Consider the following 46,849-nt stretch of genomic DNA (forward strand, 5'->3'; position numbering starts at 1 on the left):
TCGGCGGGCTGTGTCGCGGCAAAGATGCGGATGGGCACGCCCGATGCGGCGGTACCGAACACCCCGGCTACGGGTGCGCCGAACGCAAGGTCGATCGATCCGGAAGCCAGCGCCCGCAGCGGCGCGTTGACGTCGGGAAAGTGAACGAACTCGGCGCGCACGCCACGCTTGGCCAGGAAATCCTTGGTTTCGAGAACCGACCCATAGCCGAGGCTGACGCCGCTGGTCCAATAGCCGATCTTGACGGTGTGCGCCGGCTCGGCGGCACTGGCCGTGGCAGGGGTGATCGCGGCGTAGGAGAGCGCGATGAATGCGGAATAGGCGGAGAACGCGGCGGCGGCCGCTGACAGTAGTTTGCGCACGATGAAGTCTCAGGCTTGGAAGGAAACGGAGGGGATAGACGATTGCCGCGCCGCTGCCTTCCAGCGGAACAACCAGCGTTCCGCGGGCTTCAGCAAGCCGCCTTCGAGCAGCAGCATCAGGCCGACGAGCAGGACGGTCCACGCGAATACCTGGTCCGTCTGCACGAGGTCGGCGGCTTGCCGCAGCCGATAGCCGATGCCGCTGGACGACCCGATCGTCTCGGCCACAAGCGATACGCGCCAGCCGAACCCGAACGCCAGTCGCGCGCCGGCGAAGAAATGCGGCAGGATTGTCGGCACGTAGATCTTGCGCAGCACCTGGAGCCGAGACATGCGGAAGCTGCGTGCCAGGTCGACATARTGGAGATCGACGGTCTTGGTGCCTTCCCAGACATTGGTCAGGATCAGTGGCATGGCCGTCATGAACACGACAAAAACCGTCGTAGCATCGGAAATGCCGAACCAGATGATGGCGAAGATGGCCCAGATGGCCGACGACACGGTGTTGAAGACCGTCAGTACCGGTTCAAAGAAGCGGGCCAGGACGCGGCTTGCGCCCAGCGTCAGTCCCAGGCCGCTGCCAACGAAGGTGGCCAGCACGAAACCGGACAGTACGCGTCGGCACGTGGCGGCCACGTCGGCGGCGAAGGTGTCGCTGTGCCACAGCGAAATCAGGGCCAAGCCGACTTTCTCCGGGCCCGGCAGCACGAACGACGGCACGCGCGTAGCGCCCCACCACCACAGCCCCAGCAGCAGGGCCACCAGTAGCAGGCGTTGCAGCACCAGCGTGGCGAGATGACGGGAAGCGGCCGCTGTCACGATGCCKTTCCTCATGCMGCGGCGCGCAGTACGCGCACCTGTTCTGCCACGACCGGCTCGGTGGGGACACGTGGCCGGAGCAGTTCTTCCAGGTTGACCACGTCGGCTACGCGGCCGGGCCGCGCTGCMAGCCGGATCACGCGATCGGCCAGCACCACGGCTTCTTCCATATCGTGCGTGACGAAGACGACGGTCATGCGGTTGCACGCCTGGATGCGCAGCAGTTCCTCATGCATTTGGCTGCGGGTCTGAGGATCGAGCTTGGAGAACGGCTCATCCATCAGCAGGACTTCGGGCTGCACGGCCAGGCTGCGGGCCAGCGCTACGCGGCTGCGCATGCCACCCGACAGCTCGTGCGGCCAGGCATCGCCCCGGGCGTGCAGGCCGACGAGTTCGAGCATCTCGTCTGCCCGACGGCGACGGCCGGCCCGCGAGAGGCTGCTGGCTTCGAGGCCGAACGCGACGTTGTCGCGCACGCTGCGCCACGGCAGCAGCCGATCTTCCTGGAACATGTAGCCGATACGGCGCCAGTCAGAAACCTGCGTCGCGGGCACGCCGTCCACCGCGAGCTGGCCGGCGTCTGGGGTCAAAAGCCCAGACAGGATGTTCAGCAGCGTGCTCTTGCCACAGCCAGACGGACCCACCAGTGCAAGTACCTCCCCGCGGCGCACGGCCACGTCGATACGGTCCAGAATCGTGATGGCGCCAAAGCGCTTAACGATCCCCAGCGCAGACAGAATGGGCGGATTCATGCGAAATTTCCCACAACACGCAGGGGCAGGGATGTGCCGGCCTGCGACAAGCTGGCGTAGACCTTTTCCATGGTCTGAGTGCGGAATGCCTCGATGTGACGGCGCGCWATCGTTTCGGCGGCCTTCTCGTCGTGATCCTCGAACGCCTTGATCAGCGAACTGTGGTCATGGCGGATCTCCGGACGCACGCGCTGGACATTGAAGCCGAGCGCGACGAGCCGCGACATCTCGTCCATCAGCGACGACAGCGTGCGCGTCAGCCGCTCGTTGCCAGTAGCCTGGACGATGGCAAGGTGGAATTGCTTGTTCGCGTCCATGAACTTGTCGATGCGGCGTGGTGCCGGAATCGCGTACTCATCGCGGCAAGCCGCCTCGAGCCCATGCAGCAGCCCCGTATCGACGCGGCCGATGGCGAGCCGGGCCGCCATCGGTTCCAGCTGTACACGTAGGGCGAAGACTTCCTCCACATCCTTGAGCGTGATGGGCGCCACCTGGTAGCCGCGACGTGGCCGGGCAAAGATCAGGCGGTCGTGGGCTAGCCGCGTGAGCGCAATGCGACAACTGTTCTTGCCGAAGCCGTAGCTCGTCATCAGCTCGCCTTCGGTGACCAGCGTGCCTGGCACCAGCTTGCAGGACAGGATGTCGCGGCGCAGTGCCGCGTAGGCGGCCAGGCCCAGGCTGGCGTCCTGCGTCTCCTCTGCAATTCCAGCCTGCACGCTCATTGTTCGTTGCTCCTTGGCGGTCGTCTGGCGGCATTCATGTCCGCCTTGCAATACATGGGCGTAGCTTAGGGCCGGGCTGTGGGGAAGCAAACGAACAGATTTACAGAAGCATATGAAGGGGCTGCTATGACTGGGCAGTTCAGGCTTGTGGGATGCTCAGGCTGACATCGTGGCACGGGCCACATGGGTCTTCTGGCCGATGCTCATCACGCCGCGGCCTATTGCCAATCACGCATAACCTTGTGCGTGTTTGTTCGTTCCTTGCGCACGCGGCAGGCCCTAGAGTCGGTAGCTTGTCCCCATCCGACCCTTTGGCCCTTCGACATGACCGCATCTCAGACATCTTTCCCTGCTGCAGCAGGAACCGACATCGCCAGCCGCCGTCACCGGGCCGTAGCCGGATTCATCGCCGAAGCGCGCCGCCTGCTCGGAAGCACTGCTGTGACCGACAAGGCTGGGCTCGAACCGGTTGCGCGGGCGTTGGAGGCACTCGGCCAGGAACGCGAACTGTTTCCAGGTGAGCATTTTCCGGTGTCCGCCAGCAACCCGGCACAGGTCTACCGCCTGGCCGAGGATATCGACGGCAGGTTCGCGCTGTATGTGTCAGCCGGGCTGCCAGGCAAGGCGCAACCGCCGCACGATCACACCACATGGGCGATCATTGCCGGCATCAGTGGCCGCGAACGGAACAACTTCTACGCGCGTGAGGGGACCGATGACCCGGCGCGCGACACACTGCACGAGATCGACGAATTCGATGTCGTGGTTGGCACCTCCGTGACGTTGCTGCCGGACGACGTACACACAATCGAACTGATCGGTGAGGAGAAAGGGCTGCATTTGCACTTCTACGGGCTGGCGCTGGATCGTCTGGCAGGCCGCGTGGTGTTCGAAAGCAAGGCCGGCGGCACGTACCGCCACTTTGGCCCGCCGCGCCGGCTGGCCGCGCCCGTGATCGGGGCCGCAGCGCTGAAGGAGGCGCTGGCCGATGGGCAGGAGATCGCGCTGCTCGATGTTCGCGAAACTGGCGTCCATACGAAGGGCCATCCGCTGCTGGCGGCGTCCGCACCATTGTGGCGCCTGGAACTGCTGATCGATCGCCTGGTGCCAAGACGCGACACGCGCATCGTACTGCTCGACGGCGGCGGCAATGCCGACGCGCTCGCACACCAGGCGGCCGCAAAGCTGGTACGCCTGGGCTGGGGCAATGTGTCCGTGCTCGAAGGTGGCGTCGCCGCCTGGGCTGCGACCGGGAATGAGCTGTTCACGGGCAGCAACGTTCCCAGCAAGGCGTTCGGCGAGGTCATCGAGCACGAGAAGCATACGCCCTGGATCGACGTCGACGAGCTGCACAGCCGTATCGAAGAAGGCGACGACATCGTCGTGGTCGACAGCCGCACCACCGAGGAGTTTGCCGATTTCAGCCTCCCGTTCGCGCATAGCCTGCCTGGTGCGGAGCTGGTCTACCGAATTGGCGAACTTGCGCCGAACCCCGACACGCTTGTGGTGGTCAATTGCGCGGGCCGCACGCGCAGCATTGTGGGCGCGCAAACGCTGATCGATGCGGGCATTCCCAACCCGGTGGCGTCGCTCAAGGACGGTACGATGGCCTGGTTGCTGTCTGGCCGGATGCTGGCGAAGGGGCGCGTGACGCCGCTGCCGGAGCCATCCGCCACAACGCTCGATGGCGCCCGTGCTCGCGCCGAGCATGTGGCCGCGCGCGCGGGTGTACAGAGGATCGACGCCGCCGGCCTGGAACGACTGGAGGCAGTGTCGCAGACGCGTACGCTGTACCGATTCGATGTGCGAACGCGCAGCGAGTATGAGGGGGGCCATCTGCCCGGCTGGCGCTGGGCCCCAGGCGGGCAACTGGTGCAGGCGACCGACGAGTACCTGGCCACGCGCCGTGCGCGCATTGTTCTGGCGGACTTCGACGGCGTGCGYGCGCTGACRACGGCCGCGTGGCTGGCGCAGCTAGGCGGCTACGAGGTCTTCGTCTACGCTCCTCAGGCCCATGCGGGTCTCGTGACCGGCCCGGAGCCGGTGCGCGTGCTGATATCGCAACCGCCTGCCGCGCCGGTGTCGGCGCAGCAGGCGTCGCAACGGCTGGCGTCCGGCACGGCAAGGTTGTTCGATGTGGAGCGACGATCCGCCTACGAGAAGCGCCATGCAGAGGGCGCGTATTTCGCTGTGCCAGACCGGCTGGAAGCGCTGATTGCCGACATTCCGGCAGATCACGTCATCCTGATCACTTCGTCGGATGGTGTGCTCGCGCGCGCGGTAGCCGCGGAACTGGTGGCGCGTACTGGCCGTGATACCCGCTACCTAAGCGGCGGTACGCAGGCGTGGGTGGCTGCAGGGCTACCCGTGGGAACGGGTGGCGAGCGGGTGCTGACCGGCGACGACGACTACTGGTTCAGCCCGTATCAGCATTCCGATGTCGCGCAACGGAATGCCGGCTTCCAGGCGTATCTCGACTGGGAGGTCAATCTCGTGGAACAACTGGGGCGCGAGGGCGACATCGGCATCCGCCTGATCGCGGCGGCCGAGACGGCGAGTTGAATCGAACTGCCACGCCAGACGGCGTGCGCATACACCTGGCAGAGCCGCCTTGGCCGCCGCCGCGTGTCTCGGGCGAATGGGTCGATGTCGCGCATGCTTTCCTCAGGCGATGGTGCGTTGGAAAGCTTGCTGAAGATCCGCGATCAGGTCGCGCGGATCTTCCAGGCCGACATGCAGACGGATGACCGGGGCGTTGTTGCCATGTTCCTGCCAAGTTCGGGATGCGTTGAGCCGTTCGGCCGGCGCCACCAGTGCCAGGCTCTCGTAGCCGCCCCACGAAGCGCCGATCGAAAACAGCCGGAAGGCATTGACCAGACGGCCGGCGGCGGCATGGTCTGTCCCCAGCAGAGCGAACGACACCAGCCCACTGGCGCCGGTGAAATCGCGCCTCCAGAGCGCGTGGCCGGGGTCTTCGGGCAGCGCAGGATAGAAGGTCCGGGCGACCTGCGGCTGCCGCTGTAGCCATTGCGCTACCTCGGTGGCGTTACGCTGGTGCTGCGCGAGCCGTACGGGCAGCGTGCGCAGTCCGCGCAATGCCAGGTAGGCGTCATCGGCACCAATCGTCAGGCCCAGCGCTTCGTGCGCGTTGGCGATGCGGTCCGCCACTGCCTGGCCGTCGACCACGACTGCCCCTTGCATCACGTCGGAATGGCCAGCGATGTACTTGGTTGCAGCCTGGATCGAGATATTGGCCCCCAGCCGCAGCGGCTGCAGGAACCAGCCGCCGCTCCACGTGTTGTCGATGGCCACGGGAACGCCCCTCGYGCGGGCAATGGCGGTCAGGGCAGGCAGATCCAGGACATCGAACAGCAAGGAACCCGGCGACTCCACGTACACGAGCCGCGTATTGGTGCGGATCAATGCATCAAGGTTGTCGTGTGCGGGCGAGAAGTACTGAATCTGCACGCCCAGCCGCTGCAGCAGTGTCTGGTCAACCCGRCGCAGTGGTGCGTAGACCGTGTCGGAAACCAGCGCATGATCGCCCGGACCGAGCAGCGCCAGCAGCACCAGCGTAATCGCCGACAATCCGGACGGCGTGAGGAATGCACGATGCCCGCCTTCGAGCGTGCACAGCGCGTCTTCCAGCGCCTCATGCGTGTCGAGTCCGTGGCGACCGTAGGTGGCAATGCGCTCGCCGTGTGAGCGGCGGTGCTGACGGTCGGCCAGCGTCTCGATATCCTCGAAGCGCACCGTGCTGGTACGCACCACAGGGACGTTGACGGGGCCGACGCCGTTGCGCAGGCGCGGTGCGCCGGCATGCAGTAGCCGCGTGTGGATGCCGTCTGCGGAATTCTGGCTCATCGATCGTCCTTGTCAGCCTTGGATGGTTGCGGATGCCGGGGCGAACGCGGCATTGAATCCGGCGGGCAGGCGCGGGATGGCGCCCAGCGCCCGGCGCAGGAATGCGCGCGTGCGTTCGTGGCGGGGAGCGCCGAAGATCTGCTCGGGCGGACCGTGCTCGACGATGCGACCAGCCTCGGTGAAATAGATGTGGTCGCTGATTTCGGCCGCGAARCGCATTTCGTGCGTCACCAGCACGCAGGTCATGCCGTCTTCCACCAGTTCACGGATAACGGTCAGCACTTCGCCAACGGTTTCGGGATCGAGCGCAGACGTCACCTCGTCGAAGAGCATCAGCTCCGGGCGCATGGCTAGCGCCCGGGCAATCGCCACCCGTTGCTGCTGACCGCCCGACAGCTCGCCCGGATAGGCGTGTGCCTTGTCCGACAGCCGCACCTTGCCCAGCAGCGCATGGGCTTCCTGCTCGGCCTCGCGGCGGGTGCGGCCATTCACGCGAGTGGGCGCGATCACCAGATTCTCCAGCACGGTCAGGTGCGGAAACAGGTTGTACTGCTGGAAGACAAAGCCCACGCGCTTGCGCAGCGCAATCAGCTCGTCTTCGGTGCACAGGGTCTCCACCRCGGTATCGCCAACGCGAATCTGCCCCTGCTGCGGCCGCAGCAGGCCAGTGATGCAGCGCAGGATCGTGCTCTTTCCCGAACCGGACGGCCCGATGATGGTCACGGCCTCGCCGCGTCGTACCTCGACGTCGATACCCTTGAGCACGCTGTTGTCGCCGAAGGTCAGGTGGACATCGTGCAGCGCGACAAGTGGTGCGGCGGGCGCTGGCGACTGCCGGCTGCGCAGGAAGGAATCAGTGGCGGTCATGACGACGCTCCAGCGCACGCGTGGCGCGCGCGATCGGATAGCAGTAAGCAAAGAAAAGGCCCAGCAGCGTGAAGTAGACCAGCACCGTGAAATCGGTGCGGGCCACGGTATTGCTGGCCACTTGGGCGGTATCGACCACGTCGTGCACGCCAACCAGGGAGGCCAACGACGTGCTCATGGTGATGCTCGCGTACAGGTTCATCCACGGCGGTAGCATGCGTCGCAGGCACTGCGGCAGTACGATGAGCCGGAAAATCTGGCTGCGACGGAACGCCAGCGACTGGGCGGCCTCCCACTGAGCACTTGGAATCGACTGGATCGCGCCGCGGAAAATCTCGGCCACATTGGCACTGGCGGGGAGTGCGAGACCCAGCACGACCTTGATCCAGTCCGGGAACGGCACGGTCCAATGGGCGATGTGAAGCTCGAACGGGAACACGTAGGTGGTGAAGTACACGAGCACCAGGATGGGCGCGTTGCGGAACGCCTGTACCCACAGACGCGCCATGTGGCGTACCCAAGGATAGGTGGACAGGGACAGCGCCCCGATGACCAGGCCGGCCAGTGTGCCGAGCGCCATCGCAAGGATGCTGATCTCGATATTGGCCCCCATGCCGCGCAGCAGCGCGGGTGACCAGGTCCAGAGATTGCGGAATACAGCCGGGGTGCTACCGGTSGCGGTCCAGAATCCGACCACGGCCAGCACGCACACGGCGGCGAGCGCCCMGGGGCTGAGGAGGGCGCTCCTGACGGGGTTGGGCGCCACGCGCCAGCGCAGGGCGAGCGGATTACTGGCCATAGCCGGGCATCCTCAAGCGTAGTTCCAGCCAGCGTCCTGTTCGGCTGACCAGCCAGGTCAGCAATCCGAAGCATGCCAGGATCAACAGCAGCAGCTCCAGCACATTGTCGCGCTGGGTCCAGATCATGATGGACTCGTACGTGACGTCGCCGACGGCGATGGCCGACGCGACGGCAGTCATCTTGACCAGGTCGACGAGGTTGTTGACCAGCGCGGGCAGCGCGAATCGGACGGCCAGCGGCAATTCGACCTGCAGCAGCAGTTGCCGGCGGGAGAACCCCAGCGAGCGCGCGGCTTCCAGTGTGGCCCCCGGCACGGCTTCGATGCCGGCGCGGAGCGCCTCGGCGTGAAACACGGCCTTGTGCAGCGAGACGACGGCGACGACCCAGAAGAACGGCGTCAGCGGATTGCTGCTGCCCAAGTTGTGCAGATGCTGGGTAATCAGCATGTTCAGCACGAGGAAGCCGCAATAGAGCTGTACCAGCGTGGGCGTGTTACGCGTCAGTTCGACGAACGCACGCGCTGGCGTGGCCAGGGCCGCCTTGCCGGACGTGAGTAGCGCGGCCAGGACCGCGCCAGCTACCAGGCTGCACGGAATCGTCAGTGCGCAGAGTTGCAGCGTGACGACCAATCCGTGGAGAAACGCGGTGCGCTCCGTGGTGTCCAGCACGAACGCATAGTTCAGGCCCAACGGTTTGAGGGCGGCGATGACGGAGMCGATCCAGGCGTCAATCATGGGCGCGCCTCCGCTGGCGCGGGGCGCAGCGTGCCCACGGCCTGCGCGATGCGCCGCAATGCCGCTTCCAGCACATGGCGCGGCCCGGCGGCCGCAATCGGCGACAGCCGGACGCGACGGGCACGCTGGGACGACGGAATCGACGGCGTGGTCATGGTTTCCGGCTTTCCGTGAAGACCGTGAAATCCTGCGGCGCCACGTCGAACTTGCCCTGGCGGGCATGGTCGTGGGCGGCCCTGATATAGGCACCGTCCGGCACGCCGAACTTGCGGGCCTGGCTGAGCAGGAAGCCGGTGCGATGCCAGTCGCGGATGGCCGTGTCGACAAACGCCACGGTGTCCTGTTCGCCGCGCCGCGTCCACACGACGGTTGGGGAAGGGATCAACTGATCTTCGGTGGCCAGCGCGAAGGCGGTCCACTCGGCCTTGTTGGGGCCGGTCAGCGTCTGGTACAGCGCTGGCTGGATATGCACTGACGCCGCGCACGTGCCCCCCTTGAGCGCCAGCAGGGATTCCGGAATGCCGCGCAGGCCCTTGACGATGGCGCCGTACTGTTCGGCCAGCGGCTTCGCGAAGTTGCTGCCCTGAGATACGCAGGCCACTTTCCCGCGCAGATCCTCCCAGCGTTTGATGCCGCTTTGCCTGGACACCATCGCGCCGCCGCCGACCAGGTCGTAGGGCGTGGGCGCGAAGCTCAGAATCTCGCTGCGTTCCTGCGTCCACTGGATGTTGGCCACGAGCAGGTCGACCTTGCCGGCCTGCAGGAACTGCACGCGCGTGGATGCGGTTACCGGTACGGTCTCAAGTTGCACGCCAAGGCGCCGGGCCAGGTCTGCCGCCAGTTCCGTCTGGTAGCCGCCGGTCTTGCCGGTCGCAGTGTCGAGGAGGCCGAATGGCGGGCTGGCGCCATCGATGCCCACCGACAGCTTGCCGCGCTGCCGAATCCTGTCGAGCGTGGCGTCAGCCCATGCGGTATGCGCCAGCGCGACCCCAGCCAGGAGCAGGGCGCTCGATACGAGACGCTTGTCCATCGGGCGCCCCCTCAACCCTTGTACCTGGCTTGCAACTCGGGCAGCAGTGGCTGCGGCGGCGTAATGCCAAGCCGCTTCTCCGTGCCGATCAGCCAGCCCGTGCGGTGCCATTCCTGCACGACCTTGTCTACTGCGGCGACGGTATCCGCCTCCCCCTTGCGCGCCCAGACCACCGATGGCGCGGGCAGGATCTCGGTCGGAATCGGCGCTGCGTAGCCGGCCCACTCGGCATTGGTACGCAGCAGCGGATGGATCAGCGTGGCGTCATGGACCGCCGCCACGCATTGGCCGCCACGCAAGGCCAGCAGCGATTCGGATGCGGTTTTGAAACCGCGTACCTGGGCGCCGTATTGCTCCTGCAGCGGCTTCACGAAGCTGCTGCCCTGCGATGCGCAGACGGTCTTGCCGCGAAGGTCATCCCATTGATGGATGCCGCTGGTCTTGAGCGCCGCGGCGGTGCCGCCCACGCGATAGAACGGCGTGGGCGCATAGGACAGCAGCTCACCGCGATCGGCGTTGTACTCCATCGAGGCGATCAGCAGGTCTACCTTGCCTGCCTGCAGGAACTGCACGCGGTTCGACGGATTGACCTGTACGAGTTCAGCTTCCACGCCTAGCCGCCGGGCGAGGTCGCGGGCAAGTTCGGGATTCCAGCCGATCAGTTGCTGGGTCGCAGGATCGATCGATCCGAAAGGGCCCCCGTTGACCAGCACGCCGATGGCAACTTTGCCGCGTTGCTTGATCTTGTCGAGCGTGGCATCAGCGTGCGCCGGCTGSGTGGCGAGGAGGGTGAACGCGAGTGCGGCGATGGCGCGCAGGGTGTGGTCGGTTGTCATGAGGCTTGGGTAGTGGAAGCTGGTCAGCCGGCGCCTGGAAAAGGCATCGCTGCACAGCAAGGGAGATTCCCATGAAGGGGTGCGGCGGCGGTGCGCAGCAGCTAGTTCAGCGTGATCCCGGCAGAYACGATGACCGCCGCGTATCGGGGCAAATCCTTCGATAGCGTGTCGTCGAGCGCCCGCGCCGAAGAGGCCACCACAACAAAGCCGGCCTCTTCAAGCTGCTGCCTGGTGGACGGCTGGGTCAGCACGGCCGTGGCATCGCGGTTGATGCGCTCGACAACCTCGGTTGGCGTGCCGGCCGGGGCGAGCAGGCCCTGCCAGCTTTCCACCGCGAAGCCCGGTGCACCGGATTCGGCCATCGTGGGCACTTGCGGGAGCGCCTTCGAACGGTAGGGCGTGGTGACGGCGAGCGCGGTCAGGCGTCCGTTGCGCACGTAGTCGGTGACGGCGGCCAGCGTGATCAGTGTGGCGTCGATATGGCCACCGAGCAGATCAAGCGTGGCAGGGCCGCCGCCGGGGTATGGGATGTAGTTGACCTCGATGCCGAGCTGGCGCGACAGCATTTCATGCGCGACGTGGGCGATCCCACCATTGCCGGGCAATCCCAGCGCGAGTTCGCCGGGCTTGCGCCGCGTCAGCGCCAGGTACTCGCCGAAGGTTCTCACGCCCAGGTCGGGACGGACGACCAGGATCTGCGGGCTGACGACAGCCTTGGTCACGCCACGGAATGCGTGCCGCGTGTCGTAGGGCAGCCGCTTGAACAGCGAAGCATTTAGCGTTACGCCTTCGCCGCCCAGCAGCAACGTGTAGCCGTCCGGCGTGGCGCGGGCCACCTGGGCCGCGCCAATTGTGCCGCTGGCGCCGGACACGTTTTCGACCACCACGCTCTGGTGCCACCGCTCGCTGAGCTTCTGCGCCAATGTACGGGCCAGCTTGTCGGCGCTGCCGCCAGCCGACACCGGTACGATGATGCGGACGGTCCTGGCCGGAAAGCTGTCGGCCGGCGTGTCGGCGATGGCGGCGATGGCGGCGGTTGCGCAGGCGGAGCAGGCAAAGGCCACCAGTGCGGATTTCAATGTGTCGAGCAGTCTGCGGCGCAGCATGATGAAAGCCAGTATGAGTCCGGACACGCATGCCGACACGATGTCGGCATGCAGTCAAGCAATGTCGCGGACCAATCAGCTTATGGAGGGATGCATCCAATACGAACAAATCTTTTCGTACTTGGATATGCGCGCCCGACTTGCACGCTCAACGTGGCGTCAACGACCCTGCGGAAGTGGCAATTGAAGATGGTCCCGCAACGTGCGGCCCTCATAGTCGCGTCGGAACGCTCCGCGAGCTTGCAGGATCGGCACCACCTCGCGCGTGAAGTCTTCAAATCCACCGGGGAAATAGGCGGGCATGATGTTGAAGCCATCGGCGGCGCCGGCACGCACCCATTCGATCATGTGGTCGGCCACCTGTGCGGCGGTGCCAACCACGATCTGGTGGCCGCGCGCACTGGCCACCAGATGATAGAGCTGGCGCAGCGTTAGCCCGCGGTCACGCGCCAGCCTGATGAGCAACGCGCTGCGGCTATGCACGACGACCTGCGCGGGCAATGGCGGCAGCGGCGCGTCGAGCGCGAAGCCAGACACGTCGACGGCGAGTTGCTCGGCCAGGATGGCCAACGCATTCGACTGGTCGGTGAAGGACTGCAGTTGCGCGAGCTTGTCGTGTGCCTCTGCCTCGGTCGCGCCGATGATCGGCATCAGGCCGGGCATGATCAGGCAATGACGCGGATCGCGTCCCGCTTCAGCCACCTGCCGGCGCAGGCCGTTTGCAAACTCGGTCGCCGATTCGAGGTCCTGTTGCGCGGTGAAAACAACTTCCGCATGACGCGCGGCCAATGCCTGGCCCGGGCCCGACGAACCTGCCTGGATCAGCACGGGCTGTCCCTGTTCACTGTTCGTGACGTTGAGTGGGCCGGCGACCGAGAAGTGACGGCCTTCGTGGTTCAGCGGGTGCATCTTGTCCACGTCGATATAGATGCCACCAGCCTTGTCCTGAACGTACGGGTCCGGATCCCACGAGCGCCAAAGCCCCTTTATCACCGAGACGAACTCTTCGGCAATGGCATAGCGTTCGGCGTGATCGGGGTGACGGCTGCGGCTGAAGTTCACCGAGCCGTCCGCGAATGTGGTCACGATGTTCCACGCGGCGCGGCCGCGCGACAACTTGTCTATGGTCGCCAGCGTTCGCGCCAGGTTGAACGGTTCGCTGTATGTCGTCGACGCGGTGGCAGCCAGMCCGACATGTGTGGTCACCATCGACAGCGCAGCGAGCATGGCCAGCGGATCGGGGCGCGTGATCATCGAAGGATGGGCGTCGGCGGAAGTCAGCAGCCGGTCGCCGAAGAACACCATGTCGAACTTCGCGCGCTCGGCCGCCTGTGTCATACGCACGACCAGGTCGATGTTCTCGGTACCAGACTCGGCGCCTGGGTATCGCCAACCGGCCGCATGATGCCCGGCCGCGAGCAGGAACAATCCAAGTTTCATGATTGTCTCTGCTCAGTTTCCCTGCACTGTGCTGTCCTTGACCACACGCGCGGCAATCTCGTGTACCTGGCGGATGCGCTGCGACGTCTGCTCCGCCGTCAGCGTCTGCACATCCACCTGGACGCGGCCCAGCGCGGCAACGGTGTCGGGCTCTGCCAGGATCTCGCCGATCCACTGACGCAGCCTGGCCAGCACCTCGGGCGRCACGTTGCGCGGCGCGGTGATGAAGAATGCACCGGCCAGCGAGTCTTCCCAGCCCTTGATACCCGCATCGCGGATGCTGGGCACGTTGGGCAGGTCTGGCGAACGCGCACCACCGAAGTAGGCGAGCGCGCGCAGCTTACCCTGCTTGATGAACTGCGTGCTGAGCGGATCGAAAACCAGGTCCACGTGGCCCGCCACCACATCGGCCACGGCCGGCGCACTGCCCTTGTAGGGCACGTGCCGGATATCGATGTTGGCGAGCCGCTTGAGCAGTTCGCCAGCCAGGTGCCCCGGGGTGCCATTGCCCGAACTGGCGAACGTGAGCTTGCCGGGATTCGCGCGCGCGTAGGCAATCAACTCCGGCAGTGTTCGGATCGGCAGCGCTGGGTTGATAGCCACCGTCGCCAGCGAGTTGCCGATATAGGCAACGGGCACGAGGTCGTAAAACGGGTCGAACTTTACGGTCATTAACTGCGGAGCGATGGCCAGGTTGCCGATCGACGTATTGAGCAGTGTGTATCCGTCCGCCGGAGACGCCGCCACGAAGCCGGCCCCGAGCGTGCCGCCTGCGCCGGCCTTGTATTCGATCACCACCGGTTGTCCAGCCTTCTCGGCCAGCCGCCTGGCAATGATCCGTGCGACGTTGTCATTGGTGCCTCCGGGTGTATAGGGCACCACGTAGTTGATCGGCTTCGACGGGAAGGGCTGTTGTGCAGATGCGGTCACGGTGGCGGCGTGGAGCACGGCGAGTACCGCAAGCGCGGCGCGCAGGGGCGCAGGTAGAGCGGGAAAGTGCATGACGATCGGGAACGGAAAAAGATGGGCTTGGGCGCATGAAGCAGACCGACCATCGTAGGTCGATACGCGTGGCGCCGGAACTGCCGATTCGTCATGTCGTTAGCCGCTCAGGTGATAAGCGGCTTGCACCCGGGGCCACGGGTGATGCGACCACTTCAGGAAATAGGTAACTCTGATCTGCACGATGTTCATTCTTGTAACCAATGCCCCCTCCCGGTCGGTACTCCCGGGGGCTAAGTCGTAAGAGGGATCTCAGCGCTCCCGGGTGAGGGCAGCTCGACATTCGTCATCCCTTTGCTGTAGTCCACAAGGCCCATTTCGCTCCACGTGTGCCCCCGGCTYTCCACCGCCCACATTGTGTTGCGACCCTCCGGTCGAGGAGCCCGCAACACATCTGCCGGACGACGCCGAAAGCCGACATCTCACCACCCCATGGAATTCACGCCCCGTGCAACAGACTTCTCAGGCGTTGTGGGGGGTGCCGGTGCAGCATCGGATACCGCGTCGGCATCGAGATCCCGATGCACGGTTCGCCCCCCGTATCGCTCCTGCAACCGTTTCCACACCCGAGGCGATGTATGCGTTCGCTGACTTGTCCGAATTCTCTGTGGATTCAACGTGCTACGAGAGGGTGGCACAGGCATCGCTCCCCTCTGTCGTGATGTAGCTTCACGGGACATAAGTGCGCCATGGTTATGTTTGGCTGGTAATAATCCGCAGCGCCCTGCGCGCGGGAAGTGTGGGGACAAAGGCGATCGGCAGCATCGCCAACGCCCCGGCGGCATGACCCCCTTTTGCAGGAGAGACCGACATGCCCAAGACAGTGCTGGCTGTATTCGGTACCCGCCCCGAGGCCATCAAGATGGCACCGCTCATCCATCGGCTCAGGGAATCCGCGAATTTCGACCTCCGGGTATGCGTAACGGGCCAGCACCGGCAAATGCTCGACCAGGTACTGCGGCTCTTCGACATCGTTCCGGACTTCGACCTGAACGTCATCAGCCATGGTCAGAGCCTGTCGGACATCACCACGCGTGTGCTTTCCGGCGTGCACTCSGTGCTGGACCGGTTCCTGCCGGATGCCATGCTTGTGCATGGCGACACCACGACCACCCTGGCCGCAACGCTCGCGGCGTTCTATCGCAACGTGGCCGTCGGACACGTCGAAGCGGGACTGCGCACYGGCAATCTCGGCGCCCCCTGGCCTGAAGAGATGAACCGGCGCGTGACCGACGTGATGGCGTCCTGGCATTTCGCGCCGACGCGGCAGGCCCGGGAAGCGTTGTTGCGCGAAGGTGTCGATCCCTGCGGCATCAGCCTGACTGGCAACACCGGCATTGACGCCCTGCTGCGGGTCAAGGCCCGACTGGATGCCGATGTGCAGATGCGTTGCCAACTTAGCGCGCGCTATCCCTTCCTGGATGCGTCGCGCAGGCTCGTGCTGGTAACGGGGCATCGTCGCGAGAACTTCGGTACGCCATTCGAGCGCCTGTTCACCGCGCTGCGCGCGTTGGCGGACCGCAATCCGGATATCCAGATCGTCTACCCGGTGCATCTCAACCCGCGCGTGCGAGAACCGGTGCAGGCGATCCTGAGCGGGCATCCGGACATCCACCTGATCGAGCCCCAGGACTACCTGCCCTTCGTGTTCCTGATGTCGCGCGCCCACCTGATCATCACCGATTCGGGCGGCATCCAGGAGGAAGCGCCGGCGCTGGGCAAGCCGGTACTGGTCACGCGGGAAACCACCGAGCGGCCGGAAGCCGTGGCCGCCGGCACAGCGCGGCTGGTGGGTACCGATCCGGCAAGGCTCATCGTGGCGGCAGAACAGTTACTGAACGATGCGGAGGCCTACGCGCGCATGGCGCGTGCCCACAACCCGTTCGGCGACGGCCGCGCCAGCGAACGCATCGTGCAGGCGCTGGAGGGCGAGCACCCCGGTGCATATGGGGAATGCGGCGACGAGTCGGCCGATGCCGACGCCGTCAGCCTGTAGTACAGGACCTGTCCTGGCGACATCGGCGGTTCAGCGCAACCGCCCGCCGGGCTGGTAGTTGGTCAAGAGGAGCGAAGCAATGAACCTCTCACGTATTGCAGCAGCAGCAACAGCTGTGGCTGTCGCGGGTGCCACGGCACCCGCCACCACCTTTGCCGCATTGACCGGCGAAGCGACGACGGCGACGGCTGGCGCGCCGCTCTACCTCCCCGCGAGTCCGGCGGACCCCGGAGGGCTGGCAGGCTACGACCATGGCGTCCAGCTCGACTTCGCCTACGAATCCGACGGCAAGGGCAAGGACAAGGCGCAAAAAGACAAGATCAAGGCTAAACAGCCGAAGAAGGTCAAAGCCGGGCCAAAAGTGCGTTCGGGCCAGTACACGCTTGCACCGGCGCCGGCGGCCGAGCCGGACTGACGGCCGTTCAGGCACACGCACGCATACGCGTATGTACGCGTCGCGGCCGCCTGGCTTGTACCGGGAGGCAAACCGATATTCATCGCGTTGGGAGATGACCGTGTTCAACCAACTCCAATCTTTCCTGCGGCGCACGAGCGCGTTGATGYTCCTTGCGCTCGCGTTGGCCGCTGTCTTGCCGGCCATGACGCATGCCGCCACCAACCAGATCGCACTGCTGGTGCCCGATGGCCTCAGCCTTCCCGATCCGCGCGTCTCGGCGTGGCTGGACGCCGCACAGGAAGAGGGACTGAAGATCACCGTCATCAACGACACGCAATTCCAGCAGGGGATTACCCCCGCCCAGTTCTCCGGCGTGATCCTGCCAGACCAGGTCCATGTGAATGCGAGCGATGCGCTGATCGCGGCGCTCGATACGTATGCGAACCAGGGCGGGCAACTGATGCTGGTGTACGACTTCGGCGCGCTGACCACCACGGGGTTCTATGCATCGCCCAAAAGCCGGCTCAGCAGCCTGGCCGGCGTTGACTACGTGCTCTACGACCAGCTGCTCGGTAACATGATTGGCGTGGGACCGATCACCGCATTGGGGACCACGCTCAGGACGCTGCAGGTGCCGCCGGGAAAATCCATGGTGTGGGACGCGGCGGGCACCGATCCCGTGGAAGGCATCTCGGGCTATGTCTACGGCTTCCTGATCTATCCGAGTTTCGTCACCCAGGGCACCTATACGGGCACCGCGCTGGTGACCTCGCCGAACTTCGGTCTCGTGGCGGGGTTGCGCAATGTCGGATCGGGGCGGGTGCTGTTCGTCAACTTGCCACTTTCGTACCTGAAGGGCCAGACGGACGGCATGCTGATGCACGGCTTCCTGCGTTACTTCGGCAGCAACCTGATGAAGATGGCGCGCCTCTCGGCCCAGCCTCAGGCACGTGGCGGCCTGGTGCTGAACTGGCACTTCTGCGCGGGTGACCAGGTTGCACCCGCGAACGTTCTCAAGAGCCGGGGTACCTTCAACAACGGCCCATTCTCCATTTCCATCACGGCGGGTCCGGACCAGATCACCGGCGGGGACGCCAAAGGCGTCAACCTGTCCGGCAACATCACGGCCCAACAGCTGGTGGCGTACCTGCTGTCCAAGGGGCACCGGATTGGCAGTCATGGGGGCTGGATTCATGATTTCTGGGGCGCCAACGCCAGCGAGACCAACCAGGCCACCTTCGAGCAGTACCTGGTGATGAACAAGCAAAGCGTGGAGAGTGCCACCGCGATACCGGCCGTCGAATACGCCGCGCCGGAAGGCAATACACCGCAGTGGTCCGTCAATTGGCTGGAGGCCAACGGCAACAGCAGTTATTACTTCCTCGGCCATACGGGCATGGCACCGACGCGGAGTTATCGCAATGGCGTGCTGTCGAACAACACCATCCGTGCCTTCCCGGTGATGCCGTTCGGGCCCTATGCCACGTTCGAAGAGTTCGATGAGTTCAACGTTCCGGCTGCCACCATCACCACCTGGTACCGGCAACTGATCGACTTCGTGGTGAAGAATCGCACCGGCCGGYTGATCTACATGCATCCGCGGGGCGCCGCCGACTACCCGACGGTGCTCAATGCCCTGTTCAACAAAGCCGCCAACCTGAAGGCCAGCGGGCAGTTCAACTGGTACACGATGGATACCCTGGCGCAGTTCGGCCAGCGTCGCGAGCAGACCACCTGGCAGGCCACCGATACCGGCAACGCATGGTCGTTCCAGGCCAGCCACCCGACCGACCTGACCGACATGGCCTGGGTCCTGCCGCGCTCCGGCTATAGCCAGCCGGTGGTGACGCAGGGACTCGCCACGGTGACGTGGGATGCCGCCAACTGGATCGTCACCGCTACGGGGGGCAACTCGCTGGCATTCGTCGCCGGCAAGCACTGATGCGCGGGGTTGGCTGCGGCAGCATGGCAAGCCCCACGGAAAACGACACGGGAGGGCATTGAGCATGCGCCTGGTGTATCGCCTGTTTCTCTCGATGAACGCACTGCTGGTCTTCAGCATGTCCGCGCCCGAGACGAAGGCCACGGAAGCACCCGTGAGGGGCGAATCGTTCGCCCGCGGGTCCGTCCCTCCGAAAACCGCCACCAGGCCGTCGCCAGGAACCGTGACGCTCGCTGCTGCCGGACCCGGTGCCGGCGCGATGGAAGTTGCGATGCCGATGCTGGACACGCTGGAAAGCGATGGCGCGCCTGAGCCAGCGCTGCGCCCCCGCCCCCGCTCCAACGTCGCGGCGCTGAAGCCGCCCCTGCGCGAGGAAACCCGGGCGATCGCGCGGCCCATGACGGTCGTGCTGATGCTGATCGTGGGGTTGGTGCTCTTCTATGCCGTTCGTCACTACCTGTTCACGCTGAACCGGCTGTTCGGGGAGCAGCGCCACCCGTACCTGGACATCGACATCGCGGACTGGCCCACGCTGACCGTGCTGGTCGCGGCACATAACGAGGAGGCGGTGATCGCCGGGTCGCTGAAGTGCCTGCTGCACGCGGACTATCCCGTCGACCGGCTCACCATCATGCCCGTCAATGACCGCTCCAGCGACCGCACGCGCGAAATCATCGACGACTTCGTCCGGCAATACCCGGGCCGTGTCACGCCGTTCCACCGCACGAGTGGCAAGCCCGGCAAGGCCGCCGCCCTGAAGGATGCCAGCGAGGCCGTCGCCAGCGACATCATCATCGTGTTCGATGCGGACTACCTGCCGCCGGTAAATCTGCTCAAGCAACTGGTGGCCCCGTTCTTCGATCCCGAGGTTGGCGCAACCATGGGCCGCGTGGTGCCGCTGAACCTGGGCAGCAACCTGCTGACGCGGTTGCTGGACCTGGAACGCTCTGGCGGCTACCAGGTGGACCAGCAGGCGCGCATGAACCTGAGCCTGGTGCCGCAGTATGGCGGTACCGTCGGCGGCGTCAGGATGCGGGCACTGCGCAGCGTGGGCGGCTGGCACGACGATGTGCTGGCCGAAGACACGGACGTGACCTACCGGCTGCTGCTGGCCAACTGGAAGACGGTCTACCAGAACTGGTCGGAATGCTATGAGGAGGTGCCAGAGACCTGGCCGGTGCGCATACGACAGATCATGCGCTGGACCAAGGGCCACAATCAGGCGTTGTTTCGACACGGGCTGAAGATGGCCACCTGCCGGCACCACGGTCTGTTCGAAAAGATCGACGGCGTGGCGTTGCTCGGCATCTACATGATGGCGCCGCTGATGCTGCTCGGCTGGCTGATGGCCATCCTGCTGTTCTATGCCGGCGGTCTTTCGCTGTTCGGTGAAGCCGTGATCCTGTTCGCGCTGATGTCGTATGGGACGCTCGGGAATTTTGCGGCGTTCTTCGAGATCGCGGCTGCCGTCTACCTGGACGGCACACGTGAACGCATCCGCCTGCTGCCACTGAACTACTTCGGCTTCCTGGTCAGCATGCTGGCCGTGTCGCGCGCCATCTTCAGCCAGGTGGTCTTCGACTACCTGCTGCGCCGCGAAATGCGGTGGGACAAGACGGCGCGCTACCGGCAGAGGAGCTGACCATGTGGCCCCTGCTGCTCGGCACGCTCACCATGCTGGTCTTTGCGCTGCCGCTGTTGCCGTCCGTGATCGAGTGGCGGCGCCGCCGCGATACCCACCCGCTGGCCATCGATGGCGAACATACGCTGGACGTCGCGGCGGTGGCGGCGGGATTCCGCGCGCTCGCCGCGCGGCATGGCGATGGCAACGGCCTGCACGCCGTGGCACACCCACTCGACGACCTGGGCCCCGTAGTCCATGTCACTGGCAAGTTCATGCCGAAGGCGGCGGAGGCATTCGATGGCGTGTGCGAGCGCGCCATCGTAACCGGCGGATCGCTGGTGCTTCCGGATCTCCACACGTTTTCCCGGCCTATCTACGGCCGCCGCAGTATTTCCACGGGCCGGCGCAATCGCACGCAGGTACTGCTGTCCGAAGGCGAGATCCTGATGCGCAGCGGCAGCGAGCTGCAGCGCTGGGCGCATGCGCGCAGTATCCACGTGGAGGCGAAGGGGCGCTTGCTCGGGCCAGCTTCGGCGCTGTACGGCATCCGCCTGGAAGACGAATGCGAGTTCACCTCGGTCAGCGCCGCGGTGATCTGGTTCGGCCCACGCCACGCTGGCGTGCCATTCGACATGGATGCCGCCGCACCGGCCGGGGGAGACTGGGCCCATGCCGTCATCGTGCCGCCCGAAGCCAGGGAYGGCCGCTGGCTGGTCACGCATGATCTGACATTTCCCGCCAGCACCTTGTATCGCGGCGACCTTGTCGTGCATGGCGACTTGTGGATCGGCACCGGGGCGCGCATCATTGGCAGCGTCAAGGCAAGCGGTGGCATCTGGCTGGGTACGCGGGTGCGCATCGACGGGGCCCTGATTGCCGCGGGCGCCATCTCGGTGGCGCGCGAATGCGTCATCGCCGGACCCGTGGCCGCCGAGCGCGAGATCGATGTCGGCGCGCGCTGTACGATCGGCACAGCGGACAAATGCACCACCCTGGTGGCGCCGGTGCTTCGCGTGTGCGCCGGAACAGTGGTTTATGGCGCGGCATGCGCCCCGGAGGGAGGAAGGGTCTTGTCGGATGGCCATGCGGCCACTCCACCATGCCCCGGCATACCATGAAGACATTGCTCACGCTGCTCCTCCTGATTGCTACCAGCCTCACCGCGCCGGCGCGCGCCGCCGAGCTGGTGATGGCCGACTACCAGCGGCCCGACGGGGCGATCACGACCTATTTCAACGGGGACTCGATCGATCCGTACTTTGCGTCGAAGGCACTGCTGGCGGCGCAGGACGCCGGCATGACCACGCGAACCGCGGCCATCCGCTGGATCGGCTGGCTGCTTGCGCGCCAGCACGCGGACGGACGCTTCGACCGTTACTGCGTGAAAGGCCAGCGCTTCGTCTCGTGCCAGGAGGCTGACGCCGACGACGCGTTGATGGCGGTCTGGATGGAATTGCTGGTACGCGCGGCGCCGCCCAAGGGCATGCCGCCGGCGTGGCAGGCCAGTTTCGACAAGGCGAGCCGGCACCTGGACACCCTGCGCGCCCCGGCTTCCGGCGTCTACCTGATCTCGGCCAAGCTTCCGGTGGCCCTGCTGATGGACAACGTGGAAGTGTCGAGTGCCTTCAAGGCTGTCGGCGACTATCACCGGCGCCGCGGCGATGCCGCAGGCGCCGCCGGCTGGATGCGCAAGGCCGAACAGCTCGACAAGGACATCCTGCGGGTGTTCTGGCGCCCCAACCTGGGCTACCTCGTCAGCACCCAGCCACGCACCGAGTCGGAGTTCTACCCGGACGCCGTGGCGCAGATCTTCCCCATCCTGGCCGATATCCGGCCCGCCAGCCGGCCCCATGCGGCGGCCTACGCGTTGTGGATGAAGGAGAACCGCATGGTCTGGCTGCAGATGTCCGAGGCCGACTTTCCGTGGGGACTGGTGGCCCTGGTGGCCGACAAGATGGGAGACAAGGAAGCGATTGCGTGCTGGCGCATGCGCTCCATCCAGTTCCGGCATGGCACGCACTGGAATGTCCTGGAGGAGGCGCTGTACCTGGCATTCGCGTCACGCCTCACTGCGGAACAGGTGGTGGCACCGCCTCCGGCTGGCATGCGGTGTCGCTGATTTGCATCACCCGCGACCATAACCTGCCCTTCGGGCCAGTTCGCATCGACCGCCCATGGCGAAGCGGTGTATGGTGCATCGGCAGCTTGCGGGCCGGAGGCTCCTGGCAGGGCCTTCCGTGCGACATCGATTCACGATCGAGAGGATACGCATGGCAAAGCACTCCGATACCAGAACCAACGGCACCCGTGCCTTGCCCCTGCTGGGCATGCTGGCACTGCTCGCCGCCACCGATGTCCGCGCCCAGGCGGAAGCCACGCCGCCAAGAACGTTCGCGCCGCTGCTCACCGGTTTCATCGAAGGCGGCCTCGGCCACGCCAACCTCTCCGGCGACAATGCCAACTGGAACGACCAGTACGTGCGAGGCGGGGTCAATTTCACCCCGAAGGACTACGTCACTGGCGAAATCAGCCACCAGAGCCATTTTGGCGATCAGGGCACGTTCTTCGGCCTGGGCTACACGCGCACCTTCGACGAGAACTGGTATGGCTTCATCAGCGCCGGCACCAGCGCGGGCGGCTTCTTCCTGCCCGAGTTCCGGGCCGATGGGTTGCTGTTCCGCAAACTGCTCGAGAAGAAGAACCTGGTGGCGAGCGTTGGCTTTACCTACTACCGCGCCAAGGATGTCTATACCGACAAGACCCTGCTGCTTGGCCTGACCTATTACTTCGACGCGCCCTGGATCCTCCAGTTGGGCGCACGGCTGAACCGCAGCGACCCGGGCAATGTCCGCTCCAATCGCGGCATTGTCGCCATTGCCTACGGCCGCGACAAGGATCAGTTCATCACATTGAAGTACGACGGCGGCAGCGAAGCCTACCAACTGACCGGCGAGCAGGCCCTGCTGAGCGACTTCAAGAGCCATGAGGTCTCGCTGACCTGGCGTAAATGGATCACCAAGCGCTATGGCATCAACCTGCGCGCCATCTACTACGACAACCCGTCCTATACGCGCAAGCAGGCGGAAATCGGGGTCTTCGCGGAGTTCTAGCCATGACGCACCCTCACGGACATACTGCCGCCACCCGCGACCAGAGCGACGCGCTTGGCCTGACCACCCTGTGCCTGGCCAGGCATCGCTCTCTGGACCACCTGACGTTATCCCTTCCCACCATCGCGGGAATCATGCTCGTACCGGCGGGGTTCAACCTGGCCGAGTGGATGCTGCGCGACGATATCAGCTGGCTGTGGGCGGGCGTGCTGCGCTTCTGGATCGACAAGCTCGGCATCGATGGTGTCGTCCTCGAACAGTTGACCCGGGTGGCATGGTTCGACTTCAACCTGCCTTACACCACTGTCGTTGCACCGGCGCCGGACACGGTGACATGGGGCATGACGCTGATCGCGACGCTCGCGGTCTGCCTGATGGCCTTTCGGATACGGGACCTGTATCTGCCGTTGCGATACTTCCTGCTGTTCGCGGTGTTCATCCAGGGCACGGCGCTCCTGTTCTTCGCGGTGGCGCCGCATAGCTTTCCGTATACGGCCAGCCGCTATGTGGACAACGGCCTGAAGACCTGCGCCAGCTTGCTGTTCCTGTTGCCATGGGGACATGCGCTTGTCTATTACATCTTCGACTTCTCCTGGCCGAAGAAGATATTCCTGACGTTGCTCACGCTGGTGTTCATTATCATCGCGGTGCCGATGCAGCTGACGTTGCACGTTTACCTGATGGTGTCCTGTTCATTGTTGTTGATGCCGCTGCTGTCGTTTGTGTTCGGTCCCACGATGCTGGTGTTCGGATGTATTGCGTTGTATGGGTGGGCGATGAGTTGGGAGAGGGTCGAACGGTAGCGCGTAGTGCGTTGTGGAAGCGGGCATCAGCCCGCCCCTTTAGCGCTGCGTCGGCCCTCGACGGCGCAGGAAGTTAGCCTGTCTCTTTGACGCCCGCATCGAGAATGCGCTTGTAGAAGCCAATCTCGTTGATGATCGCCTTTCCGCTATTGGCTCGCAGCAGTGCCATCTGCTGCTGCGCGCGCGCCGTRTCGCCTCGTTTCGCCGCGACGTAGCCCAAGAGCATCCACGGATAGCCTGCGCTCGGATCGATCTGGGTGGACCAGGTCGGCGCGTGCGCACTCAGGTAGGCGTAGCCATTGTCATATCGGCGCTGTGTGGACACCGCATCGGCGGACAAGGGGACTTCATAGAGCTGCGGAAACACCTGCGTGACCGTACCGGGATAGAAATTTGGATTGGGCGTGTTCTCGGCATCCGCGACATAAAAGATCGAGCCATCGGATCGGCCCTGAATTCCCGCGGCAACCGATGCGGCAACCCGGTTGTAGTAACTTGCATCCGCATCGCCCAGCGCTTTGAGTGCGTTGGAAAAATCGACCAGCCCCCGATAATTTTCCGTATTGTCTTCCGTGTAGGCGATGCTTGACGGCGTAAAGCTGGCGCAATAGGTCGGATGGGTCGGCGGCGCGTAGTCTTGCCGGAAGACCGAGATCAGGCCGTTCGGCTTTTGCGGGGCAGCCAGATTCGCATACGCGATGGACTTGAGAGCTGGCAGGTTGCGCCGAAACCATTCGATGTCGCCAGTGACTCTCATGTACTCGGATGCCAGCGACAGGAATGTCGACGCATACGAATCGTTGGAGTCGGCGGGACACTGGATCGGGGAATTCAGATCGCCACCAAACTTGACGTCGTTGATGGTGTAGTTCGCAGGGCTGACGTTCCGGATATACAAGTCCATGTAAGTCCGAACTTCATTGGGACGGTCCTTGATGAAGGCGAACAGGCCGATATTCGCAAAATACCAATTGAGCCAGTTGCTGCCAACGCCAACCTGATAGGCGCCGGCAAAGGGGCCCGTGGTAATTTTCAAGGCATCCAGATTGGCGAGGATATCGAAGCCCGAATTCACCTGCGCGACCTGACGGGTGGGGGCCGCGGCAGTCGATTCTGCAGGGTCACCATCGCCGCCACAACCGGCTACGGTCAGCACAAGAGCGGTCAACAGAACCGTTCCCTTGGTGGGAAGGTCATGCAAAGGGTGTAGAGATTTCACTTCCATACTTGGATTGCTTGATTGATGTAAATCGGGGTTCGCCGAGCGCACGATGGGTGTGCGTGCATAGGGATGCTGCCCCAAGGCGTCAAACGCCAAGGGAGCGCTTCGCTGTTGCCAACTGTTACAAGCGGAGAAAAGCGCGGGGGCAGTCGAGGTCACCCTGCGCTAAACAGCACAGGAGAATGGTTGATCACTTGCCTAAGAAAACACCTTGGATCGAGCGCGCAAAGCGACGCTTACCACGCGTGCATTGCTCGTCGCCAGGCTGAAAAGGCAGCGCAGGATATTACCGCAGGGCACCCATCGACGATGGCGCCTGATGCCCCCAAAAAAACGGTGCAGGCGGCGTAAGCCGCGCTGCACCGGCAAACACCCGACTGTCCGGCAGACGGGTCCCAGAGCGATATCAAACTACCAATCAGGCCGCCAGCTGCGCGGGCTGACAGACGCGCAGCAGCGTCTGGAGCCGTGCGCGGTCGAGGTTGCGGCCGATGAAGACGAACTTGCTCTCGCGTGGGCGCGCGTCCCACGGGTCGGCCGGATGGAAGTCCATCAGCCGGTGCACGGCTTGCAGCACGTGGCGGCGGTCGTCGTCCTGCACGGCGACGATGCCCTTCATGCGGAAGACATCGTCGCCCTGCGCGGCCAGCAGGGCCTTGAGCGCGTGTTCCAGGCGCTGGCGGTCGAACGGGGTGTCGAACAGCAGCGAGACGGACGTCACCGACGGATCATGGCGATGGGCGTGGGCGTCGTCGTCAGCGTGGCCGTGCTCGCAGGTCTCGTCGCACACATGATCGTGATCGTGGTCATGGTCGTGCCCCGCGTGCAGGTCGTCCGCCGGCAGCGTGGCCACGCCGGGCGTGAAGCCCCCGATGCCGAGGATGCGCGACAGATCCACCTGGGCGTGGTTCGAGCGCAGGATCTGYGCGCCCTCGTTCAGGTGATGGAGTCGCGCCGCCAGTGCGTCGAGCCGTTCGGCGCTAACCAGATCGGACTTGTTCAGGATGAGGCGGTCCGCCGCCACGATCTGGTCGACCGCCTGGTTGTCGAAGCCGGACAGCTGTGGGTCATCCAGGTGCGACTCGATGTGCACCGCGTCCACCAGCGTCAGGATGCCGTCGAGCGTCACCTGCTTCGCCACGTCGTTGTCCATGAAGAAGGTTGCCGCCACCGGCGTGGGGTCGGCCAGCCCGCTGGTTTCCACGAGGATATGGTCGAAGCGCTCCGGCTGGGCCAGCAGCTTCTGGAGAATCCGCACGAGGTCGGTCCGCACGTCCACCACGCAGCAGATGCAGCCGTTGGTCATCTGGTAGATCTCCTCGTCGGAGGTCATCACCAGGTCCGAATCGACATCCACCTCCCCGAACTCGTTCTCGATCACCGCGATGCGGTGGCCGTGCTTCTGCGTGAGGATGTGGTTGAGCAGCGTGGTCTTGCCGGCGCCGAGAAAGCCGGTAAGGATGGTCACGGGCACGGGCGTGGCTTGCGGGAAGGTCATGATGTCTCCTGGGTGGGAAAGTCGGAATGCACGGCGGCGAGCGTGGCGCGCATGCCGCGCCAGCGCGAGACCAGCCCCGCGTGCTCCACGCCGAACAGRTCCAGCACACGGCCCACGGTATGGCCGACGATGTCGTCCACGCTCTGCGGATGGGCGTAGAACGCCGGCACGGGCGGCATGACGATGGCGCCCATCTCGGTCACCGTGGTCATGTTGCGCAGGTGGACGAGGTGCAGCGGCGTCTCGCGCGCCAGCAGCACCAGCCGGCGGCGCTCCTTGAGCATCACGTCCGCCGCGCGGGTGACGAGGTTGTCCGCCACACCGGTGGCGATGGCGGCCAGCGTGCGCATCGAGCAGGGCGCCACCACCATGCCGTCGCAGCGGAATGAGCCGCTCGCCACGGTCGCGCCGATATCGCGCACGTTGTGCACCACATCCGCCAGYCGCTCCACCTCGGGCCGCTGCATGCCGAGTTCGTGATGGATCGTCAGCAGCCCGGACGGCGAGCAGACCAGATGCGTCTCCCAGCCCTCCGCCGTGCCAAGCGCCTGGAGCAGCCGCACGCCGTAGGCCGCGCCGCTGGCCCCGGTGATGGCCACGACGAGCCGGCGCGGGGCGCTCATGGCCGGGCCTCCCCAGCTTTGGCAGCCAGGGCTTGCAGCACCTGCTCGGGCCGGATCGGRTAGTGGCGGAAGCGCACCCCGATGGCGTCGTACACCGCGTTGGCGATGGCCGGGCCGATGGCGACGATCGGGTCCTCGCCCACTCCCTTGGCACCGAACGGCCCGCCCGGGTCCGGCGCGGCTTCCAGCAGGATCGTGTGGATCGGCGGCATGTCCATCGCCAGCGGCATCTTGTAGTCCACGAAGTTGGCATTGAGCGAGCGCCCGGTCTGCATGTCGATCTGGTAGTCCTCGTACAGCGTATGGCCGATGCCCTGCTGGATGCCGCCCTCGATCTGGCCCGCCGCCGCCACTGGGTGGATGACCTTGCCGATGTCGTGAACGGGCACCACCTGCGCCACGGTGATGAAGCCGGTCTCGGTATCGACCTCCACTTCCACGAAATGCGCGGCGAACGAGTACGACTTGGTCGGGTGATAGGTAGCGGTGCCGACGAACTGCGCAGCGGGCAGGCCCTTGCGCGGCATGACCGCCTCGCGCACGGTCAGCGTGGGGCCGGGGCTGTCGCGTACGGCAATCACGCCGTTGGCGATGTCGAGCTGCTCCGGCGTGGTCTCCATCTGTGCGGCAGCACGGGCCAACAACTGCGTCTTGATCTCGCCAGCGGCCATCTGCGCCGCGCGCCCGACCATATAGGTGGTGTGGCTGGCGAAGGCGCCGATGTCCCACGGCACCACGTCCGTATCGCCATGGACCACGCTCACGCAATCGAAGGGGATGCACAACTCCTCCGCCACGATCTGCGCCAGCGCAGTGTGCGCGCCGGTGCCGAGCCCGGCGGCGCCGGTCAGCAGCACCACGGTGCCATCCTCGTTCATCTTGATGATGGCGTTGCCCTGCTCCTTGATGCCGGGGTAGGCGCTGCTGCCGTGCATCTCGCAGCCCACGCCCCAGCCGCGYCGGATCACGCCCTGCTGCTGGCGCGTCTCCGCGCGCCGCTGCGCCCAGCCGGTGGCCTCGATGCCYTTGCGGATGCAGGCTTCCAGCCCGTGGCCGATCAGCGGATGGTTGGACGGTGCGATATCGCCCTCGCGCACCGCGTTGCGCAGCTTCAGTTCCGCAGGGTCCAGGCCGAGGTGGGCGGCGGCCTCATCCATCTGGATATCGAGCGCGTAGTAGGTCTGCACCACGCCGTAGCCCCGGAACGCGCCGGCGATGGGGCTGTTGGTGTAGACGCACCGCCCCTCCAGTCGCACGTTCTCGCAGCGGTAGAGCGAGACCATCGCCGCGGTGCCGACGTTGGTCACGCCGGGCCCGTGCGAGCCATAGGCGCCCGAGTTGAACACCACCTTGGCCTCGCGCGCGGTGATCGTGCCGTCGTTGCGGAAGCCCTGGCGCAGCCAGACCCGCGCCGGGTGGCGCGTCCGGCCGCCGAGGAAGGTCTCCTCGCGYGTGTATTCCATGCGCACCGGGCGGCGCGTCTCGCGCGCCAGCAGCGCGCACAGGAATTCGCTCTGGAACAGGTCCTGCTTGGCGCCGAAGCCGCCGCCCATGTGATCCACCAGCACGCGCACCTTGTGCAGCGGCAGGCCCAGCACCTCGGCCATGATCCCGCGCACCATGAAGGCGGTCTGCGTGGAGATCCACACGGTCAGGTTGCCGTTGCCGTCCCATTTGCAAGTCAGCACGTTCGGTTCCATGTAGGCCGGGGTGGGGCGGCCGCCCTCGTAGACGCCTTCGAGGATGAAGTCGGCCGTGGCGAAACCCTTGTCCACATCGCCACGCTCGATCCGCACCGGTGGCAGCACGAGGTTGCCGCCAGGCTCGCGGTCGTGGATCAGCGGTGCGCCGGGCGCGGCGGCATCGTCCACGGTGAACACGGCGGGCAGCGGCTCGTACTCGACCTCGATCAGCTCGACGGCGCGCGCAGCAATCTCCTCGCTGATGGCGGCCACGACGGCCACGCCTTCGCCCCAGTAGCGCACCTTGTCGTCGAGGATGTACTGGTCGCAGGTGACCGAGGCCGAGCGCGGGTGCGGCGAGCCGGCATGCAGCACGCGCGGCACGTTCTCGTGCGTCAGCACGGCCTTCACGCCGGGCAGCGCCAGCGCGGCCGAGGCGTCGATGCGGCGGATGCGCGCATGGGCGATGTTGCTGCGCTTCATCTTGGCGTGGAGCAGGCCGGCGAGCGGCATATCGGCGACGTACTTCGCGTTGCCGGTGACCTTGTCGAGCAGGTCCGTGCGCTTGACGCTGTGTCCGATCACGGCGTGGGTCATCGCGTGGCCTCCGGTGCRTGGCGCAGGGCYTCGGCSGTCTGYTCGATGGCCTCGATGATCTTGGTGTAGCCGGTGCAGCGGCAGATGTTGCCGGCGATGGCGAAGCGGATYTCCTCGCGCGTGGGCTGGGGGTTCTCCTCCAGCAGCGCCTTGGCCATGACCACGAAGCCCGGYGTGCAGAAGCCGCACTGGGCCGCGCCGCAGCGCATGAACTGGTCCTGCACCGGGTGCACGGTGTCGGGGTCGGGCTGGATGCCCTCGATCGTGACCAGCGTGCAGCCGTGCGCCTCGGGCGCCAGCACCAGGCAGGCGTTGGTCGGCTTGCCGTCCATCAGGACCGTGCAGGAGCCGCATTCGCCCACGTCGCAGCCCTTCTTGGTGCCGGTGAGACCGGCGTCATAACGCAGGGCGTCGAGCAGCGTGCTGTGCGGCTCCACCGCGAGTTCGCGGGGCTCGCCGTTGATGGTGAGTGCGATGAGTTGGCGCATCAGTGGGTCTCCGTTTCCTGMAGGGCCAGTTCGATGGCACGGCGCGTCAGTACGCCCACCATCTCGCGGCGGTAATCGGCGCTGGCGCGCACGTCGCTGATCGGGCGGGCGTCTTCCATGGCCGCGTGCGCGGCCTGGAGGACCAGCCCGGCCGAGACGGGGCGGCCGCGCAGCATGGCTTCGGCGTGGACGGCGCGGATCGGCGTGGGGCCCACCGCCGCCAGCACGATGCCGACGTCGAGGCACTGCCCGCGCTCCACCGTGATCGACACCGCCACGCCCACCGTGGCCAGCTCCATCTGCACGCGCCGACCATGCTTGAGGTAGGCCTTGCCGGTGTGGGGCCGGGGCGCCGGCACGGTCAGGCGCGAGACCAGTTCGTCGGCGGCCAGCGCGGTCTTGCCGGCGCCGGTGACAAAGGATTCCACCGGCATCGAGCGCGAGCCGGACAGGCCGTAGAGGTGCACCTGCGCACGGTCGGCAATCAGCGGCGCGAGCGTGTCGGCCGATGGCGACGCGCGGCAGACATTGCCCACCACCGTGGCGCGGTTGCGCACCTGGATCGAGGCGAAGTCGGTCACGGCGCGGGCCAGGCTGGYGTAGTGGCGCCGGGCGATGTCCGAGGTCTCGACCTCCCGCGTGGTGACCAGCGCACCGATGCGCAGGCCCTCGACGGCATCGAACGTCAGCACGTCCATCCCCGGGATCTTCTTGATGTTGATGACCTGCGCGGGCTGGCGGTGCGACTCCTTGATCTGCACGAGCAGGTCGGTGCCGCCCGCCAGCACGCTGGCGCGCCCGCCGCAGCGGTGCAGCAGCGCGGACGCTTCGGCAAGCGTGGCAGGTTCGAGATATTCAAACGCTCTCATCGTGGCTCCTGTGGGGCGGCGTGTCGGTGAAACCATGATGGTTGGCGCACGATCATCGGTAAATACCCATAACCGGATTTATTGATCGTGTTACGCTCTGAATCGACCACCACACCACGCTTCAACAGAAAGCACGGGGGAGACATGGCCAACCTCAGCAACATGAACGTTTCGCTGCGGCAACTGCGCGCCTTTATCGCCGTTGCCGAGGAACTGCATTTCACGCGCGCGGCGGAGAAGCTCAACCTCTCGCAGTCGTCAGTCAGCGCCCTGATCCACGAACTGGAAGGCAACCTCGGCCTCAAGCTGTTCGACCGCCACACGCGGCTCATGCAGATCACCCAGGCCGGCGCCGAATTGCTGCCGATGGTCAAGAAGGCCGTGGCCGACATCGACAGCGTGCTGGAAAACTCCAACGAACTGCGCTCGCTGGGCCGGGGGCGGGTGTCGATTGCGGCGTCGTCGATCCAGGCGGCGCTGATGCTGCCGCGCTTTATCCGCGAGTTCTGCGTTGGGCATCCGGGCGTGAAGGTGGAGTTGCACGATGTGTCCGAGCACGAGGTGCCGCGCATGGTCAGCTCGGGCGAGGTCGATTTCGGTATCGGCACGATTCCGGAGGGCCAGCCGGACCTCACCGCGCACCGTCTCTCGTCGGATGCCTTCGTGATCGTGATGCCGCCGCATCACCCGCTGGCGCGGCGCCGGGAACTGACCTGGGAGGATGTGGCGAAGCTCCCGGTGATCGGCCCGCACCGAGGCAACCCGATCCGCGATTGCCTCGATGCGGCACTGGCGGCGCGCGGGATCACGCTGTCCCGCGTGCACGARGTCTTCCTGCCGCTGACGATGGTCGGCATGGTCGATGCGGGGCTCGGCATCGCCGTGATGAGCACTGCGGTGACGCGCCTGACGTCAGCGCTGGGGCTGGTCACGGTGGCGCCGCGCGACCCGGCCATCCACCGTGACATCTCCCTGCTGGTGCATGCGGACCGCTCGCTTTCGCCGCCCGCCCAGTCCTTCCGCGACCTGCTGATGAAGCACAAGAAGGAACTGGGCGAGTAGGGCGCGTAAGTCCGATCAGGCGATCTTCTTCGCCATCATCTCCGGCGCCCCGGCRATCCCCCGGGCGTTGAACAGCAGGTTCAGCAGCACCGCGCAGAGCGTGCCGAGCAGGATGCCGTTYTGGCAGAACTTGGCCACCAGTTCCGGCAGCTGCACGAAGAACTTGTCCGCCACCAGCGGGATCATCCCCATGGCGATGCTGACCGCCACGATATAGGCGTTCTTCTTGTTCTCGACAAAATCCACATGGCCGAGGATGCGCACGCCGGTGGCCGCCACCATGCCGAACATCACCAGCGCCGCCCCGCCCAGCACGTACTGCGGGATCGACGCCGCGAAGAACGCCAGCTTCGGCAGGCAGCCCAGCACGATCAGCATGCCGCCCGCCGTGGCGCACACCCAGCGGCTACGCACGCCGGTCACCTGCACCAGCCCCACGTTCTGGGCGTAGGAGGTATAGGTGAAGGTGTTGAACACCGCCCCGACCAGCGCGCCCACGCCATCGGCGCGCAGCCCCCGTGCCAGGTCGTCCGGCGTGACGGGCCGCTCCACGATCTCCCCGAGCGCCAGGAACTGCCCCACGCCCTCGATCATGATCACCACCATCACCACGCACAGCGTGACCGAGGTCATGGCGTCGAAAGTCGGCCAGCCGAAGTGGAACGGCGTGATCAGCTCCACCCMGTGCGCCGTGTGCACGCCCGCGAAGCTGACCTTGCCCATCGACAGCGCGATGACAAAGCCCACCGTGATGCCAATCAGCACCGCGATATTGCACAGGAAGCCCTTGAAGAAGGCGATCATGACCAGTACGGTCAGCAGCACCGCCGCCGCGATGCCGAGGTTGGCGGGCAGGCCGTAGGCCGGGTTCGGCACCGGGCCGGTCGGGCTGGCAATCGTCGGGTTGCCGCCCGCTGCCCAGTTGATGCCCACCCGCATCAGCGAGATGCCGATGATAAGCACCACGGTGCCGGTGACCACGGGCGGGAACCAGCGGATCAGCCGGCTGACGTAGGGCGCTGCCACGTAGGTGAACACGCCGGCCACCATCACCGCGCCGAATACGGCGGGCAGGCCGAGCGCGGGGTTGGAGCCGGTGGCGATGATCGGCGCGATGGCGGTGAAAGTGACGCCCATCATCACCGGCAGGCGGATGCCGATCTTCCAGATGCCGATGCTCTGGATCATCGTCACCAGCCCGCAGCAGAACAGGTCGGCGGCAATCAGGAAGGCAATCTGGTCCTTGGGCAGCTTCAGCGCGCCGCCGATGATCAGCGGCACGGCAATGGCGCCCGCGTACATCACGAGCACGTGTTGCAGCCCGAGCGCGGCCAGGCGCAGSGGGGGCAGGACTTCATCGACCGGATGCACGGGCGGTTTCCCGTGGGGGGCGTGGTGGGGGGTCATGCTGTCTCCTTGGTCTTCCAGGCCGGTCGCCGCATGATGGGTCGGAAGGGAGTCGCTGTAGCCGCCCCCCGTGGTCTGTGCCACGTCTTCCGCCACCTGCGTTGTCGTTATCGGGGCAGCATGCCAGCCACCGGTCAGTGGGTAAACAGGCGCCACGGATGAATCGATCGGCAAAGCCGATCAATCTGCCCCTACGGCGCGCAATCTAGGGGCTGGTGGGGGGGTACGGCGGCGGGTCAGTGTTTTCCCGTATCGAGCCGCGCCAGCAGTGCCGTGGCGCGAGCCATGGCGGCGGGGTCGATGCGGGCACGGATGCCGTCGAAGGCCGGGCCGCGCGTGGCGTCCAGCCCCATGCGCGAGGTGGTGCCCACGCCGGACGCCGAGGGGTCGAGCGCGCTGCCGGGCAGGCCGTCCACCACCACTACATCCAGATGCGGCTGCAGGTGCGTGGCGATGGCCCACAGCACCTCCTCGTCGCGCGTGATGTCGACATCCTCGTCGACGGCCACCACGGTCTTCAGGTACGGGTCCCAGCCGAGCAGGCCGAGCATGACCTGCCGCGCCTCGCCGGGGCGCGACTGGCGCAGCGCCACGTAGGCGTGGAAGTGCGTGCCGGAACTCGGGTAGTGCACCGCCGTGACACCGGGAAAGCGCTCGCGCAGCTTCTCCACCATCTCCGACTCGCGCGGAATGCGTCCGAGGTTCAGGTGCTCGGCCGAATTGCCGCCGACCACATCGRCCAGCCAGGCATCGCGGCGGCGCATCACCGTCTCCACGTGCAGCAGGTTGTTGGTGGAGCGATCGGACGAATAGCCGGTGAACTCGCCGAACGGCCCTTCCTCGACGCGCGCCGACGGGTCGATCACCCCCTCCAGCACGATCTCGGCATGCGCGGGCACGGCGATGCCATAACGCGGCGTCCGTACCACCTCAAGCGGCGCACCGAACAGCCCGCCGGCCACGTGGCGCTCGTCCACGCCATAGGGCAGGCGCGCCGCACCGGCCAGCATGAACAGCGGATGGGCGCCGACCACCATCGCCACCGGCAGCGGCCTGCCAGCCTCCGTGGCGCGCTGGAGCATGCGCCACAGGTGCCCGCGCGAATGCAGGCTGGTGGCGATCTCCGTGGGCGAGTGCAGCATCGACCGGTGATAGCTGGCGTTGCCGATGCCGGTMTCGGGGTCTTCGGCAATCAGGATGGCATTGGTGATGTACGGACCCCGGTCCGTGGCGAAGTGCCGGATCGCGGGAATCGTCGACAGATCGACCTGCTCCTGCACGATGTCCGTCACCGCGCCGCTCGGCAGCACGCGYGGCGGCTGCATGCGGCGGCTGCGCGCCTGGTACTCGGCATGGATGCCGGCCGGCGAGACCCCGCCGAGCATGCGCCCCACGCGCTCGCGCGAGGCGAACAGGTTGGTGACCAGCGGCGTGGCGAGGCCCGCCACGTTCTCGAACACGATGGCCGGATGGCGGTTCTGCGCGGCCAGTGCCCAGACCAGCGCGGTCGGGTCCTGGTCGGCGGCCACGGGCTCGCGCACGGTCAGGACGTCGTCGGGATACGCCGCGCGGTACGCGGCCAGGAAGGTGTGGAAGTCYTGSGAKGTGTYATCGAACCCCGCCGAAGATGGCGAGGATGATGTCGTTGAGGCAGTCATGGCATGGCTCCGCTTGGGTACAGGCTGGTACAACCATCGGGAGTCCGTTGCCGCGCGCGGGCGGGGCCGGGGAGGGCGGCCCGCGCGTGACCAGACGGATGTCAGGATCGAGCGAGGGTCAGGGCGACGTCAGCGCGTGCTGGCGTAAGTGTCCTTGAGCCGCGCCTGTGCTTCCTCCTGGGTCTTGGGCGGCGCGGTCGGCTCGATGCCGACCAGCCGGGCGATGTTGTTGCCCATGTAGCCCTCCAGCCCGTCCTCGTCCAGGTCCATGCCCTGCGGGGCGGGCCCGCACAGCATTTCCAGCTCGCGCAGCCACATGCCGGGCTCGTTGGGCGGCGTATCCGTGCCGAACACGATCTTGTTGCGCGGCAGCTGCCGGGCGAACTCGACAATGCGCGACTGGAAGCACCAGCCGGACTCGCAATACACGTTCGGCGTGTCCATCGCCATCCAGAACGCCTCGAACGAGTAGTTGCCGCCGGTCTGGATGCCGAAGTGCCCGATGATGAAATTGACCATGGGGAACTCGCGGATCACCGGGTAGAACATCGTCGGAATCGTGTACGGGCCATCGCCGGTATGGATCAGCACCACGATGTTGTACTTGGCGCAGACCTTCATCGCCGGGCGCAGCCAGTCCAGCGCGCGGTCCGGCCGGTAGCCGTGCATGTTGGCGTGCAGCTTCAGCATCTTGAAGCCGTATTCCTTGATGTGGAACTCCAGCTCCTGCGCGCCTTCCTCCGGGCCCCAGCGCGGGTTGAAGGTGAAGTTGCCGATGAAGCGGTCCGGGTACTTCTGGCACAGGCTGGCCACGTAGGCCATGTAGTCGCGGATGCCTTCGCGGCCGCGGCGGTTGCCGTCGCGGTAGCCGGTGTTGCCCGGCGGCGGCTGGATAAAGCCCATGTCGATGCGGCGCGGCTTGCCGTTGATCATGTAGGGGCCGTCCATCATCTTGAGCAGGCGCTCGCCGGTGAAGGGCTCGCCGGTGTGGCGCCAGGCTTCGTCGACGAGGTTGGTCGGGTGCAGGTGGGTATCGATAATCATGTGTGGCTCCGGGTGCGGAATCAGGCGGCCAGGCGGGCGCGGGCTTCCTCGAGCGTGCGCGGCACGGGCGTGGGTTCCAGGCCGATCATGCGGGCGACGTTGTTGCCGAGGTAGTCCTCGAGCGTGTCCTCGTCCAGGTTCAGGCCCTGCGGCGGCTCGAAGCAGAGCACCTCCAGCAGGCGCAGCCACATGCCGGGCTCGTTGGGCGGGGTATCGGAGCCGAAMAGGATCTTGTGCTTCGGCAGCACCTTGGCGAACTCGACGATGCGCGACTGCAGGCACCAGCCGGACTCGCAATACACGTTCGGCATGTCCATGGCCATCTGGAACGGCTCGAAGCAGTACACCCCGCCGGTCTGCACGCCAAAGTGGGCCATGATGAAGTTCACGGTCGGGAACTCCTTCATCATCGGCACCCACTCGGTGGGAATGCTGTACGGGCCGTCGCCGGTGTGCAGCTTGACCAGCACGCCCAGCTCGGCGCACTTCTGCAGCGCCGGGCGCAGCCAGTCCAGCGCGCGGTCGGGCCGGTAGGCGTGCATGTTGGCCTGGAACTGGACCATCTTGAAGCCGAGCCGCTTCACGTAGTGCTCCATCGCGTTCACGCCGTTCTCCACGCCGCAGCGCGGGTTGTAGACGTAGCAGCCGATGAAGCGCTCCGGGTACTTCTCCACCATCTCGCGCGTGTAGCCCATGTACATGTCGATGGACTCCGCGCCGCTGCGCTCGCCGTCGGTGTACGTGTAGATGGTGTTGCCCTGGGGCGGCTGGATGAAGGCCTTGTCGATGCGGCGCGGCTTGCCGTTGATGGTGAACGGACCGTCCATCATGCGGATCAGGCGTTCGCCCGTAAACGGGTCGCCGTCATGCCGCCAGGCCAGGTCGACCAGGTGCGTCGGATAGCAACTGGTGTCGATGATCATTGAGATCCCCTAACGATGACTCAGGTGGAAGACGTGCATGCCGGCGTTCGGGGACGCTGGTCATGCCGCTTGCGGGAGTCGTGTCAGGGGGCGGGTGCGGCTGGATGCATGGCGCCACTGACGAACGACTCCGTCAGTGAGCAATCTCCAGTTGAACGGGGCGGCGTTGCGCCGCTGGTGTCCAATCGACCGCTTATACCCACGCGTTCGTTATACAGGATAGCCGGCGCCGCGGCGGCATTGATCTGGAACGCAGATCCATATATCGGCCGGGCCGATGAAGCTTATGCGAAACAATTCGTTCGGGCGCGGGGAACGCTTTCTTAGGATGGCGCTCCTTCCCGTCAAAAACGAGCGACGCGCATGACAACAAGAACAGCAGCTCCCCGAACCCCCGTCAGCCGGTTCCCGCAGTTCCGCCGATCGGCCGCCTGCCTGGCCGCGCTGGCCCTGGCCACCCTGGCGGCTGGCTGCGGCAGCGACGGCGACAGCGCCGCCCAGACCCCGGTGGCCACCACGCCGCCGCCCACGGTCCAGAAGAAGCCGAACATCATTTTCATCATGGCCGATGACCTCGGCTATTCGGACCTCGGCGCCTTCGGCAGCGAGATCCGCACGCCCAACCTCGACGCGCTGGTGAAGCAGGGCCGCATCCTGGCCAACCACCACACGGCGGCGGTCTGCGCGGTCACGCGCTCGATGATCATCTCCGGCACCGACCACCACCTGGTGGGCGAGGGCACCATGGCCACCAGCGATGTCAACTACATCGACGAAAACGGCAAGCCGGTGCCCGGCTACGAGGGCTACCTGAACGACCGCGCGCTCTCCATCGCCCAGCTGCTCAAGGAYGGCGGCTACCACACCTATATGGCCGGCAAGTGGCACCTGGGCAGCGGCCTGCCCAACGCCACCAACCAGGGCGCGGCGGTGGGCGCCAGCTCGCCGGGGCAGACGCCGGTCTCGTGGGGCTTCGAGAAGAGCTACGCGCTGCTGGGCGGCGGCGGCGACCACTACGGCCGCAACGGCAGCACGGCCTATGTGGAGGACGACCACTACGTCACGCCGAACACCACCAACTTCTTCTCTTCGGACTTCTACACGTCCACGATCATCAAGTACATCGATTCCAGCACCGGCAAGAACGCGGACGGCAAGCCGTTCTTCGCCTACCTGACCTACCAGGCGCCGCACTCGCCGCTGCAGGCCCCGGCGGCCTATATCGACCGGTACAAGGGCGTCTACGACGCTGGCTACGAGCCGATCCGTGCGGCGCGGCTGGCGCGCCAGAAGGCGCTCGGGCTGATTCCGGCGGACTTCACGCCGAACCCGGGCCGGGACGAGACGGTGGCCGTCACCCCGCGCACCGCCAACTGGGGCACGGCGCAGGCCAACTACGTGASGTCGACGAACAGCGCGGCGCAGGGCGGGGTGGATACCCGYGTGATGAACGCCAACAAGAAGTGGGATAGCCTCACCGCCGACGAGAAGCGCGCCCAGGCCCGCTACATGGAGATCTTCGCGGCGATGGTCGAGAACCTCGACGACAACGTCGGCCGGCTGGTGGCCCACCTCAAGGACATCGGCGAGTACGAGAACACGCTGATCGTGTTCCAGTCCGACAACGGCCCGGAAGCCAGCTACTACGAGTTCAGCGGCAACTACGACCAGAAYTACGACGCCAAGAACGCGGCGGCGGCGGTCTACCCGACGCTGGGCACCACCGCCTACACGGGCAGCAGCAATCTCGACTACGGCCAGCGCTGGGCGGAAGTCAGCGCCACGCCGTTCCGGCTCTGGAAGTCGTTCCCGGCCGAGGGCGGGCATTCGGTGCCGACCATCGTCAAGCTGCCGGGCGCGGTGCCTGCGGCGCAGTCGCCGCAACTCAACGCCTTCACCCACGTGGTGGACCTGGCGCCCACCTTCCTGGAGCTCGCCGGCATCGCCGCGCCCAGCACGCCGGCCGCGCCGCTGTACGACGCCAAGGGCGTGAACCGCAACGCCGGCAAGGTCGTGTACGACGGGCGCAATGTCTACCCGATCAGCGGGCTGTCGCTGGTGGCCACGCTGCAGGGCAAGGCCACGGCACCGGCACGTACCACCTTCGCCGAGGAGCTGTACGGCCGCACCTATGTCTATAGCGACAACTGGAAGGCCACGTGGATCGAGCCGCCGTTCGGCCCGGCCCATGGCGAGTGGACGCTCTACGACATCCGCGCGGACCGTGGCGAGACCAACGACCTCGCCGCCCAGCGTCCGGACGTGCTGGCGGACCTCAAGGCCAAGTGGAACGATTATGCAAAGGCGGTCGGCGCGGTATTGCCGAAGGTGCCGGGCATGATCTACTGAGGCGGCGGCGACCATGCGTATTGCATCCCGGCCGCTGGCGGCGGTCGCCGGCTTGGCCTTCGCTGCGGGGCTGGCCGTCACGGTCGGCGTGCGCGCGGTGCCGGCCATCACCGGGACTACCGCCTCGCCGCTCGGCAGCGCGCGCCASTGCCAGACCTACGCCGGCCTGCCGGACGGCTGGCGCCGGGAGCGCACCGCCGGCATGGTCCACGTGCGCGGCGGCAGCTTCGTACCCGGCACCACGCTCGGCTACCCGGACGAGCGYCCCGCCGGCACGGCGCGCGTGGGCGCCTACTGGATCGATCGCACCGAAGTCACCAACGCCCAGTTCGCCGCCTTCGTGCAGGCCACCGGCTACGTCACGGACGCCGAGCGTGCCGGCGAGGCCGTGGTCTTCCACAAGCCGAGCGATGCCGAACTCCAGCAGCGCCCGTACGCGTGGTGGTCGATGGTGCGCGGCGCGGACTGGCGGCATCCGGGCGGGCCGGCCACCGACGTCGCCGGCAAGGACAACCAGCCGGTGACGCTGGTCACGCAGGCCGATGCGCGCGCCTACGCGCAATGGCTCGGCCGCGACCTGCCCACCGAGGACGAATGGGAGTTCGCCGCCAAGGCCGGGCAGGACGGCGCCGGCCTGGAAACCGCGCCGAAGACCCCGGACGGCACGCCCACCGCCAACTACTGGCAAGGCGTGTTCCCGGTGCTCAACACCTCGCAGGATGGTTTCGACGGGCTGGCGCCGGTCGGCTGCTACGCGGCCAACGCGTGGGGGCTGCACGACATGATCGCCAATGCCTGGGAATGGACCGCCGACCCGTACACCGGCCCGCGCCAGTCGCACGCCAACGGCGACACGGCGGCGGTGGCGGCGGCCACCTCGCGCCAGCGGCGCGACGCCCGYACCGCCGTGATCAAGGGCGGCTCRTTCCTGTGCGCGCCGGATTTCTGCGTCCGCTACCGCGCCTCGGCCCGGGAACCCGCCGAGCGTGACCTGCCGACCTCGCACATCGGGTTCCGTACGGTGCTGCGCGATGGCTGACCGCTTGGGGCGATTCGCCCTCTCCATATTGCTGGCGATGATCGCCGTCACCGCCCGGGCGGACGATGCCCCGCGCGTGGTSCGCCTTGGCGTGGCGACGGAMACCGACCGCGCGCTGATCGAGGCAGCGGCGCCCGCCGGCCTCGCTCAAGGCGTGCGGCTGGAAGCCGTGGCGTTTGCCGATGCCGGCAAGGCCGCCGCCGCGCTGGCCGCCGGCCAGATCGACGGCTCCGTGGCGCAGGACGCCCAGGTGGTGGCCGCCAACCCGCAGGTCTGCGCCGCCGGCTACACGGTGACTTATCCGATGGGCCTGTACGCGCAGCAACTCGCTGCGCTGCGCGAGGTGCCGGTGGGCGGCGTGGTGGCGCTGCCGGCGGACCGCGCCGGGCAGGGGCGGGCCTTGCTGCTGCTGCAACGCTATGGGCTGGTGCGGCTCGATTCGGCGGCGGGGCTCACGCCGCGCCCGAAAGACATCGTCGATAACCCGCGCAAGCTGCGCTGGCACACGCTGCCGGCCGCGCGGCTGCCCGGCGCGCTGCGCACGAGCGCGCTGGTGGCCATGCCCTATGCGACGGCGGCCAGCGCCAACCTCGCCCCGGCGCGCGACGCCATCGGCATGGAAGACGCCCGCGTGCCCTGGGCCAATGTGCTGGCCGTGCGCGCTGCGGACTGTGGGGCGGGGTGGGCCGGGGCCACRGTGGCCGCGCTCCACGCCCCGGCTGTCAAGACCTTCATCCTGGCCCGATTCAACGATTCCGTGCGCCGGCCATGGTAGAGGGCGCCACGCTGTCGTTTGACTGCACGGCCTGYGGCAAATGTTGCAACTCGCCGCCGCTGATGAGCCTGCCGGAGCTGTTCCGCCATGCCGACCGCTTTATCGGCGCGCTGGCGCTGCGGCGCATCCGCCCGCCGGTGGCCGGCACGCGCCATGCCGTGGCGGGACGGGTGGTGGAGGTGGGGGAGGAAGACGTCGCGCAGTTCCACGCCATCGCCCGCCGGCAGGGCCATGCGCTGCCCGGCGGGGAATATCTGGTCCTGATGACGCAGGCCATCGACTATCCCTCGGCTGGCCGCTGCCCGGCGCTGGCCGACGACAACCGCTGCGCCATCCACGCCGACCGGCCCGCCACCTGCGCGATGGTCCCGCTCGACGCCTGGGTGCCCGACGGCCTGCAACAGGTGGCACTGGCCGCCAAGCAGCCCGGTGGCGCGCAGTATYTGGGTGCTGATTGCATCACTGTGGGGGCGTCCCGCCCGCTGGTGCAGGCGCGTGAGGTGGTGGATGCCGGCTATCGCGCCGCGCTGGCCCGCCGCCGCGACGCCGAGGCCGATGACAAGCGCGACTGGGGCGACGCGGTGTTTCGCCTGTTGCTGCCGGAATTGCTGGGTCCGCGCGGCGACCTCGCCGCGATCCCGCCGGACGGCCAGCGCACGCTGTCGCTGGCCCCCGTACTGGCCGTGCTGGCCGCCAATGGGGCGGATGCCCGGGCGCGCTGCCTAATATATATAGGGGCCCAGCGCGCCGGCATCGCCGCCAGCGTGGCCCGGGCCCTTGCCCGGCGCCAGCCTGCCGACAAGCCGACCACGGCCCTGCTGCGCGGCTTCGACACCGCACTGGCAGCGCTGGCCAGCCGGCTGGGTTAGCCGCAGCCGGGTCCGGGCGGTCAGGACGGTTCAGGGCTCGCGCGCCGCGTCCGGCGAGAGGCCCAGCACCCAGTCGCGGAAGGCATCCAGCGCGGGCGCGTGGGGGCCGTCCTCCGGATAGGCGAAGTAGTAGCCCTGGCTCACGTCGAGCACCCGTTCCACCGGAATCACCAGCTGGCCGGTCTCCAGTTCGCGCTCGATCAGCAGGCGCGGCGCCAGCCCGATGCCCAGCCCGGCCGCCGCGGCGGCCGTCATCATCGTAAACAGCTCATAGCGCGGCCCGCGCGCCGCCGCCACGCTGTAGTCCCAGCCCTGCACCGCGTACCAGTCGCGCCACGCCTGCGGGCGCGTGCTCAGGTGCAGATGGCGGCAGTGGGCGAAGCCCTCGGCATCGGCCAGCGCATGGGCCGCCCGAAAGGCGGGGCTGCACACCGGCACCATGCCGCCTTCCCGGAAAATCACCCCGCCGCGCGTGCCCGGCCAGAACTGGTCGCCGAAGTAGATCGCCGCGTCGTAGGCGCAATCCTGGAACGAGAAGGGCTGGGAGCGGGCGCTCAGGTTGACCGTGATCTCGGGGTGCAGCCGGGCGAAATCCGGCAGGCGGGGAATCAGCCATTGCGTGGCGAAGGTCGGCACCACGGCCAACTCCAGCGTGTAGCCCTGGGTGCGGCCGGCGCTGATCTCCTGGGTGTCCCGTTCGATATGGTCCAGATGGCGCCGCACGCGCGCCGCGTACTCTCGCCCGGTTTCGGTCAACTCCAGCCGGCGCCGCACCCGGGTGAACAGCGCCACGCCGAGCCGCTGCTCGAGCAGCGCCACCTGCCGGCCGACGGCGCTCTGGGTGAGCGCGAGTTCGTCGGCGGCACGGGTGAAGCTGCCCAGCCGGGCGGCGGCCTCGAACGCGAGCAGCGCGTTCAGGTTGGGGATGTCCTTTCTCATGGCGGGCGGGGGCAGGGTGGGGCGGCAGGGGGAGAGTATAGCGACGCGGACATCGTGCGCGCGGCGCACAACGTTGTGAGCATTCGTCGCTTGTGACCCGCCCGGCGCTGCCGCTATGCTGCGGCGCAACCCCACCGTGACCACGTCCCCATGAATTCGAACATCGCCAAGCTGCTCAATGCCAACCTGGGCGCGGCCCGCGCCGCCCACCTGCTGACCCTGGTCACCATGCCCGAAGGGCTGCCGGCCGATATCGAGGGCCGCGCCACGCGCGCCGAGATCGCCCAGGCGCTCAACGTCGTGCTGTTCGGCGATATCCTGGACCGCGTGCCGACCGGCCGCGCCTACACCGACGACGTGGCCCGGGCCGGCGGCAAGGTCACCTTCGACCACGGCGCGCTGCGCACGGTGAAGTGGGCGAGCGGCGCGCTGCCCGAGGGCGAGGCYGCCTTCACGCGCATCCTGCGCCCRCTCGGCTACGTGCTGAACGGCACCTATCCGCTCGACCGCATCGGCATGACCGGCCGCTCGTACGCCCATGCCGACGCCCCCGAGCAGATCGCCCAGTTCTTCCTGAGCGAGTTCCACCCGGAGCGCGAGCGCTACAGCGACGCCTTCCGCGCCGCCGTGACCCGCGTGACCGAAGCCTCCACCGATCCGCTGACCCCGCGCGCCCAGACGCTGCTATGGCAACTCGAACGCGACGGCCTSCTGGCCGTGGCGGATGGTGCCGAACTGGTCGGCCTGCTAGCCCGCTGCTTCGCCCGCCAGCACCCGGCGCCGCGTCTGGAAGACTACGAGACCCTGCTCCAGGAATCGGCCGAAATGGCGTGGATCTCCACCGAAGGCAACGCCTTCAACCACGCCACCGACCGCGTGGCCGACGTCTTCGCCCTGGCCGACGCCCAGAAGGCCCTGGGCCGTCCGATGAAGGAAAAGGTCGAGGTCTCCGGCAGCGGCCGCGTCAAGCAAACCGCCTTCCGCGCCGACCCGGTGACGCGCGAGTTCGTGGGCGCTGACGGCGAGACGGTGACGCGCCAGGTGCCGGGCTCGTTCTATGAGTTCATCACGCGGGACAGCTTCGAGGACGAAGCCGAGGCCCGCCGCAAGGTGGACCTCGGGTTTGACGCCGGGAACGCGCAGGGCATCTTCAAGATGACGGCGGCGGCCTAGGGATGCACGGGCCCGCGCTGGCGGGCCCTCATGGCGAGCCACTCTGGGAAATGTCGAACACCTCCGAGCTGGCCAGGTAGTTGGCGCCCTTGCCCCCTACGACGAGCAGGCGGCCGTCAGGCAGCAGTGTCGCCGCGTACGCGGTCCGGCCGCTTGCCAAAGAGGCCGCCGGCAGCCATTGGCGACTGGCGGGGTCGAAGATTTCCACGGACGACAACTGCACGTTGGCAACGCCCGATCCCCCGGCTACCACCACCTGACCGTTTGGCATGACGGTCGCGGTATGTGAGTCGCGACGGTTCTTCATCGGCGGCAGGGGTTGCCAGCTCACGGTCTGCGGATTGAACAACTCGGCCTGATCGAGTGGGGTGCCGGAATTGTTGTTGCCGCCGGCCACCAGGACGGAACCATCGGCGAGCAATGACGCCGTATGGTTGGTGCGAGGTTGGCTCATGGCGGGGAGCGTCGTCCAGGTGTTGGCGATCGGATCGTAGATTTCCGCGGCGGCCAAGGTATCCCCAGAGTCATGGTCGCCCCCTGCGATCAGCACCCGGCCGTCCGCCAGCCGTGTGGCCGTGTGGCTGGCCCGCGCCGTGTTCAGGGACGCAACGGGTGTCCAGTTGCCTGTGCCGGGGTCGTAGACTTCGGCGACGGCCGTATAGCCGCTTGGATCACCGCCTCCCGCCACCAGGACCCGACCATCGTTGAGCAGAGTAGCGGTGTGATGGAAGTGGGAAGTCGTCATGGGGGGCGTCGCGGTCCACTGCGTGTCAAAAATCTCCGCTGAGGCTAGCCCGTTGCCGCTGGTGCCCACACCGGCCACGACAAGGACGCGACCATCCTGAAGCGTCGTCGATGTGTGCAGGAAGCGCCGCGTGGCCATTGGCTGGGCCCTCATCCAGATGCCTGCCTGGGTGCGGACTTCTGTGGAACTGAGGGCACTGGACGAACTGAAGCCGGCCGCCACCAGGACCGTGCCGTCCGGGCGCAGCGAGGCGGTATGCACTGCGCGTGGTTCGTTCAGGCTACCGGACGGGGTCCAGACGCCCACTGTCGTCACCGTCAGGGTCAGGGTGGTCTGGGCCTGGCCCGCCGCGTTGGACGCCGTCACCGTGAACGGGGTCGCGGCTTGCACGGTACTCGGCGCGCCACTGATGACCCCCGTCACGCTATCCAGGTCGAGGCCGTCAGGCAGCGGGGGATTGACCGAGAACTGCGTGGGTGCGCCGCCCGTGAGCGTTGGCACATTCGGCACGATGGGCTGCCCCACCACGTACACCGCATCGTCATAAGATACCGTCGCGGGGGCCAGCAAGGGCGGCGGCTGCACGGCAATCGAAATGGTCGTTTGCACACTGCCGGCGGCATTCGCACCTGTAACGGTGTACGTCGTGGCCGGCTGGGGTGTCGACGGCGTCCCGGCAATGGCGCCGGTCTGCGCGTCGATCGACAGACCCGGAGGAAGACCCGGGGCGATGGTGAACTGCGTGATTTCCCCACCCGTGGCAATGGGCACATTGGGGGGAATGGCCTGGCCTGTCATGTAGATGGCCGACTGGAGGGGATACCTCAGGCTATCCGGGGCGATGACATGGTCGGTCACCTCGATCTGAATACGACCGATTGCCGACCCCCTGACGTTCGTGGCCTTCACCGTATAGATCGTGGCAGGGGAAGCTGAGGCTGGCGTCCCGCTAATGACACCCGACTTGGGGTCGATGGTGAGGCCAAGCGGGAGCGAGGGCGCTATCGAGAAGGACTCCACCTCCCCGCCGTGAACACGGGGCGTGTTTGGGATGATGGGCTGGCCCGTGACATACACCATGGCGCTGTCTGCGTAGCTGAGCCCAACGGGTCGAACGAATGGGATCTGAGGCGTCGACAGCTCGCCGCAGCCGGTGAGGAGCTGCATGAGCAGGGCCGCGATGACCAAGACGAGAGGCTGCAGCCCGCGAAGGGCCGCGCCAGGTTGGCGTAGGTCGCCACCGTAGGACTCAGTACGAGTCATGGAGTCTCTCCTGATCGTCAGGATGCCGAAACGTGGCGCCCCACATTCACCCCGCACTCCTGACTTCCCTAATGCTAGGCGCTTGTATCCAGGAAGGCGCCGTTACGCGCCGGTGTCAGATATTCAATAAATTTGAATAACTATGACAGCGATAGCCTGTTTTATGCGGCGGCTTGATCGCTATAGTTCAGCCCATGGACAGCGCAGCAAACGCCATGAAGCGAACAGCGTGCTGCCAGAGAGCACCGCAAATTTATTGAATATTTTTTACCGGAGAAACCACCATGTCGAACGCCACCAACGCCAAGCTGCAAGTCCTGACCCCGCGCAACAGCCAGCTGATCATCATCGACCACCAGCCGCAGATGGCCTTCGGTGTGCAGTCGATGGACCGCCAGACCATGAAGAACAATGTGG

41 protein-coding genes and 1 pseudogene (1 of these 42 running past the window's edge) are annotated in these 46,849 nt (G+C 66.4%); 16 read left to right on the forward strand and 26 right to left on the reverse strand.

Features of this window, described 5'->3' with window-relative positions; genetic code table 11:
• The 4 genes in view from AB4Z27_RS17515 to AB4Z27_RS17530 are tightly spaced (at most 11 nt apart) and all read right to left on the reverse strand, a layout consistent with a single transcriptional unit that may run on beyond the window.
• On the reverse strand, window positions 1-362 hold the start of the coding sequence (locus AB4Z27_RS17515; RefSeq protein WP_092294027.1) for an ABC transporter substrate-binding protein. The gene continues 664 nt to the left of window position 1, outside the view; the window shows 362 of its 1,026 coding nt (coding positions 1-362); its start codon is at window positions 360-362; the stop codon falls past the left edge of the window.
• Between the two features lie 9 nt (window positions 363-371).
• On the reverse strand, window positions 372-1,181 hold the full coding sequence (locus AB4Z27_RS17520) for an ABC transporter permease (protein ID WP_255370787.1): 810 nt from the start codon (window positions 1,179-1,181) through the stop codon (window positions 372-374).
• 11 nt (window positions 1,182-1,192) lie between these two features.
• Window positions 1,193-1,933: an ABC transporter ATP-binding protein gene (locus AB4Z27_RS17525; RefSeq protein WP_092294023.1), complete on the reverse strand. Its 741-nt coding sequence runs from the start codon at window positions 1,931-1,933 to the stop codon at window positions 1,193-1,195.
• Window positions 1,930-2,655 carry a GntR family transcriptional regulator gene (locus AB4Z27_RS17530; protein WP_092294021.1) on the reverse strand — a complete coding sequence of 242 codons (726 nt, stop codon included), beginning with the start codon at window positions 2,653-2,655 and terminating at the stop codon, window positions 1,930-1,932. Before AB4Z27_RS17530 ends, AB4Z27_RS17525 begins: the two co-directional genes overlap by 4 nt.
• Window positions 2,656-2,979: 324 nt before the next feature.
• On the opposite strand from AB4Z27_RS17530, the gene AB4Z27_RS17535 reads away from it, so the two are divergent.
• Window positions 2,980-5,217, forward strand: coding sequence for a rhodanese-like domain-containing protein (locus AB4Z27_RS17535; protein WP_092294020.1), 2,238 nt, complete (start codon window positions 2,980-2,982; stop codon window positions 5,215-5,217).
• A gap of 102 nt (window positions 5,218-5,319) precedes the next feature.
• Here the strand turns inward: AB4Z27_RS17535 and metC are convergent, their stop codons facing one another.
• From metC to AB4Z27_RS17585, 10 genes are all read right to left on the reverse strand, one after another.
• Window positions 5,320-6,519 (reverse strand): cystathionine beta-lyase, encoded by a 1,200-nt coding sequence (gene metC / locus AB4Z27_RS17540; RefSeq protein ID WP_441644907.1) that lies wholly within the window; start codon window positions 6,517-6,519, stop codon window positions 5,320-5,322.
• Between the two features lie 12 nt (window positions 6,520-6,531).
• A complete protein-coding gene (locus tag AB4Z27_RS17545) occupies window positions 6,532-7,386 on the reverse strand; it encodes an amino acid ABC transporter ATP-binding protein (RefSeq protein WP_441644908.1) in 855 nt (284 codons plus the stop codon).
• Complete coding sequence (locus tag AB4Z27_RS17550; protein ID WP_441644909.1) at window positions 7,373-8,185, reverse strand: amino acid ABC transporter permease; 813 nt, start codon at window positions 8,183-8,185, stop codon at window positions 7,373-7,375. The genes AB4Z27_RS17545 and AB4Z27_RS17550 overlap by 14 nt, the downstream gene beginning before the upstream one ends.
• Entirely contained in the window at window positions 8,175-8,921 is a 747-nt protein-coding gene (locus tag AB4Z27_RS17555; RefSeq protein WP_441644910.1) for an amino acid ABC transporter permease, read from the reverse strand. The genes AB4Z27_RS17550 and AB4Z27_RS17555 overlap by 11 nt, the downstream gene beginning before the upstream one ends.
• Window positions 8,918-9,076, reverse strand: a complete 159-nt coding sequence (locus AB4Z27_RS17560) for a hypothetical protein (RefSeq protein WP_177219901.1) — start codon at window positions 9,074-9,076, stop codon at window positions 8,918-8,920. Before AB4Z27_RS17560 ends, AB4Z27_RS17555 begins: the two co-directional genes overlap by 4 nt.
• Window positions 9,073-9,951, reverse strand: coding sequence for a transporter substrate-binding domain-containing protein (locus AB4Z27_RS17565; protein ID WP_092294010.1), 879 nt, complete (start codon window positions 9,949-9,951; stop codon window positions 9,073-9,075). Before AB4Z27_RS17565 ends, AB4Z27_RS17560 begins: the two co-directional genes overlap by 4 nt.
• Before the next feature lie 11 nt (window positions 9,952-9,962).
• Window positions 9,963-10,787 (reverse strand): transporter substrate-binding domain-containing protein, encoded by an 825-nt coding sequence (locus tag AB4Z27_RS17570; protein ID WP_092294008.1) that lies wholly within the window; start codon window positions 10,785-10,787, stop codon window positions 9,963-9,965.
• Window positions 10,788-10,888: 101 nt separating this feature from the next.
• Complete coding sequence (locus AB4Z27_RS17575) at window positions 10,889-11,893, reverse strand: tripartite tricarboxylate transporter substrate binding protein (RefSeq protein WP_441644911.1); 1,005 nt, start codon at window positions 11,891-11,893, stop codon at window positions 10,889-10,891.
• 159 nt (window positions 11,894-12,052) lie between these two features.
• Window positions 12,053-13,333, reverse strand: a complete 1,281-nt coding sequence (locus AB4Z27_RS17580) for an LLM class flavin-dependent oxidoreductase (protein WP_441591237.1) — start codon at window positions 13,331-13,333, stop codon at window positions 12,053-12,055.
• 12 nt (window positions 13,334-13,345) lie between these two features.
• Complete coding sequence (locus AB4Z27_RS17585; protein ID WP_441644912.1) at window positions 13,346-14,335, reverse strand: Bug family tripartite tricarboxylate transporter substrate binding protein; 990 nt, start codon at window positions 14,333-14,335, stop codon at window positions 13,346-13,348.
• An 811-nt stretch (window positions 14,336-15,146) separates the two neighbouring features.
• Here AB4Z27_RS17585 and wecB point away from each other — a divergent pair.
• From wecB to AB4Z27_RS17625, 8 genes are all read left to right on the forward strand, one after another.
• On the forward strand, window positions 15,147-16,331 hold the full coding sequence (wecB, locus tag AB4Z27_RS17590) for a non-hydrolyzing UDP-N-acetylglucosamine 2-epimerase (RefSeq protein ID WP_092294000.1): 1,185 nt from the start codon (window positions 15,147-15,149) through the stop codon (window positions 16,329-16,331).
• Between the two features lie 79 nt (window positions 16,332-16,410).
• Window positions 16,411-16,746 carry a hypothetical protein gene (locus tag AB4Z27_RS17595; protein WP_441591239.1) on the forward strand — a complete coding sequence of 112 codons (336 nt, stop codon included), beginning with the start codon at window positions 16,411-16,413 and terminating at the stop codon, window positions 16,744-16,746.
• 145 nt (window positions 16,747-16,891) lie between these two features.
• The gene (locus tag AB4Z27_RS17600) at window positions 16,892-18,670 is read left to right on the forward strand and encodes a hypothetical protein (protein WP_441644925.1); all 1,779 of its coding nucleotides are present in this window, start codon (window positions 16,892-16,894) and stop codon (window positions 18,668-18,670) included.
• Between the two features lie 64 nt (window positions 18,671-18,734).
• The gene (locus AB4Z27_RS17605) at window positions 18,735-20,312 is read left to right on the forward strand and encodes a glycosyltransferase family 2 protein (RefSeq protein WP_092293994.1); all 1,578 of its coding nucleotides are present in this window, start codon (window positions 18,735-18,737) and stop codon (window positions 20,310-20,312) included.
• 2 nt (window positions 20,313-20,314) lie between these two features.
• The gene (locus AB4Z27_RS17610; RefSeq protein WP_441591240.1) at window positions 20,315-21,412 is read left to right on the forward strand and encodes a hypothetical protein; all 1,098 of its coding nucleotides are present in this window, start codon (window positions 20,315-20,317) and stop codon (window positions 21,410-21,412) included.
• Window positions 21,409-22,413 carry a hypothetical protein gene (locus AB4Z27_RS17615; RefSeq protein ID WP_441644913.1) on the forward strand — a complete coding sequence of 335 codons (1,005 nt, stop codon included), beginning with the start codon at window positions 21,409-21,411 and terminating at the stop codon, window positions 22,411-22,413. The genes AB4Z27_RS17610 and AB4Z27_RS17615 overlap by 4 nt, the downstream gene beginning before the upstream one ends.
• 151 nt (window positions 22,414-22,564) lie before the next feature.
• Complete coding sequence (locus tag AB4Z27_RS17620; protein WP_092293990.1) at window positions 22,565-23,404, forward strand: YaiO family outer membrane beta-barrel protein; 840 nt, start codon at window positions 22,565-22,567, stop codon at window positions 23,402-23,404.
• 2 nt (window positions 23,405-23,406) lie between these two features.
• Window positions 23,407-24,207, forward strand: coding sequence for a hypothetical protein (locus tag AB4Z27_RS17625; RefSeq protein WP_092293988.1), 801 nt, complete (start codon window positions 23,407-23,409; stop codon window positions 24,205-24,207).
• Window positions 24,208-24,280: 73 nt separating this feature from the next.
• On the opposite strand, the gene AB4Z27_RS17630 is transcribed toward AB4Z27_RS17625, so the two are convergent.
• The 6 genes from AB4Z27_RS17630 to AB4Z27_RS17655 all read right to left on the reverse strand — a co-directional run bounded on the left by AB4Z27_RS17630 (window position 24,281) and on the right by AB4Z27_RS17655 (window position 31,186).
• Window positions 24,281-25,525 carry a hypothetical protein gene (locus AB4Z27_RS17630; protein ID WP_441591241.1) on the reverse strand — a complete coding sequence of 415 codons (1,245 nt, stop codon included), beginning with the start codon at window positions 25,523-25,525 and terminating at the stop codon, window positions 24,281-24,283.
• 322 nt (window positions 25,526-25,847) lie between these two features.
• Window positions 25,848-26,927 carry a CobW family GTP-binding protein gene (locus AB4Z27_RS17635; RefSeq protein ID WP_092293984.1) on the reverse strand — a complete coding sequence of 360 codons (1,080 nt, stop codon included), beginning with the start codon at window positions 26,925-26,927 and terminating at the stop codon, window positions 25,848-25,850.
• Window positions 26,924-27,550, reverse strand: a complete 627-nt coding sequence (locus AB4Z27_RS17640; protein WP_092293982.1) for a UbiX family flavin prenyltransferase — start codon at window positions 27,548-27,550, stop codon at window positions 26,924-26,926. The genes AB4Z27_RS17635 and AB4Z27_RS17640 overlap by 4 nt, the downstream gene beginning before the upstream one ends.
• A complete protein-coding gene (locus AB4Z27_RS17645; RefSeq protein WP_441644914.1) occupies window positions 27,547-29,829 on the reverse strand; it encodes a xanthine dehydrogenase family protein molybdopterin-binding subunit in 2,283 nt (760 codons plus the stop codon). The genes AB4Z27_RS17640 and AB4Z27_RS17645 overlap by 4 nt, the downstream gene beginning before the upstream one ends.
• Entirely contained in the window at window positions 29,826-30,317 is a 492-nt protein-coding gene (locus AB4Z27_RS17650) for a (2Fe-2S)-binding protein (protein ID WP_092293978.1), read from the reverse strand. Before AB4Z27_RS17650 ends, AB4Z27_RS17645 begins: the two co-directional genes overlap by 4 nt.
• Window positions 30,317-31,186 carry an FAD binding domain-containing protein gene (locus AB4Z27_RS17655; protein WP_441644915.1) on the reverse strand — a complete coding sequence of 290 codons (870 nt, stop codon included), beginning with the start codon at window positions 31,184-31,186 and terminating at the stop codon, window positions 30,317-30,319. The genes AB4Z27_RS17650 and AB4Z27_RS17655 overlap by 1 nt, the downstream gene beginning before the upstream one ends.
• A gap of 144 nt (window positions 31,187-31,330) precedes the next feature.
• Here AB4Z27_RS17655 and AB4Z27_RS17660 point away from each other — a divergent pair, with 144 nt between their 5' ends.
• Window positions 31,331-32,248: a LysR family transcriptional regulator gene (locus tag AB4Z27_RS17660; RefSeq protein ID WP_092293974.1), complete on the forward strand. Its 918-nt coding sequence runs from the start codon at window positions 31,331-31,333 to the stop codon at window positions 32,246-32,248.
• Between the two features lie 15 nt (window positions 32,249-32,263).
• Here AB4Z27_RS17660 and AB4Z27_RS17665 read toward each other — a convergent pair whose 3' ends face one another.
• From AB4Z27_RS17665 to AB4Z27_RS17680, 4 genes are all read right to left on the reverse strand, one after another.
• Window positions 32,264-33,655, reverse strand: coding sequence for a nucleobase:cation symporter-2 family protein (locus AB4Z27_RS17665; RefSeq protein ID WP_441644916.1), 1,392 nt, complete (start codon window positions 33,653-33,655; stop codon window positions 32,264-32,266).
• Window positions 33,656-33,891: 236 nt separating this feature from the next.
• On the reverse strand, window positions 33,892-35,313 hold the full coding sequence (locus AB4Z27_RS17670; protein WP_441644917.1) for a UbiD family decarboxylase: 1,422 nt from the start codon (window positions 35,311-35,313) through the stop codon (window positions 33,892-33,894).
• A gap of 129 nt (window positions 35,314-35,442) precedes the next feature.
• A complete protein-coding gene (locus AB4Z27_RS17675; protein ID WP_092293969.1) occupies window positions 35,443-36,357 on the reverse strand; it encodes an amidohydrolase family protein in 915 nt (304 codons plus the stop codon).
• Between the two features lie 20 nt (window positions 36,358-36,377).
• Window positions 36,378-37,280, reverse strand: a complete 903-nt coding sequence (locus AB4Z27_RS17680) for an amidohydrolase family protein (RefSeq protein WP_441644918.1) — start codon at window positions 37,278-37,280, stop codon at window positions 36,378-36,380.
• A 363-nt stretch (window positions 37,281-37,643) separates the two neighbouring features.
• Between AB4Z27_RS17680 and AB4Z27_RS17685 the strand changes: the two genes are divergently transcribed.
• From AB4Z27_RS17685 to AB4Z27_RS17700, 4 genes are read left to right on the forward strand one after another with little or no spacing between them, the layout of a single operon-like run.
• Window positions 37,644-39,629 (forward strand): arylsulfatase, encoded by a 1,986-nt coding sequence (locus AB4Z27_RS17685; protein WP_441644919.1) that lies wholly within the window; start codon window positions 37,644-37,646, stop codon window positions 39,627-39,629.
• A 13-nt stretch (window positions 39,630-39,642) separates the two neighbouring features.
• Window positions 39,643-40,668 (forward strand): formylglycine-generating enzyme family protein, encoded by a 1,026-nt coding sequence (locus AB4Z27_RS17690; RefSeq protein WP_441644920.1) that lies wholly within the window; start codon window positions 39,643-39,645, stop codon window positions 40,666-40,668.
• Entirely contained in the window at window positions 40,661-41,443 is a 783-nt protein-coding gene (locus AB4Z27_RS17695) for a MetQ/NlpA family ABC transporter substrate-binding protein (protein ID WP_441644921.1), read from the forward strand. The genes AB4Z27_RS17690 and AB4Z27_RS17695 overlap by 8 nt, the downstream gene beginning before the upstream one ends.
• A complete protein-coding gene (locus tag AB4Z27_RS17700) occupies window positions 41,437-42,312 on the forward strand; it encodes a YkgJ family cysteine cluster protein (protein WP_441644922.1) in 876 nt (291 codons plus the stop codon). The genes AB4Z27_RS17695 and AB4Z27_RS17700 overlap by 7 nt, the downstream gene beginning before the upstream one ends.
• A gap of 30 nt (window positions 42,313-42,342) precedes the next feature.
• On the opposite strand, the gene AB4Z27_RS17705 is transcribed toward AB4Z27_RS17700, so the two are convergent.
• Window positions 42,343-43,251, reverse strand: coding sequence for a LysR substrate-binding domain-containing protein (locus tag AB4Z27_RS17705; RefSeq protein WP_092293957.1), 909 nt, complete (start codon window positions 43,249-43,251; stop codon window positions 42,343-42,345).
• Window positions 43,252-43,401: 150 nt separating this feature from the next.
• Between AB4Z27_RS17705 and AB4Z27_RS17710 the strand changes: the two genes are divergently transcribed.
• On the forward strand, window positions 43,402-44,424 hold the full coding sequence (locus AB4Z27_RS17710) for a DUF1338 domain-containing protein (RefSeq protein ID WP_441644923.1): 1,023 nt from the start codon (window positions 43,402-43,404) through the stop codon (window positions 44,422-44,424).
• Window positions 44,425-44,452: 28 nt separating this feature from the next.
• Here the strand turns inward: AB4Z27_RS17710 and AB4Z27_RS17715 are convergent, their stop codons facing one another.
• Window positions 44,453-46,432, reverse strand: a complete 1,980-nt coding sequence (locus AB4Z27_RS17715) for a kelch repeat-containing protein (protein WP_441644924.1) — start codon at window positions 46,430-46,432, stop codon at window positions 44,453-44,455.
• Between the two features lie 284 nt (window positions 46,433-46,716).
• Here AB4Z27_RS17715 and AB4Z27_RS17720 point away from each other — a divergent pair.
• A pseudogene (locus AB4Z27_RS17720) lies at window positions 46,717-46,849 on the forward strand (hydrolase); the annotation flags it as partial.

Origin of the sequence: Cupriavidus sp. KB_39 (genome assembly GCF_052114485.1) — a bacterium.
Classification (GTDB): domain Bacteria; phylum Pseudomonadota; class Gammaproteobacteria; order Burkholderiales; family Burkholderiaceae; genus Cupriavidus.

What these genes read in the sequence shown, in the direction of transcription:
- AB4Z27_RS17560 (WP_177219901.1), bottom strand. Translation starts at nt 9,076, where the DNA reads ATGACCACGCCGTCGATTCCGTCGTCCCAGCGTGCCCGTCGCGTCCGG.
- AB4Z27_RS17565 (WP_092294010.1), bottom strand. Translation starts at nt 9,951, where the DNA reads ATGGACAAGCGTCTCGTATCGAGCGCCCTGCTCCTGGCTGGGGTCGCG.
- AB4Z27_RS17595 (WP_441591239.1), top strand. Translation starts at nt 16,411, where the DNA reads ATGAACCTCTCACGTATTGCAGCAGCAGCAACAGCTGTGGCTGTCGCG.
- AB4Z27_RS17605 (WP_092293994.1), top strand. Translation starts at nt 18,735, where the DNA reads ATGCGCCTGGTGTATCGCCTGTTTCTCTCGATGAACGCACTGCTGGTC.
- AB4Z27_RS17615 (WP_441644913.1), top strand. Translation starts at nt 21,409, where the DNA reads ATGAAGACATTGCTCACGCTGCTCCTCCTGATTGCTACCAGCCTCACC.
- AB4Z27_RS17620 (WP_092293990.1), top strand. Translation starts at nt 22,565, where the DNA reads ATGGCAAAGCACTCCGATACCAGAACCAACGGCACCCGTGCCTTGCCC.
- AB4Z27_RS17625 (WP_092293988.1), top strand. Translation starts at nt 23,407, where the DNA reads ATGACGCACCCTCACGGACATACTGCCGCCACCCGCGACCAGAGCGAC.
- AB4Z27_RS17675 (WP_092293969.1), bottom strand. Translation starts at nt 36,357, where the DNA reads ATGATTATCGATACCCACCTGCACCCGACCAACCTCGTCGACGAAGCC.
- AB4Z27_RS17705 (WP_092293957.1), bottom strand. Translation starts at nt 43,251, where the DNA reads ATGAGAAAGGACATCCCCAACCTGAACGCGCTGCTCGCGTTCGAGGCC.
- AB4Z27_RS17715 (WP_441644924.1), bottom strand. Translation starts at nt 46,432, where the DNA reads ATGACTCGTACTGAGTCCTACGGTGGCGACCTACGCCAACCTGGCGCG.